Source organism: Pseudomonas bohemica (assembly GCF_002934685.1).
Lineage (GTDB): Bacteria > Pseudomonadota > Gammaproteobacteria > Pseudomonadales > Pseudomonadaceae > Aquipseudomonas > Aquipseudomonas bohemica.
In genome coordinates, this window is sequence record NZ_NKHL01000118.1 from 195,496 (window position 1) to 252,244 (window position 56,749).

Annotated in this window: 49 protein-coding genes, 4 tRNA genes and 2 pseudogenes (1 of these 55 cut by a window edge); 21 read left to right on the forward strand and 34 right to left on the reverse strand. The window is 60.6% G+C overall.

The features are described from left to right. Positions 1–690: SDR family NAD(P)-dependent oxidoreductase (locus CE491_RS23820; protein ID WP_110950885.1), on the reverse strand; the 690-nt coding region annotated here is incomplete at its 3' end. Between the two features lie 128 nt (positions 691–818). Between CE491_RS23820 and CE491_RS23825 the strand changes: the two are divergent. Together CE491_RS23825 and CE491_RS23830 are read left to right on the forward strand one after the other, a co-directional pair. Then, positions 819–1,351: pseudogene (locus CE491_RS23825) on the forward strand (N-acetyltransferase family protein). Between the two features lie 112 nt (positions 1,352–1,463). Further along, positions 1,464–2,243 (forward strand): DeoR/GlpR family DNA-binding transcription regulator, encoded by a 780-nt coding sequence (locus CE491_RS23830; protein WP_110950782.1) that lies wholly within the window; start codon positions 1,464–1,466, stop codon positions 2,241–2,243. Between the two features lie 34 nt (positions 2,244–2,277). Here CE491_RS23830 and CE491_RS23835 read toward each other — a convergent pair whose 3' ends face one another. The 4 genes from CE491_RS23835 to CE491_RS23850 all read right to left on the reverse strand — a co-directional run bounded on the left by CE491_RS23835 (position 2,278) and on the right by CE491_RS23850 (position 8,373). Then, complete coding sequence (locus CE491_RS23835; protein WP_234407669.1) at positions 2,278–3,807, reverse strand: sensor domain-containing diguanylate cyclase; 1,530 nt, start codon at positions 3,805–3,807, stop codon at positions 2,278–2,280. A gap of 352 nt (positions 3,808–4,159) precedes the next feature. Further along, on the reverse strand, positions 4,160–5,500 hold the full coding sequence (locus tag CE491_RS23840; RefSeq protein WP_110950784.1) for an MFS transporter: 1,341 nt from the start codon (positions 5,498–5,500) through the stop codon (positions 4,160–4,162). 149 nt (positions 5,501–5,649) lie between these two features. Beyond that, positions 5,650–7,203 carry a UxaA family hydrolase gene (locus CE491_RS23845; protein WP_110950785.1) on the reverse strand — a complete coding sequence of 518 codons (1,554 nt, stop codon included), beginning with the start codon at positions 7,201–7,203 and terminating at the stop codon, positions 5,650–5,652. A gap of 213 nt (positions 7,204–7,416) precedes the next feature. Further along, positions 7,417–8,373 (reverse strand): LysR family transcriptional regulator, encoded by a 957-nt coding sequence (locus CE491_RS23850; protein WP_110950786.1) that lies wholly within the window; start codon positions 8,371–8,373, stop codon positions 7,417–7,419. A gap of 205 nt (positions 8,374–8,578) precedes the next feature. Here CE491_RS23850 and CE491_RS23855 point away from each other — a divergent pair, with 205 nt between their 5' ends. From CE491_RS23855 to CE491_RS23865, 3 genes are all read left to right on the forward strand, one after another. Continuing rightward, complete coding sequence (locus CE491_RS23855; RefSeq protein ID WP_110950787.1) at positions 8,579–9,892, forward strand: L-fuconate dehydratase; 1,314 nt, start codon at positions 8,579–8,581, stop codon at positions 9,890–9,892. A 244-nt stretch (positions 9,893–10,136) separates the two neighbouring features. Beyond that, positions 10,137–10,556, forward strand: a complete 420-nt coding sequence (locus tag CE491_RS23860) for a YidH family protein (RefSeq protein ID WP_110950788.1) — start codon at positions 10,137–10,139, stop codon at positions 10,554–10,556. Then, positions 10,553–10,891, forward strand: coding sequence for a DUF202 domain-containing protein (locus CE491_RS23865; protein ID WP_110950789.1), 339 nt, complete (start codon positions 10,553–10,555; stop codon positions 10,889–10,891). Before CE491_RS23860 ends, CE491_RS23865 begins: the two co-directional genes overlap by 4 nt. A gap of 135 nt (positions 10,892–11,026) precedes the next feature. Here the strand turns inward: CE491_RS23865 and CE491_RS23870 are convergent, their stop codons facing one another. The 13 genes from CE491_RS23870 to CE491_RS23935 all read right to left on the reverse strand — a co-directional run bounded on the left by CE491_RS23870 (position 11,027) and on the right by CE491_RS23935 (position 23,178). Next, positions 11,027–12,622 (reverse strand): gamma-glutamyltransferase family protein, encoded by a 1,596-nt coding sequence (locus CE491_RS23870; RefSeq protein ID WP_110950790.1) that lies wholly within the window; start codon positions 12,620–12,622, stop codon positions 11,027–11,029. Positions 12,623–12,694: 72 nt separating this feature from the next. Then, entirely contained in the window at positions 12,695–13,579 is an 885-nt protein-coding gene (locus tag CE491_RS23875; RefSeq protein WP_110950791.1) for an ABC transporter permease, read from the reverse strand. Then, positions 13,579–14,523, reverse strand: coding sequence for an ABC transporter permease (locus CE491_RS23880; RefSeq protein WP_110950792.1), 945 nt, complete (start codon positions 14,521–14,523; stop codon positions 13,579–13,581). The genes CE491_RS23875 and CE491_RS23880 overlap by 1 nt, the downstream gene beginning before the upstream one ends. Before the next feature lie 43 nt (positions 14,524–14,566). Then, positions 14,567–16,066, reverse strand: coding sequence for an ABC transporter substrate-binding protein (locus CE491_RS23885; protein ID WP_110950793.1), 1,500 nt, complete (start codon positions 16,064–16,066; stop codon positions 14,567–14,569). Further along, positions 16,063–17,196, reverse strand: a complete 1,134-nt coding sequence (locus tag CE491_RS23890; protein ID WP_110950794.1) for an ABC transporter ATP-binding protein — start codon at positions 17,194–17,196, stop codon at positions 16,063–16,065. Before CE491_RS23890 ends, CE491_RS23885 begins: the two co-directional genes overlap by 4 nt. After that, entirely contained in the window at positions 17,193–18,200 is a 1,008-nt protein-coding gene (locus tag CE491_RS23895; RefSeq protein WP_110950795.1) for an ABC transporter ATP-binding protein, read from the reverse strand. Before CE491_RS23895 ends, CE491_RS23890 begins: the two co-directional genes overlap by 4 nt. Then, positions 18,197–18,934, reverse strand: a complete 738-nt coding sequence (locus CE491_RS23900; RefSeq protein WP_110950796.1) for a FadR/GntR family transcriptional regulator — start codon at positions 18,932–18,934, stop codon at positions 18,197–18,199. The genes CE491_RS23895 and CE491_RS23900 overlap by 4 nt, the downstream gene beginning before the upstream one ends. A 488-nt stretch (positions 18,935–19,422) precedes the next feature. Then, complete coding sequence (dkgB, locus tag CE491_RS23905) at positions 19,423–20,226, reverse strand: 2,5-didehydrogluconate reductase DkgB (RefSeq protein ID WP_110950797.1); 804 nt, start codon at positions 20,224–20,226, stop codon at positions 19,423–19,425. A gap of 294 nt (positions 20,227–20,520) precedes the next feature. Next, complete coding sequence (locus tag CE491_RS23915) at positions 20,521–21,060, reverse strand: PaaI family thioesterase (protein ID WP_110950799.1); 540 nt, start codon at positions 21,058–21,060, stop codon at positions 20,521–20,523. Between the two features lie 219 nt (positions 21,061–21,279). Then, positions 21,280–21,840, reverse strand: a complete 561-nt coding sequence (locus CE491_RS23920; protein ID WP_110950800.1) for a DUF1003 domain-containing protein — start codon at positions 21,838–21,840, stop codon at positions 21,280–21,282. 104 nt (positions 21,841–21,944) lie between these two features. Next, complete coding sequence (locus tag CE491_RS23925) at positions 21,945–22,151, reverse strand: hypothetical protein (protein ID WP_110950801.1); 207 nt, start codon at positions 22,149–22,151, stop codon at positions 21,945–21,947. Positions 22,152–22,273: 122 nt separating this feature from the next. Further along, positions 22,274–22,756 (reverse strand): GreA/GreB family elongation factor, encoded by a 483-nt coding sequence (locus CE491_RS23930; protein WP_110950802.1) that lies wholly within the window; start codon positions 22,754–22,756, stop codon positions 22,274–22,276. A gap of 26 nt (positions 22,757–22,782) precedes the next feature. Further along, positions 22,783–23,178 carry a hypothetical protein gene (locus CE491_RS23935; RefSeq protein WP_110950803.1) on the reverse strand — a complete coding sequence of 132 codons (396 nt, stop codon included), beginning with the start codon at positions 23,176–23,178 and terminating at the stop codon, positions 22,783–22,785. A 115-nt stretch (positions 23,179–23,293) separates the two neighbouring features. Here CE491_RS23935 and earP point away from each other — a divergent pair, with 115 nt between their 5' ends. Further along, positions 23,294–24,451, forward strand: coding sequence for an elongation factor P maturation arginine rhamnosyltransferase EarP (gene earP / locus CE491_RS23940; RefSeq protein WP_110950804.1), 1,158 nt, complete (start codon positions 23,294–23,296; stop codon positions 24,449–24,451). Between the two features lie 87 nt (positions 24,452–24,538). Continuing rightward, positions 24,539–25,108: an elongation factor P gene (locus CE491_RS23945; protein WP_017125860.1), complete on the forward strand. Its 570-nt coding sequence runs from the start codon at positions 24,539–24,541 to the stop codon at positions 25,106–25,108. 332 nt (positions 25,109–25,440) lie between these two features. Here the strand turns inward: CE491_RS23945 and CE491_RS23950 are convergent, their stop codons facing one another. The 3 genes from CE491_RS23950 to CE491_RS23960 form a co-directional block, all read right to left on the reverse strand. Then, positions 25,441–26,460 (reverse strand): alpha/beta hydrolase, encoded by a 1,020-nt coding sequence (locus tag CE491_RS23950; protein WP_110950805.1) that lies wholly within the window; start codon positions 26,458–26,460, stop codon positions 25,441–25,443. Positions 26,461–26,519: 59 nt separating this feature from the next. Next, positions 26,520–26,939: an organic hydroperoxide resistance protein gene (locus tag CE491_RS23955; protein ID WP_110950806.1), complete on the reverse strand. Its 420-nt coding sequence runs from the start codon at positions 26,937–26,939 to the stop codon at positions 26,520–26,522. Positions 26,940–27,315: 376 nt separating this feature from the next. After that, positions 27,316–27,789, reverse strand: a complete 474-nt coding sequence (locus CE491_RS23960) for a MarR family winged helix-turn-helix transcriptional regulator (protein ID WP_110950807.1) — start codon at positions 27,787–27,789, stop codon at positions 27,316–27,318. Positions 27,790–28,048: 259 nt separating this feature from the next. Here CE491_RS23960 and CE491_RS23965 point away from each other — a divergent pair, with 259 nt between their 5' ends. Continuing rightward, entirely contained in the window at positions 28,049–28,780 is a 732-nt protein-coding gene (locus CE491_RS23965; RefSeq protein ID WP_110950886.1) for a sulfite exporter TauE/SafE family protein, read from the forward strand. Between the two features lie 6 nt (positions 28,781–28,786). On the opposite strand, the gene CE491_RS23970 is transcribed toward CE491_RS23965, so the two are convergent. After that, on the reverse strand, positions 28,787–29,641 hold the full coding sequence (locus CE491_RS23970; protein ID WP_199885237.1) for a LysR substrate-binding domain-containing protein: 855 nt from the start codon (positions 29,639–29,641) through the stop codon (positions 28,787–28,789). Positions 29,642–29,738: 97 nt separating this feature from the next. Here CE491_RS23970 and CE491_RS23975 point away from each other — a divergent pair, with 97 nt between their 5' ends. Beyond that, positions 29,739–29,972 carry a DUF1127 domain-containing protein gene (locus tag CE491_RS23975; protein WP_110950887.1) on the forward strand — a complete coding sequence of 78 codons (234 nt, stop codon included), beginning with the start codon at positions 29,739–29,741 and terminating at the stop codon, positions 29,970–29,972. Positions 29,973–30,100: 128 nt separating this feature from the next. Further along, complete coding sequence (locus CE491_RS23980) at positions 30,101–31,348, forward strand: winged helix-turn-helix domain-containing protein (RefSeq protein ID WP_110950809.1); 1,248 nt, start codon at positions 30,101–30,103, stop codon at positions 31,346–31,348. A gap of 125 nt (positions 31,349–31,473) precedes the next feature. Here CE491_RS23980 and CE491_RS23985 read toward each other — a convergent pair whose 3' ends face one another. Beyond that, positions 31,474–32,820 (reverse strand): class II 3-deoxy-7-phosphoheptulonate synthase, encoded by a 1,347-nt coding sequence (locus CE491_RS23985; RefSeq protein ID WP_110950810.1) that lies wholly within the window; start codon positions 32,818–32,820, stop codon positions 31,474–31,476. Positions 32,821–32,943: 123 nt separating this feature from the next. Here CE491_RS23985 and CE491_RS23990 point away from each other — a divergent pair, with 123 nt between their 5' ends. Further along, positions 32,944–33,699 (forward strand): spermidine synthase, encoded by a 756-nt coding sequence (locus tag CE491_RS23990; protein ID WP_110950811.1) that lies wholly within the window; start codon positions 32,944–32,946, stop codon positions 33,697–33,699. 10 nt (positions 33,700–33,709) lie between these two features. Here CE491_RS23990 and CE491_RS23995 read toward each other — a convergent pair. Next, positions 33,710–34,500, reverse strand: a pseudogene (locus CE491_RS23995) (crotonase/enoyl-CoA hydratase family protein). Positions 34,501–34,918: 418 nt separating this feature from the next. Between CE491_RS23995 and CE491_RS24000 the strand changes: the two are divergent. Beyond that, positions 34,919–36,595, forward strand: a complete 1,677-nt coding sequence (locus tag CE491_RS24000) for a DEAD/DEAH box helicase (protein ID WP_110950812.1) — start codon at positions 34,919–34,921, stop codon at positions 36,593–36,595. A 202-nt stretch (positions 36,596–36,797) separates the two neighbouring features. Here CE491_RS24000 and CE491_RS24005 read toward each other — a convergent pair whose 3' ends face one another. Next, entirely contained in the window at positions 36,798–37,565 is a 768-nt protein-coding gene (locus CE491_RS24005) for a DODA-type extradiol aromatic ring-opening family dioxygenase (protein WP_110950813.1), read from the reverse strand. A gap of 105 nt (positions 37,566–37,670) precedes the next feature. On the opposite strand from CE491_RS24005, the gene CE491_RS24010 reads away from it, so the two are divergent. Beyond that, entirely contained in the window at positions 37,671–38,327 is a 657-nt protein-coding gene (locus tag CE491_RS24010; protein WP_110950814.1) for a thiopurine S-methyltransferase, read from the forward strand. 120 nt (positions 38,328–38,447) lie between these two features. On the opposite strand, the gene htpX is transcribed toward CE491_RS24010, so the two are convergent. Both htpX and CE491_RS24020 read right to left on the reverse strand, forming a co-directional pair. Beyond that, positions 38,448–39,335, reverse strand: coding sequence for a protease HtpX (htpX, locus tag CE491_RS24015; protein ID WP_110950815.1), 888 nt, complete (start codon positions 39,333–39,335; stop codon positions 38,448–38,450). 264 nt (positions 39,336–39,599) lie between these two features. After that, positions 39,600–40,811: a pyridoxal phosphate-dependent aminotransferase gene (locus CE491_RS24020; RefSeq protein ID WP_110950816.1), complete on the reverse strand. Its 1,212-nt coding sequence runs from the start codon at positions 40,809–40,811 to the stop codon at positions 39,600–39,602. Positions 40,812–41,004: 193 nt separating this feature from the next. Between CE491_RS24020 and msrB the strand changes: the two genes are divergently transcribed. After that, entirely contained in the window at positions 41,005–41,403 is a 399-nt protein-coding gene (msrB, locus tag CE491_RS24025; RefSeq protein WP_110950817.1) for a peptide-methionine (R)-S-oxide reductase MsrB, read from the forward strand. Positions 41,404–41,489: 86 nt separating this feature from the next. Then, positions 41,490–41,975 (forward strand): glutathione peroxidase, encoded by a 486-nt coding sequence (locus tag CE491_RS24030; RefSeq protein ID WP_110950818.1) that lies wholly within the window; start codon positions 41,490–41,492, stop codon positions 41,973–41,975. Positions 41,976–42,024: 49 nt separating this feature from the next. On the opposite strand, the gene CE491_RS24035 is transcribed toward CE491_RS24030, so the two are convergent. Continuing rightward, a complete protein-coding gene (locus tag CE491_RS24035; RefSeq protein ID WP_110950819.1) occupies positions 42,025–44,361 on the reverse strand; it encodes a hybrid sensor histidine kinase/response regulator in 2,337 nt (778 codons plus the stop codon). A 101-nt stretch (positions 44,362–44,462) separates the two neighbouring features. Between CE491_RS24035 and CE491_RS24040 the strand changes: the two genes are divergently transcribed. Further along, positions 44,463–45,356, forward strand: coding sequence for an ATP-binding protein (locus CE491_RS24040; protein ID WP_110950820.1), 894 nt, complete (start codon positions 44,463–44,465; stop codon positions 45,354–45,356). Next, complete coding sequence (locus CE491_RS24045; RefSeq protein WP_110950821.1) at positions 45,353–45,835, forward strand: GAF domain-containing protein; 483 nt, start codon at positions 45,353–45,355, stop codon at positions 45,833–45,835. Before CE491_RS24040 ends, CE491_RS24045 begins: the two co-directional genes overlap by 4 nt. A gap of 46 nt (positions 45,836–45,881) precedes the next feature. Here the strand turns inward: CE491_RS24045 and CE491_RS24050 are convergent, their stop codons facing one another. Next, entirely contained in the window at positions 45,882–46,655 is a 774-nt protein-coding gene (locus tag CE491_RS24050) for a hypothetical protein (RefSeq protein ID WP_110950822.1), read from the reverse strand. Positions 46,656–46,919: 264 nt separating this feature from the next. Here CE491_RS24050 and CE491_RS24055 point away from each other — a divergent pair. From CE491_RS24055 to CE491_RS24070, 4 genes are all read left to right on the forward strand, one after another. After that, positions 46,920–46,995 (forward strand) — tRNA-Glu (locus CE491_RS24055). 2 nt (positions 46,996–46,997) lie between these two features. After that, positions 46,998–47,073: transfer RNA gene (locus CE491_RS24060), tRNA-Gly, on the forward strand. Positions 47,074–47,188: 115 nt separating this feature from the next. Then, positions 47,189–47,264 (forward strand) — tRNA-Glu (locus tag CE491_RS24065). A gap of 4 nt (positions 47,265–47,268) precedes the next feature. Next, a tRNA-Gly gene (locus CE491_RS24070) sits at positions 47,269–47,344 on the forward strand. A 130-nt stretch (positions 47,345–47,474) separates the two neighbouring features. Here the strand turns inward: CE491_RS24070 and CE491_RS24075 are convergent. The 5 genes from CE491_RS24075 to CE491_RS24095 form a co-directional block, all read right to left on the reverse strand. Beyond that, a complete protein-coding gene (locus CE491_RS24075) occupies positions 47,475–51,563 on the reverse strand; it encodes a DEAD/DEAH box helicase (RefSeq protein WP_110950823.1) in 4,089 nt (1,362 codons plus the stop codon). 118 nt (positions 51,564–51,681) lie between these two features. Next, positions 51,682–52,854 carry an acyl-CoA dehydrogenase family protein gene (locus tag CE491_RS24080; RefSeq protein WP_110950824.1) on the reverse strand — a complete coding sequence of 391 codons (1,173 nt, stop codon included), beginning with the start codon at positions 52,852–52,854 and terminating at the stop codon, positions 51,682–51,684. Next, positions 52,851–54,218: an LLM class flavin-dependent oxidoreductase gene (locus tag CE491_RS24085; RefSeq protein WP_110950825.1), complete on the reverse strand. Its 1,368-nt coding sequence runs from the start codon at positions 54,216–54,218 to the stop codon at positions 52,851–52,853. The genes CE491_RS24080 and CE491_RS24085 overlap by 4 nt, the downstream gene beginning before the upstream one ends. A gap of 24 nt (positions 54,219–54,242) precedes the next feature. Next, positions 54,243–55,253, reverse strand: a complete 1,011-nt coding sequence (locus tag CE491_RS24090; RefSeq protein ID WP_110950826.1) for an ABC transporter substrate-binding protein — start codon at positions 55,251–55,253, stop codon at positions 54,243–54,245. Positions 55,254–55,557: 304 nt separating this feature from the next. Beyond that, positions 55,558–56,749, reverse strand: the 3' portion of a protein-coding gene (locus CE491_RS24095) for a rhodanese-related sulfurtransferase (protein WP_110950827.1). Its footprint extends 389 nt past the window's final position; only the last 1,192 of its 1,581 coding nucleotides appear in the window; the start codon falls outside the window, past its right edge; its stop codon occupies positions 55,558–55,560.

Below are 56,749 nucleotides of genomic sequence, written 5' to 3' on the forward strand. Positions count from 1 at the left end.
GGTGGTCGCCGCACGCTGAATAACCGAACTCGGGCGGTTCTGCATGACGAATTCCGCGGCGCATTCTTCCAGCGACTTGCCGGTTTTCTCTACTTCATCTTTGAACATGTCTGCCATGCCGTCGGACAAGGTCGGTCCAGGCAGTACCGCATTGACAGTGACGCCCGTGCCTGCCAGACGTTTGGCCAGGCCTCGGGAAATCGACAGATTGGAGGTCTTGGTGAACCCGTAATGGATCATGTCGGCGGGAATGTTCAGTGCCGACTCGGACGAAAGGAACACGATGCGGCCCCAGCCGCGCTTGGCCATGGCATCGGCATAAGCACGGGATAAACGCACGCCGGACATCACGTTGACGTCGAAGAAACGCTGCCAGACATCGTCCGGGGTATCGAAGAAGTCCTGCGGACCATAGATGCCGACGTTATTGATCAGGATATCGACCTGCGGCACAGCCTTGACCAGCGCTTCGCAACCTTCGGCACTGCCTACGTCAGTGGCAACGCCACGCAGCCGCGCGCCAGGCACTTCCTTTTGCAGACCTGTGACAGCTTTATCCACCGCTTCCTGCTTACGGCCATTAACAATCACCTCGGCCCCCGCTTCGGCCAGCCCCTTGGCGATGGCATAGCCGATACCTAACGTCGAACCCGTTACCAGAGCGGTTTTGCCGGTCAAATCGATTTTCATGTCGGGTATCTCCGTAAAGGTCGAAAGAAAGATGGAGTGCTCAAATCAGCATGGGTTCACGGCCGATGCCGATCGAGTATGCTGGCCACCGAAAAACACGCTCGTTCTAAGTTCCAAGGATGCATGTAATGAGTGACAGGAACGCACTCCAACTCTCTCTTCGTCTGGCAACTTCCGAGGATGCCTTGCGCATTGCGGTGCTGGGCATGCAGGTCTTTCTCGATACCTACGCCACCGAGGGCGTTCGTGATGCGCTGGCGCGTGAAGCGCTGAATTCGTTCTCGCCCAAAACCATTTCAGCTCTGATCGCGCGCCTCGATACGTCGTTGATCGTGGCCGAGTCAAGGGGCATCTTGTGGGTTTTGCGCAGTTCGAAACACAAACCGATCACCCCATGATCCTTGATCCTGATGCGGCCGAATTGCAGCGGCTCTATGTGCAGGAGCGCTTCACGGGACACGGAATCGGCGGGCGATTGCTGGCGTTAGCCGAACAGCATGCCTGCGCGAAAAAAGCGGCGATGCTGTGGGCGACCGTGTGGGTTGGCAATCTCCGAGCCCTGGCGTTTTATCCGAAGCAAGGCTACGCGCACATCGGATCACCAATTTATGAGTTGCAGGATGAGGTGCATGCAAATGCGCTGTTTCGAAAGCTGCTTTGAGTCGGCTGGCGTTTACCTCTGACGTCAGCCAGACCTGCGTTTGACATCACCCCAAGCCACCCTCCATCATCCTGCTCGTTCATGATCGATTCAGCTTGATTTCGAGGCCTTTATGTCTGCCAACCCCGAAGCTTTTCCTGGCGAACGCCAGCGTCTGATTACCGAGCGGCTGGCTGTGCATGGCCGGGTGATCGCGGCGGAGCTGGCGGAGGAGTTCAACGTTTCCGAGCATTCGATTCGTCGTGATCTCGGTGCGCTGGCGTCTGCGGGGCTGTGCAAGCGCGTGTATGGCGGGGCGATTTCGCTGGCGTCCGACGGGCCGATCACCGCGCGTATCGAGCACGAGCCGAACCGCAAGCGCTCGCTGGGCGTTGCGGCAGCAGGGCTGATCAGTACCGGGCAGCATGTGTTCATTGACGGCGGTTCGACCAATCTGGCCATCGTGCGAGCCATCGATCCACAGATGGCGCTGACAGTCACCACCAACGCGCCGCTGCTCGCCGTGGAGCTCATGAAGCTGCCGCAGGTGGAAGTGATTCTACTGGGCGGGCGACTCAGCCCGGTGGCGGGCAGCACATTTGGTTTCACCACGATTCAGCAGTTGGCCCATTTCAATTTCGACCTGTGCTTTCTCGGCGCCTGCGCGCTGGATGCGGTGAAGGGCGTGACGGCGTTCGACATGGACGTTGCCGAGTTCAAGCGGGCGGTGGTGGCGCGTAGCGGACAAGTAGCGGTGGCGGTGATCAACCAGAAGCTGGCGAGCATCGCGCATTATCAGGTCGCATCGTGTGAGGAGGTCGGCGCGCTGGTAGTCGAGCATGATGCGCCGGCGGACCGGCTGGAGTTGTTTCGCGGCAAGGTGGCGCAGATCGTGGTGGCGCAGGCGGATTGATTGTCTCGCCACAGGTTGCGTCAGCCTAGTCTCTTCAGCCCATCACCGTCCGATTACGCCCCTGATGCTTGGCGGTATATAGCGCGCTGTCGGCGCGTTCGACGAACGCTTCCATGGTCGGGCATTCCTGGGCCCCGCAGCCGTATACCCCGAGGCTGATGCTGACGATCTTGTCCGGGTTGCCTTTGTGTTCGATGGCCCTGGCAAGGACGGCCAGGCGGATTTTCTCTGCCAGCACATAGGCGCCCTGGGCCTCGCTGTAGGGCAGGAACACGGCCATCTCTTCGCCGCCGTAGCGCACCGCCAGGTCGCCTGTGCGATTGAGGTTGCTGCGGATGCATTCGGCCACGGCGACGATGCATTTGTCGCCCGCCACGTGCCCATAGTTGTCGTTGTAGCTCTTGAAGAAGTCGATATCGATCATGATCAGGCTCAGCGGATGCAGATTGGCCTGGCCGCTGACGAACTCGAGCCCGAGGATTTCCTGAAAGTGACGGCGATTGGCGAGGCCGGTCAGGCTGTCCTGCAATGCGAGTTTTTCCAGTGAGTGACTGGCGATGCGCAGCTGCGATTCGGCGTTCAAGCCGAAGCGGATCTGCTGGAACAACAGCACGCCGAACAAAAGATTAGCCACTACCACGCAGACGATGGTCGCCAGCGAGCGCCAGGCATACTGGCGCCATTCATCGAGCACCTCCTGCTCCGACAAACCTGCCAATACCACCAGTGGATAACGATCCAGGCGCTTGTAGCCGTAAAGACGCATTTCGTGGTCGAGGAACGAACGGACCGTCGCCGTGCCTTCGTATTGTTCCTTGAGGTATGTGCGGAACAGTTCGCCTTCGGCGATCGACACGCCGCGAACATTTTCCAGCGTTGGGCGGCGGGCCAGAACCGTGCCATTGGCCATGGCCAGGGTCAGCACCCCGTGTTTGCCGATGTCGAATCGGTCGAAAAATCGGTCAAAGTACGAGAGTTCGATGGTTGCCAACACTACGCCGGCGAAATTTCCTGCCGAATCATTGACGCGGCGAGACAGCGGAATGATCCAGTCTCCAGTGGTACGGCTGCGAACGGCCTGGCCAATGTACGGCAGGGTGCTGTCGATAGCCTTGTGAAACTGGAAATACTCGCGGTCTGCATTATTGGCATTGGCGGGCACGTGACTCATCGACGTCGCCGCCCAGTTGCCTTCCTTGTCATAGATGAACAGCCCCTGAATCTGCTCGACGCTGGCGGCCGTGGCGCGCAGGAATTCATGCATGCGTGAACTGCTGGCCGAGCCGAAACCGTCGAAAGACAGGCGCTCGACGATACCCGCCACCGGAATGTCAGCCTGATCGAACGTGTCGTCGGCCTGCTGCGCCATCGAGCGCGACAGGTTGGCAACCGTGGTGTCGGCAATGTCCAGTTCGTGATTGCGACTCTGGCGCAACTGCCACAAGGTGATGCTGGTGATGGAGAAACACACCAGCACGGTGAAGAATCCCGCCAGCCACAACACAGGCATGCGCTTCAGGCGCCGGTTCCTGGCGTCGAAGACTGTCCCTTCTACTTGTCTCAAGCCCCGCCCTCACTGACGTCTACGATCTCTGACCAACCGATGTGACGAATGCTCCATGCATCGTGACACACGGTATCGCTACAGAGACCGTCTGCCACACAGCGTAGGACAAGTAGGGGATTTTGAAGGGAAAATTGTTGGTTGAGTATCAGGAAAGGGCACATTTGCCTGCGGTTCGGTAGTCGGTTTTGATTCTGGCCGCAGGCCGTGGGAACTCGGCTCGTCAGCGATCTCCTGCGAAGCTGTAAACGCGGTACCTGGGTTATATCTGAAGCACCGCTTGTCCCGGCGTTACTGCCGGTGCCGGGTCAATCGTCATACGCCCGCTGGCAGAAGCCGACCTTGATCCAGTTCAAACGCGTCGCCCCTGCGTCTCATCCACCTGCGGCTGCCAGTGCTTGTCCGCCGCCTCGGTATGCATCGGAATCGGCGCCTTGAGCAGTACGAAGTACGCCACCGCCGAGAGCAGCGCGACGATGGCGCTAACGGCGAAGGCGGTGGCGAAGGTTCCGGAGTACTCCACGCTGAAGCCCGTGACGATCGGCGCGACGGAGCCTGCGATGTATCCCCCGAAGTTCTGGATCGACCCCAGCGACGCGACGCGTTTGGTGTCGACGACCGTGTTGACCACCATCCAGGTCGTGGCGCTGGACAGGTTGATGCCCAACAGCGCCAGGCAGAGCAGGGCGATGCAGCCGCCGAGGCTGATGACGAAGGTCAGCGGCAGGGTGAAGACGGCGGCGAATACCAACCCACCGATCACCGTGTATTTGCGGCTGTTCAGCACGCCGACGCCACGCTTGACCAGACGGTCGCAGATACGTCCTGCTGCGACGGTGCCGATGGCGCCGAACACATAGGCGAACGACACCACCCACGCGGTGGAGTAGGGGTCAAGGCCATGCTCGCGCTGGAAGTAACCCGGCAGCCACGTCAGGTGCAGCCAGAGCATATAGATCACGCCCATGAACCCCAGAAAAGTCCCCCAGGTGCTGCGATGCTTGAACAGGTCGACCCAACCGGCAAAGAAAGAACCCTCACGTTGCGGCACTGCTGCGTCCACCTCGACGATTGCAGGCTGTCTGACCGGCTGTTCGCCCATGGCGGCGAGTTCCTTGAGGTACTGCGCGCGGCTCTTGTAGAACGTCAGCCAGCACAGGGCCAGGACGATGCCGAGCGCGCCGGTGATGATGAACATGCCGCGCCAGCTGAAGTTAACCATGAACAGCGTCAGGATCGGCGGCGCCAGGCACGGCCCGATGCAGGTCGCCGACCAGACGATTCCGGTGGGCGTGCCGCGTTCATGCTCTTCGAACCACTCGTTCAGGGTTTTCGCCGCCGAAGGAAACATCGGCGCCTCGCCAATCCCCAACAGCACCCGCAGGGCGAAAAAACTATTGAAGTTGTTGATGAAACCCGAAGCCGTCTGCGCCACCGACCACACCAGCAACGCCCCGCCCAGCGCGATCTTGCTGCCTAGCTTATCGATGACCATACCCATCGGCAGCTGCGCGAACGCGTACGCCAGTGAGAAAGCCGACAACAGAATGCCCATCTCCGAAGGGCTGATCAGCATGTCTTTCTGGATGGTCGTGTTGGCGATGGACAGCGCGCTGCGGTCCAGATAGTTGACGACACCGAACAGCATCAGAAAGACGACGGTGATCGTCTGGTAGGTCTTGAGGGTTTTCATAGGCACCTTTTTTATTGTTGTTAAGGTTGCTGACTGCCGAACCGAATGACGGCCGGGCAGGATTTTTCTGACCCTGCACTGTTCCTGAAAACACAGCTCCCGAAATACGAAGCCTGAAACGCAGGCCCGAAACTCGCTTGCTCGATCGATCAGGTAATGGCGCCGATCTGCCAGGGCACGAACTCGTTCTGCCCATAGCCGTGCTGCTCGCTTTTGCTGCGCATGCCGGAGGCGATGTCCAGCATCATCTGGAAGATAAAGGCGCCGCGCTCTTCGATGGTGGTGGTGCCGTCAGCGATGCCGCCGCAGTTCACATCCATGTCTTCCTGCTGGAATTCGAACACACGGTTATTGGTCGCCAGCTTGATCGACGGCGTCGGCGCGCAGCCATATGCCGAGCCACGGCCGGTGGTGAAGGCGATCAGGTTGGCACCCCCTGCGACCTGGCCGGTGGCGGAGACAGGGTCGTAGCCGGGGGTGTCCATGAAAACCAGACCCTGTGCACGCACCGCTTCGGCGTATTCGTACACGCCCATCAGATTGGTCGACCCAGCTTTGGCGACCGCGCCGAGGGACTTCTCCAGAATTGTCGTCAGACCGCCGGCCTTGTTGCCTGCCGAGGGGTTGTTGTTCAGCTCGGCGTTCATCCGCCGGCAGTAGTCTTCCCACCAGTGAATGCGCTGCACCAGTTTCTCGCCCACTGCGCGATTCACCGCACGCCGGGTTAACAGGTGCTCGGCGCCATAGATCTCGGGGGTTTCCGACAGAATCGCGGTGCCGCCGGCAGCCACCAGCCGATCCACCGCGTTGCCCAGGGCAGGGTTGGCGGTGATGCCCGAATAACCGTCGGAGCCGCCACATTGCAGGCCAACGATCAAATGCCGTGCGCTGACGGATTGGCGTTTGATCCGATCGGCTTGAGGCAGAAGCGATTTGACCTGTTCGATGCCGCTGGCAATGGTCTTCGACGTCCCGCCGGTGCCTTGAATGGTGAGCGCGCGCAACTGGTCGGAGGTCTTCAGGCCCTGGCTGTCGAGCAGGTCCTGAATCTGGTTGGTCTCGCAGCCCAGGCCCACCACCAGCACGGCCGCGAAGTTCGGGTGCACCGCGTAACCGGCCAACGTGCGGCGCAACAGGTCGATGGCTTCACCCTTGGAGTCAATCGCGCAGCCTGAGCTGTGGGTCAAGGCGACGACGCCGTCGACATTGGGATAATCGGCCAGCGCTTCAGGGTGGATATCGCGACGAAAGTGGTCGGAAATCGCCCGCGCCACCGTAGCCGAGCAGTTCACCGAGGTGAGAATGCCGATGTAATTGCGCGTGGCAACCCGCCCGTCGGCACGCACGATGCCTTGAAAGAACGCTTCGGTTTTTGGCGTTTCATGCGCATCGACACCAAAGGCGTAATCCCGCGAGAAGTCCGACATCTCGACGTTCTGCACATGCACATGCTGACCGGCCTCGATGGGCTGCGAAGCGAAGCCGATGATCTGCCCGTAACGGCGCAGCGGCTGCCCCTGCTCGACGCGCACGGTGGCGACCTTGTGCCCGGATGGGATGTCCTGCAGCACGGTAATGCCTTCCTCGTCCAGCCGCGTACCTTCGCTCAATGCCTGGCGGGCAACGAGCACGTTGTCGAGGGGGTTCAGGCGGATGACCAGCGCGCTGCTGTCGAACGCTGGAGTTTTGGCGATGAGTTCCATGCGGCCTCTCAGGACGGTTGCCACCTGGTCGACATGTGTGACACAGACATGTTTGACGCAACGGGCTCCCGGAGAGGAACTACACGTTACAGGCAGCCGGATTCTTATTGTGCAGGGGCGATTCGTAGCGCCCGGTTGTGAATCACTCTATGAAGCGTTCCGATAATTTCCCAATGAAAGGTTTCGATTGATCGATAACCCTGGGTTATCGAATCAGTGGCCGAGCGGCTGTTTGAGAAACGCCAGTAATTCCCTGACCGCCGCCGACATCGGCCTGGCTCTTGAGGTCAGCAACCCCAGATTGGCCATCGCCAGCGGCAACTCCACTGGCAGCACGGCGATCATGTCATAGCGAGCGTAATGCTCAGCGACGTCGTTAGGCACCACTGCGATCATGTCGGAAGACTCCAGCATCGCCGTGGTCGCCAATATCGAACTGGTTTCGATGATGTCCAGCGGCTGGATCAACTGTGCGGCCTTCAACGCATTTTCTACCTGACGGCGCATCGGGCTGCCCAGCGGATGCAGGATCCAGGTCAGCGGCGCAAGATCCGCCAGGGCTGGCTTTGTCTTCTGCATCAGCGGGTGAGCGGGGCGAGCGATGATGCGCATGCGTTCGCCCTGTTCGAACAATTCAATGTCCAGGCCCTGGCTGTCCAGTTGGTCCGGAAGCCGCCCCAGCACCATGTCGAAATCCCCGCGAATCAATGCCGGCAGCAAGGTGTCGCTGGTGCCGACTTCGACGGCGACGCGCACCTTGGGATGCTGCGCCTTGAACGCCAGCACGGCGCGGGTCAGCAAGGTCGGCACCGGGCCCATCACGGTACCGATGCGCACCATTCCCATGGCCCCGCGCGCCAGTTCGGCGATCTGCGCTTCGGCATATTCGAACTCATGCAGCGCGCTCTTGGCGTAACGAATCATCACCTCGCCAAACAGCGTTGGCTGCATGCCCCGAGGCAGACGCTCGAACAGGGGTACGCCGAGGCGATCTTCCAGTTGCTGTAACAACAGGCTCGCCGCCGGCTGACTGGTGTGAATCGCCGCCGCCGCCTTGCGCAGATTGCCCAGATCACCCAACGCGTTGAGCAGTGCGATCTGACGGCTGGAGATCTTCAGCGAGGCGAATTTTTCGGGAAGCTCTGACATATCGGATTTGATATCAATCATTAGGATTTCGCAATTATGCCTGTATCGGTTGTTGGCCTACAGTGAGATTCATTGGCGCATGCGAACCCTGTAGGAGCGCGCTTGCCCGCGATGGCGATGGATCAGGTACGAAGTCGTTGACTGACGAAACGAAATCGCGGGCAAGCGGGCTCCTACAAAGATTTGCGCCATCCCGAGAATTCTCGAAAAACAAAAAGAGCGTCCCATGCAGATCACTTCCGTCTCCATCCGCGACATCCGTTTCCCCACCTCGTTGTCCCTCGACGGCTCCGACGCGATGAACAGCGCGCCGGATTATTCGGCGGCCTACGTCGTGCTGCACACCGATTCTCCCGATGGCCTCGAAGGCCACGGGCTGACGTTCACTATCGGACGTGGCAACGAGATCTGCGTGGCGGCCATCCAGTCGCTGGCGCCTCGTGTAGTGGGGTTGAGCCTGGAAGCGATCACCGCCGATATGGGCGCCTTCTGGCACGACGTGACCGCTGGCGACAGCCAATTGCGCTGGCTGGGGCCGGAAAAGGGTGTGATTCATCTGGCGACCGCTGCACTGATCAACGCCGTCTGGGACCTGTGGGCCAAGGTCGAGGGCAAGCCGATCTGGAAGCTTCTGGCCGACATGACTCCTGAGCAGCTCGTCAAATGCCTGGATTTCAGCTACGTCACCGACGCCATCACTCCGGAAGAGGCCATCGCCCTGTTGCGCCGGCAAGTACCGGGCAAGGCCAGGCGTGAAGCTCACATGCTGGCCGAGGGGTATCCCGGTTACACCACGGCGCCGGGCTGGCTGGGCTATTCGGAGGAAAAAATGCGTCGTCTGGCCCGTGAAGCCATTGCCGACGGCTGGACCCATATCAAGCAGAAGATCGGTTCGGACATCGAAGAAGATCTGCGCCGCGCCGCGATCCTGCGCGATGAACTGGGTTGGGAACGCACGCTGATGATGGACGCCAATCAGGTGTGGAGCGTCGAGGAGTCGATCAGCAACATGCGCAGGCTCGCGGCCTTCGAGCCCTGGTGGATCGAGGAGCCGACCAACCCGGACGATATTCTCGGCCACGCCACCATCCGTCAGCGCATCGCGCCGATCGGGGTCGCGACGGGCGAGCATTGCCACAATCGGGTGATGTTCAAGCAGATGTTCCAGGCCGGGTCCCTGGATTTTTGCCAGGTCGACGCGGCACGGCTGGGGGGCTTGAACGAGGTGCTGATCGTGCTGCTGATGGCAGCCAAGTTCAACGTGCCGGTCTGCCCGCACGGCGGGGGCGTGGGGCTGTGCGAATACGTGCAGAACATCTCGCTGTTCGACTACATCGCAGTGTCAGGCTCGCTGGAAAACCGCGTGCTGGAATACGTCGATCATCTGCACGAACACTTCCTCGACCCGGTGGTGATTCGTCGCGGACGTTACATGCCGCCCAAGCGTGCGGGCTACAGCATCGAAATGACCGCCGACACGCTGGAGCGGTATCAGTATCCGAATGGGGCGATCTGGGTGGATCTAGCTGATAGCCGCTGAACCGTCGTCGCGGTCGCTTGTGGGATGGGTTTGCTCACGAAGGCTGACGTTCAGGCGCTACAGATGCTGTGAATGTACCGGCCTCTTCGTGAGCAAGCTCACACAGACCGACGTTTAGCTATGGGGTGCGCGCGCCAGATCGACAAGGGCTTACGTCCACAGGCACACCAATGTCGCTACCGATACGGGCCTTTCAGGGGCATGACCGGTATGATCACGGTCATCTACCCGACCACGGTGCGACATGAATTCTCCGGACCCCGGTAAAGCCACCCCCCCAGTCACTGCCCCCTCCGATCGCGACCGTCTGTCCACATCTCTGCTGGGCGGTGGTTGTGAGCCTGACCCAAGATTCACCCTGGCCAACGAACGCACTTTCCTGGCATGGATTCGCACAGCACTGGCGTTTCTGGCTGGTGGTATCGCGGTCGAAGCGTTCACCGGCGATGTCTTCACCCCTGGCCTGCGGCGTGCCGTGGCGTTATCGCTGCTGATATTGGCGATGCTGGTCAGCGTCAGCGCCTGCGTCCGCTGGCTGAAGGTCGAGCGCGCGATGCGTCTGCGCAAGCCGCTACCCTTGCCGGTGCTGATGCCGATCCTGTCGCTGGGCGGGGCGCTGGTGGCGGCGGGGCTGATCGTCTTCCTTATATACGGCGCAGCATGAATTCTCGCGAGCCGCGCGCCTTGGGGCATGACGATCCGGGGCTGCAGCCGGAACGCACGCTACTGGCCTGGCGTCGCACATTGATGACGCTGCTGGTGGTGTGCACCCTCTTCCTGCGCTGGATTCCGCCTTTCGGACTCATCGCACTGCTGCCGGTCATTTTCTCGCTGACGGCAGGGATCCTGGTCCAGATCGGCCTCAATGCGCGTTATCGCAAAAGTACGAAAGGCTTGAAGCAGGAACGTATTCCCCCGCCGTTTCGTGAGGTGGTGGTGTTGGGGGGCACGGTAATTGTGCTGAGTCTGATGGGAATTTATGCGGTGGGGTTTGGGTGAGCGTGATTAGCATCTGATGCAAAACCTGTAAGAGTGAACTTGCTCGCGATCGCGTTGGGCCGGTGATGCCGTTGGTGGCTGACAGAACGTAATCGCGAGCAAGCGCGCTCCTACAATGGGTTGTTCGCCGGTAACTCAATAAGCCGCCACCAACCCATCCTTGCGTGGATCGGTCCCACCCACATAACCATGGGCCGTGCGCTGGATAATCTGCGCCCCTCCAAACGCGAATACGCCGCTCGGATCTTCGATCTCGACATCGTGCCCCTTGGCTCGCAGTTCTTCGATCACCAACCGGTCGAACGAGCGTTCCACGGCGACTTTCAAACCCGCTTCCAGGCGCCAGCGCGGGGCGTCGGCGGCAGCTTGCGGGTTCTGCTTGTAGCGCAGGATACGCATCATCATTTGCAGATGCCCCTGAGCCTGCATCGGGCCGCCCATCAGGCCGAAAGACATCAGCGGAGTGCCGTCGGCGTTCATCACAAAGCCCGGGATGATGGTGTGGAAAGGGCGTTTACCCGGCGCGACGGTGTTGACGTGTTCGGGATCGAGGCTGAAGCCCGCGCCACGGTTTTGCAGGCTGATGCCGGTGCCGGGCACTACCACGCCGGACCCGAAGCCCATGTAGTTGGACTGGATGAACGAGACCATCATGCCGCTCTCGTCGGCGGTTGAAAGGTACACCGTGCCACCTGCCTTCGGCGAGCCGTGCAGCGGGTCTGCGGCCTGTTCGCTGACCAGCGCGGCGCGCTCCTTCAGGTACGTCGGGTCCAGCAGATGCTCGGAGCCCACACGCATGTGCTCGTTGTCGGCGACGTGCTGATTGAGGTCGGCCAGCGCCAGTTTCATGGCTTCCAGCACGGGGTGCACGGTTTCGACGCTGTCCACCGGATGCTCTCCCACGCCCAGCGCTTCGAGCATGGTCAGCCCGGCGAGCGTGGCGATGCCCTGACCATTGGGTGGCAGTTCGTGAACCACTGCACCGGCGTAAGGAACGGACAAGGTATCGATCCAGTCAACGCTATGGCTTGCCAGATCCTCCAGGCTCATGACGCTGCCATTGGCGTTGGCATGGGCGATGATCTGCTTCGCCAGTTCGCCGCGATAGAAGGATTCGCCCTTGGTTTCGGCGATCAGTTCCAGGGTTTTGGCGTGGTCGGTGAGCTTGATTTTCTCGCCGGCTTTTGGCGCTTTGCCGCCCTGCAGGAAGCATTCGGCAAAACCCGGCTGATCCTTGAGCAGTGCCGCGCCGCGCCGCCAAAGTTCGGCGATGATCGGTGTGACCTGATGACCGTCACGGGCATAGCCGATGGCGGGGCCGGCGAGGGTGGCGAAAGGCAGTTTGCCGTAGCGTTCGGACAATGCGACCCAGGCCGACACGGCGCCGGGAACGGTCACTGCACCCCAGCCGCGCTGAGGCATTTCTTCATGCCCGGCGAAGTGCTCCGGGGTCCAGCCTTGCGGCGAGCGCCCGGAGGCATTCAGACCCTGCAGTCGCTTGCCGTCCCAGACGATGGCGAAGGCATCGCTGCCGATGCCACAGCCCGTCGGCTCGACCACGGTCAGCACCATGGCGGCGGCAATCGCAGCGTCCACCGCGTTGCCGCCGCGGCGCAGCATGTCGAGGCCGGCCTGCGCGGCCAGCGGTTGCGAGCAGGCCACCATGTTGTTGCCCATCACCGGCGAGCGGGCGGACGCGTAAGGTTGGCTGTAATCCAGATCATCGAACATGACGTTCTCTCTTCGGCAGTTGATCAGCTTTTAAAAACAGAAGCGGGTGGGCTTCTGCAGTCAGTGTCGGCCTCAGCTTTTTGGATCGAGGGCATCGCGCAAGCCATCGCCCAGCAGGTTGAAGCACAGCACCGTGATGTAGATCGCCACTCCCGGCGCGATGGACATCCAGGGCGCCTGCTCCATGAAGTTTTTCGCGGTGTTGAGCATTGAACCCCAGGACGGCGAGGGCGGCTGTTGACCCAGGCCGAGGAACGACAGGCTGGCTTCGGCCAGAATCGCCGAGGCAATGGTCAGGGTCGCTTGCACCACCAGCGGCGATAAAACGTTGGGCAGCACGTAACGCAGGATGATCCAGCGGTCCGGCAGGCCGATGGCGCGGGCGCCTTCCAGATAGTCCTCATGTCGAATCGCCAACACCTGGCCGCGAGTCAGGCGCGAGAATATCGGCATCGCCGACAAGCCGATGGCGATCATCGCGTTGGTCAGGCTCGGGCCGAGAAACGCCCCGAGGGCGATGGCCAATACCAGAAACGGGCACGACAGCAGTGCCTCCATGACCCGCGAGATCACCGCGTCCAGTTTGCCGCCAAAGTAACCGGCCAACAGGCCCAGCGGCACGCCGATGATCATGGCGATGGCGACGGAGACGCCTCCGGCCAGCAGCGAACTGCGTGCGCCCCACAGCAGGCGGGAAAACAGGTCGCGGCCCAGTTCGTCGGTGCCTAGCCAATACATCATCGAAGGCGCCTTGCGCACTGCGAGGAAGTTGGCCTTGAGTGGGTCGTAAGGCGCGATCCACGGCGCCAGCAGCGCCGCGAGGATGAACACAATCAGCACTACCGCGCCGACCACCGCGCCTTTATTGGCGAGGAATTTCTTCACGAACGGCGAGCGCGTGTGCGGCTTCAACGGCTCTTTGAGTGGCAATGCAGGATTCACGGCAATCGCGGTCATCAGGCAGTCCTCAGGCGCGGGTTGATCAGGCGGTAAAGCACATCGGCCAGCAGGTTCAACAACAGGAAACCAATGGCCACGCACAGCACCACCCCTTGCACCACGGCGTAGTCGCGGTTGAACACGGCGTCGACGATCATCTTGCCGAAGCCGGGGATGCTGAATACTTGCTCGGTCAGCACGGCGCCGCCCAGCAACTCGCCGAACAGCAGGGTGGTGAGGGTGACGATCGGCATCAGCGCGTTACGCAGGGCGTGCTTGAGGATCACCGTACGTGGAAACAGACCCTTGGCCCGCGCGGTCCGTACGTAGTCGGCACGCAGTACCTCAAGCATGGCGCTGCGGGTGTGGCGCATCAGCACGCCGGACAGCCCGGCGCCAAGCACGAAAGCCGGGAGGATCAGGGTCTTGAGGTTCTGCCCGACATCTTCGCCCAGCGGCACGAAGCCGGAGGCGGGTAGCCATTGCAGTTTCACGGCGAAGATCATGATCAGCACAATCCCCAGCCAGAAGTGCGGGATGGAGATCCCCGACAGCGCGAACACGTTGGCCGCGTAATCGGTCGCCGTGCCCTTGCGCACCGCCGAAATGACGCCGGTGGGAATGCCGATCACCAGGGCGATAATCAGCGCCAGCACTGCCAGTTCAATAGTCACCGGAAGCTTGGAGGCCAGCAGCGTGGTCACCGGTTGCTCGGTGCGCAGTGAAGTGCCGAAGTCGCCTTGAAGTACATTGCCGACCCAATGGACGTACTGCAGCGGCACCGGATCGTTGAGCCGGTACTTCTCGCGCAGGTACTCCATCACGGCCGGGTCGCGCTCCTCACCGGCCATGGCCTGCACCGGGTCACCCGGCAGCAGTTTCTGCAGGGTGAAGACGAACAGCGAGACCAGAATCAGCGTCGGTATTGCACTGAGCAGGCGTCGCAGGATGAAAGTCAGCATGACGATTCCTCTCGGCCGAAACGGTTGTCCGCGGGACCGGTGATCATTTGAAGGCGACGTCGTTCAGGCGAATCAGGCCATCGGGGTTGGGCACGAAACCGGTAAGGTTGCTGCGCATGGCGATGATCCGGGGATCGAAATACAGGTAGCTGGTCGGCACGTCTTCGGCGAGCAGGCGCAGGGCTTCGAAGTACAGGGACTGACGTTGTGCCTGGTCGTTCACGGTGCGCGCCTTGTTCAGCAGTTCGTCGAGTTTAGGGTCGCAGAAGTGGCCATCGTTCTGGCCGCCCTTGCAGGTCACGAACTGATGAATGTCGCCATCCGGATCCGGCCGCCCGGACCAGGCGCTCATGCCGATCTGAAAGTTGCCGGCCTGTTGTTCGTTGAGCAGCGTGGCGTATTCGGTGGCGATCAGATTGACCTTGAAGCCCGCTTCCTCGGTCATGGCCTGAATGATCTGGCCCACCTGCTGCGCGATCGGATTGTTGGCGACCTTGAGCTCGACATTCACCGGGGTTTTCACGCCAGCTTCAGCCAGCAGTTTCTTGCTGGCCTCGACATCACGGGGCGGGATCGGCAGGTTCTTATCGTAGTACGGGCTGTTTTTCGGGAACGGTTGCGCACTCGGTGCATACAGCCCTTCGAACACCACTTGGTTGATCGCGTCGCGGTCGATGGCCAGCTCGAAAGCCTTGCGTACGCGTTTGTCCTTGCCCAGCGGGTTGTTGGCCTTGTCACCGTTGCTGGTGTTGTACATCAGCTGCATGTAGCCCAGGCCCGGCGTGCTGAACACTTGCACGTGGCTGTCAGCCTTGGCGGTCTTCACGTCGGTAGGCGCCACGCGCTCGATGATGTCCAGGTCGCCCGAACGCAGGTTGGCCAGACGCACCGAGGTGTCGGGAATCGGCAGGAAAATCACCTTATCGAAGTGGTATGCCTGCTTGTTCCAGTAGTTGTCGAAGCGCTCCAGCACGATGCGATCCTGCTGCACGCGCTGGACGAATTTGTACGGCCCGGAGCACACCGGTTTGGAGCCCACTTCGGTAGCCGACGCCTTGGGTGCGAGCATCATTCCGGCGCGATCCGACAGCTGCGAAATCAGCGTGGCGTCCGGCTGCTTGACCTTGATCGCCACGGTTTTCGCGTCGATCACCTCGATGCTTTCCACCGAGGCCAGTTCACTCTTGCGCAACGAATCCGGCAGGGTGCGGGCACGGTCGAGGTTGAACTTCACGGCGGCGGCGTCGAAGGTTTCGCCGTCGTGGAAGGTCACCCCTTCGCGCAACGTCATGGTCAGAGTCTTGCCGTCTTCGCTCCAGTTCCAGGCCGTTGCCAGTTGCGGCACATAGGTCAGGTCAGGCCTGACGTCCACCAGCTTGTCGCACAGTGCTGTGTACACCAGACGGCCCGAGTAGGTGCGCGAGCGATGCGGATCGAGCACGTCAGGGTCGTCCTGGATGCCGATGCGCAGCGTGGTTTCGGCGAACGCCGAGTTCGCAGCGAGCAGCAACAACGCGGTGGTCATCAGAGGGGCGAACTTCATGGCTGACTCTCCAGAGAAAGGGCTTGATGGCTTTTGAACAGATTCAGACGCTGGCTGTAGGCCGCGGTGGGCGTTGGCACGATCAGCGAGCCGGCGCCGGCATTGGCGATTTCGCGCCAGTAATGGCATGCGACCTGCCGCCCTGGCTCGACCGTTTCGAAAGCAGGTTTGAGCTCGCGACACAGTGCCTTGGCGTGGGGGCAACGGGTGTGAAAACGACAGCCCGATGGCGGCTTGCTCGGGCTCGGCATGTCGCCGCCGAGCAGCGGGCGCGGGCGGCGCAGGTCGGGATGGCTGACCGGCACCGCAGCCATCAGCGCTTGGGTGTAGGGGTGGAACGGGGTCTCGAACAGTGCGTTGACCGGCGCCAATTCAACGATTTCGCCGAGGTACATCACCGCCACTCGATCACTCATGTGACGGATCACCGCCAGACCGTGGGCAACGATCAGCAGCGTCAAACCGAACTGATGCTTGAGGTCTTCCAGCAGATTGACCACCTGCGCCTGTACCGACACGTCCAGCGCCGACACCGGCTCGTCGCCGAGAATCAGCCGTGGCTCGGAGGCCAGAGCGCGGGCAATGCCGATGCGCTGGCGCTGGCCACCGGAAAATTCGTGGGGGAAGCGACTGCCGTGCTCAGGGGCCAGACCGACCGTGCGCAGCAGCTCGGCAACCTTGTCCTGGCGCGCGCTGCGGGAGTCGTCGCGGTGCAGCCAGATGGGCTCGCCGATGATCGATTCCACGCTCATGCGCGGGTTGAGCGAGGCGAAGGGGTCCTGAAAGATGATCTGCAGATCACGCCGCACCTGACGCAGCTTGTCCGCGGGCAGGTTACCCAGATTGCGACCTTCGTAAATCACGTCGCCAGCGGTGGGTTTGAGCAGGTTCAGCAATACGCGGCCCAGGGTCGATTTGCCGGAGCCCGATTCACCGACCAGCGCCAGCGTTTCGCCGCGACGCACGGCGAGCGAGACCTCGTTGACGGCCTGCACCGGTGGTTTCTTGCGCTGAAAAAGCCCGGTCTCGCTGTGGAAGTGTTTGCTGACCGCAATGCTTTCCAAAATAGGTTGCCCCACGTCGCGCTCAGCGAGGATGCGCTTGACGACTCTTTGCTCTGGCGTGCTCATGCGCTGACTCCCAGATGCTGTTCCAGTGGCGCGCGAATGCAAGCCGCGTAGTGACCCTCGGAGATTTCCAGCAGGGGCGGACGGGCTTCGCGACAGGCATCGATCACGAACGGACAGCGACTGGCAAAACGGCAACCCGTGGGCATTTCCGCCGGCGTCGGAACGCGGCCATTGATCGTCGCCAAGCGTCCTTCTCGAGGCCCCACCGATGGCATCGAACCCATCAGGCCGATGGTGTAGGGGTGCTGTGGATCGTCGAACAAGGTCTTCACCGAACCGCTTTCGACGACACGCCCGGCGTACATCACCATTACATCGTCGGCGACTTCCGCGACCACGCCCAGGTCATGGGTGATGAGGATCATCGACGTGCCGGTCTCGGCCTGAAGGCTGGCGACCAGCGAAAGAATCTGCGCCTGAATGGTCACGTCCAGCGCAGTAGTGGGTTCATCGGCAATGATCAGCGCCGGATCGTTGGCCAGGGCCATGGCGATCATCGCGCGCTGGCGCATGCCGCCAGAGAGTTCGTGGGGGTAGGCGTCCAGTCGCTGCAGGGCGTCGGGCACGCGGACTTTTTCCAGCATCTCCAACGCGCGCTGTCTTGCTGCGCTGGCGGACAGGCCCTGGTGACGAATCACACTTTCGGCGATTTGCTCGCCGATAGTGAACACCGGGTTGAGCGAGGTCATCGGCTCTTGAAAAATCATCGCCATGCGGTTGCCGCGAACATCGAGCAAGCGTTCATCGGACATTCCCAGCAGTGGCTCTTCCAGCAGACTCGAAGCGCTGGCATCGACGTTGGCGGTTTCCGGCAGCAGACCCATGAGCGCCATGGACGTCACGCTCTTGCCGCAGCCGGATTCACCGACGATGGCCAGGGTCTTGCCGGGCTGGATCGAAAAGGAAACGCCGTCGACCACGTTGGCCGGGGCGTCCTTGAAGCGCACGGTCAGGTCACTGACGCTCAATACGGCGCGGGGCTGATTGCGAGGGGTGTCGCTCATACGCTGGCCTCGAGGTCTTGTTGAATGACGTGGTCCAGAGCCTGCTGCAAGGCGCGCAAATGACCGCGCATGGCGGTGGCGGCCTTGACCGGGTCGCGGGTTTCGATGGCGCCGACGATGTCATCGTGATCGTGGCTGTAGGTGTCCAGGCGATCGGCGTTGCGCGCGCGCTGACGCAAATCGCGCCAGGCGGGATCGAGGCGTATGGCATCGAGCATTTCGAAGATGTCCAGCATCAGCCGGTTGCCCGCCGCTTCTGCTATGCCGCGGTGCAGCGCGCTGTCCCACAGCTCGATGCCCTCGGCGTCGATTTCGGTTGCGTGCTGCTGGCGCGTGGTGCGTTCGCTCAGTCGGCGCAGGATCGCCATCTGCTCGCCGTTGGCCCGTAAAGCAGCCAGGGATGCGAGGGCGGGTTCCAGATACAGACGCGCTTCCATGACCTCGCTGAAATTGGTCCGGCTCGACAGCTTGGCAAAACTCATCGAGGCGCTGGGCGGGGTAGGGCCGACGAAGGTGCCTTTGCCTTGTCGGCGCCAGATCTGACCTTCGGCCTCAAGTACCGAGAGTGCGCGGCGAATGGCCCGACGACTCACACCGAAATCCACTGCCAGCTCACGTTCGGTAGGCAAAGCCCGCTGGGGAAATGCGGCATGTTGCGCGACCATCTGGCGCAAGGCATCCAGGGCCATTTTCGACGAGTTGTCGTGGGGCGCGTCGGTCTCGAACCTTTCCATCGTGGTCTCCCGTGACAGGATGAAACAGAAGTCCGCTCGCGGTGTTGGCCTGCGAGGGCGATGCAGAGATGGGTGCAATAGCGATGCCAATTGAAATTGGTTCACGGATCAAAGATAGGGTTTGAGAGGGGTGCGGCAGGCGATTGGGATGGCGTGGGCCAATCGTCAATGGTTCGGAAGGTTGGTTCGCGGGGAACAAGTCGATTGGTTCGGGAAAGAGGTGAACCAATTTTTCGGGGATGTTACCCGGGTGCCTGTTTATGGTTCGGGTGCATTGTTACGGGGCGCTGGTTCACGTCTGCAGAGGGCCTGTTGAAATTCAGAATTGAAGCTGGGGATAAACCTGTGGGAGTGAGTTTGCTCACAAAGCAGCCGGTACCTCCACCGGACTTATCCGGGGATGATAGTCAGTCTTCGTGAGCAGGCTCACTCCCACAGGCCGGGCCGATCCTGGGCTGAGAGGCTCAGCCCACGACGTAATCAGCAGCTCAGTCCCACTTCGGCGCAAGGCTGGCCGGGCTGGTCAGGCGATGGGCGCGATCGAGATCGGCGATCTGCTGCATGTCCTCGTCGCTCAGCTTCAGGTCTACGGCTTTGAGGTTGCTTTCCAGGTTGGCGCGTTTGGTCGAGGACGGGATGACCGAATAGCCCAACTGCATCGCCCAAGCCAGGGTGACCTGCGCCGGGGTCGCGTCGTGACGCTTGGCGATTGCCTGGATAACAGGATCCTTCAGCACTTCGCCCACGGCCAGGGTCATGTAGGAGGTGATCTTGATCCCTTGCTGTCTGGCGAATTCGGCGACGACGCGATTCTGCAGGTAGGGGTGCAGCTCGACCTGGTTGGTGGCAATGTTTTCCGCGCCCACTGCCGCAATGGCTTCCTTCATCAAGGCAATGGTGAAGTTCGACACGCCGATCTCACGGGTCAGGCCCTGCTTCTTCGCTTCCAGCAGCGCGCCCATGAATTGCGCGACCGGCACCTTGCCGCCTGGCGATGGCCAGTGGATCAGGGTCAGGTCAACATGGTCGGTTCTCAGCTTCGCCAGGCTCTCTTTGAGGCTCGGGATCAGCTTGTCGGCGGCGAAGTTGTCGGTCCAGATTTTGGTGGTGATGAACAGCTCATCCCGCGGTACGCCGCTTTGCGCGATGGCCTGGCCGACCTCGGCTTCGTTGCCGTAGATCTGCGCGGTGTCGATCACGCGGTAGCCCAGCTCCAGGCCGTTGCTGACCGAGTCGATGACGACCTGATCTTTCAAACGGAAAGTGCCCAGACCAAATGCAGGAACAGTCATTGAAGTACTCCAGTGCCAAGGTGAAAAATTCGAAGCCCAGTATCCCGGTTCGTTCCAGGCGGAAAAACCGCGGGATGAGCAAGGGAGTTTTGACCGGGATTCATGAATACATGGAGGATGGGGCAAGCGTTTGGGGGATGAAGTTCAAACTCAATGAACATTGGCGCTGGGTGATAGGCTGTTTGTAGCAGCGCGGCTCGCCGGCGTTGGCGTCTTTGAAATCGCCACCGCCAGCAAGCCGTGCTGCTTCAGCCTCTGTCGTAACCCGCGACCAGACCGACCAGCGTCGCTGATTTACCGGTTCATATCCAGAATCATGCAGGTCGTGGTGCCAGTGGCGAACAAACGTCCGTCGGCATCGTAGATCTTGCCCTCGGCCAGCGCCGTCGACCGTCCCAGATGCACCACCGTGCCCTCGGCGCGAATCGGGCCGGTCTTGTTGGTCAGCGCGCGGATGTAACTGATGCGCAGGTCGAGGGTGGTATAGCCCTGGCCCTTTTTCAGCTGCGTGTGGATCGAACAACCCATGCACGAATCCAGAAGCGTCGCGGCATAACCCCCGTGCACAGTGCCCAGCGGGTTGTAGTGCTGCGGACCGGGCGTGCCTTGAAAGATGAAACTGCCGGGCGTCCACTGGATCGGCACGAAATCCATCAGCACACCGATCGGCGGATGCGGATACACGCCGTTGCCGATGCCGTCGAAGAATTCCTGAGGGGTGAGCTGGGCGACTTCCGCCAGGCTCATGCTGCCAGCCTTGCCCAGACGGGCGCGCATTTGCTCTTCCTGGGTTTGCCAGAGGGCCAGAATTTCTTCGCGAGAGTTGCTTTGCATGGGCGTGCTCCGGGGACATCCGGCGGATTGTCGGATGAGGAAAAATTACGTCCATAATCCAGTGACTTCATGACGATCGCAATATCATAAATGTCCACTTAATGGCCAAAGCGGTCACTTGGTGGGTGAAGGGTGCGTTCACATCCCGCGCAGACATGGTCATCTGCAGGAACGCGCTCCCGCAGTAGCAATCGCGCGCCGAATCGACGGGCGCCAAACTCAGGCATGCCCGTCCTTCTTCACGAAATGCTTGTGCATGTCTGCCGTCAGCGCTTCGACACGTTCGGTCAGCACCTTGGTCATCTCGGTCAGGCGGGTGTTCTGTTCCAGCAATTCGAGCATCTGCGCGGTGTTTTGCGCGGCACGTGCCATGCGCTCTTCATTGGCCACCGCCAGGGCTTCGCGATGCTGCGCGTCGGCGTCGGCACTGGCCTTGTCCCGGGCAGCTTGCCGGGTCTGTGCCAGCAGGATCAGCGGCGCGGCATAGGCCGATTGCAGGCTGAACGCCAGGTTGAGCAGGATAAAAGGGTAGACGTCGAACTTCACCAGTCCGCTCAGGTTGGCAGCCACCCAGATCAGTACGATCAGGGTTTGCGCACCGAGGAACGTCGGTGTGCCGAAGAAACGCGCGAAGGCTTCAGCCTTCAGGGCAAAGGCATCGTTACCAAAGGTCGGCCCCAGATGCGCGTGACCTTTATGGAAGCGCAGGTGATCGACCTTGGCAGGCGCGGCTGGGGCGGCGGTGTCTGGGGCGGTAGGTTCAGGCGTGACAGCAGACATGGGCGTTCTCACAGGCAAAAAATAGTGCCCCACTATAGGCCCGTGCCTGCGAGCTTTGTACTGAACCTGCGCTGAATCGCTCGCTAGCTGCCAATCCTCCCGCGTCAATCCTCCTGATCGGGATACAGCGGCTTGGACCGGTGCATGATGTTGGCGTAGTCGTACACATACTGACGGCCAGCGTGGCTGGTCATGCGCAGGCAGTCGATCAGTTGTCGCTCTTTCTTGTTCAGGTATCTCAACCCTTTGTGGTCACTGGACTTGAGGCGATCACGTTCATGGGCGTCAGGGAAGGTAATGACGTTCGTCATGAAATATCTCCTTGGTTAAATCCGTGTGCCCGGCTCCATATTCCGGGCTTACCGTTTGTCGTGCGACCGTGCACCTTACCCACAAAAAGTCGGCCCCTTCAACCCTGCAAATGATCAACGGGTCACAGTACGCGCGTGACCTCGAAAGATTGGCGGCTGCCGTTGACGCTTATCTCAAGTTCATCGCCGTTGAACTTGCCGAGCAGGTTCTGCCCCAGCGGCGCGCGAGGGGTGATGACGGTGACCAGCGTTTCATCGACATGAATCTTCAGGCCCGCCGCATCCGGCCCGAGGAACAGATGCTGCTCCACGCCGCTGGCCGATTCGAGCACGATCAGGTCCCCCGACTGAATACCGCGTGCCTCATCGAACGGCTTTGGGACCAGTTGCCGATACAGCGCCAGCGACTGACGAATCTCCTCAACCCGACGCGCCTGACCGGCTGCCAGATAGGAGGCCTCAAGGCCCAGCGTGTCGTACTTGTTCTCGGCGATATTTTCTTCATGAGTCGCGGTTTCATACGCGGTTTGCGCGGCACGAATGGCGACGTCCAGATCGACGTCGAGTGTTTCGAGGATCCGTTGCAGAACCTGTTGCTTGTTCATGTGTGCAGTGTGTCTCGTCAAGGGATTCAGCCGCAGAACTGGTAGATCGCGGCGCGGCTTTTCTCGCTCGGCGCGGTCTGGTTCTGCTGCATCCAGAACTGGCATTTGGGGCCGTTGAAGCTGCGCTGCCGGTCGGCCTGTTCGGCTTCCTGGGCCTGACGTGCCTCGCTGTCGCGCAAGATCTGCCGATACTGATCGAACATCGAGTTGTCACTTTCCGGCCTGGCCTTGGCTGCGGGCGGCGCCGTCAGTTGCGCGGCGGCGTTGTTCAACGCTTGCGGCTGCTCGGCAGGCAGCGCTTTGTAGACCAACCACACGGTGAGCAGCACCGCCAGAAAACCCAGCCAGATGCCAGCGGCGATGGATACCGCCAGCTTCACGGGTTGGACTCTCAAAGACAGTTCGCGACGAGTGACGTACATAGCAGACTCCTGACTTGCACAGTGTCGATGGCGCGGATTGTCGCACGACCGGGGCTGGTGATTGTGCGTCGTTATGGAGGACAATCCGCTTTTTTGAACGTCCTCAGGAGTCCGGATGAAAGCCTCTTGGGATATTTTCTGTACCGCTGTGGATAACTTCGGCGACGTGGGTGTGACCTTTCGCCTGGCCCGACAGCTGGTCGCCGAGCACGATATGAAGGTGCGCCTGTGGGTCGACGATCTGTCGGCGTTCGTGCGCCTGTGCCCCGGCGCAGATGCAAAGGCCGAGCTGCAGTGGCATGACGGGGTCCAGGTGTGTTTCTGGCCCGGGGACTGGCAGCCTGCCGAACCCGCCGATGTGGTTATCGAGGCCTTCGCCTGCCGCCTGCCACCTGCCTATATAGAAGCGATGAAAGCGCGAAACCCACGTCCCTTGTGGCTGAACCTGGAATACCTGAGCGCCGAGGAATGGGTCACCGGTTGTCACGGCCTGCCGTCGCTGCAATCGAGTGGTATTCAAAAGTTCTTCTTCTTTCCGGGATTCAGACCCTCCACCGGCGGGCTGCTGCGGGAGGCAGGGCTGATCGACCGTCGCCATGCCTTCGAGCAGAATCCGACGGCCAGACAGGCGTTTCTCGCTGATCTTGGGATTTATCCACAAGCTGACGCGCGTCTGATTTCATTGTTCGCCTACGAACACGCCGGCCTGGGTTCGTGGCTGGATTGCCTGGCCCACTCTCAGGCTCACTCTTCAGTCCAGGACGCGCAGCCCACGCATCTGCTGGTGCCGGAAGGGCGCATCATCAGCGATGTCGAGCGCTGGCTCGGGGTTGACGGCTTGCGGGCGGGTGCAGTGCATGTGCGCGGCGATTTGACGATTCAGGTGCTGCCATTCGTTCGTCAGAAAGACTACGACCTGTTGCTCTGGTGCTGCGCCTTCAACGTGGTGCGCGGTGAGGACTCGTTCGTGCGCGGGCAATGGGCCGGACGACCGCTGATCTGGCACATCTACGAGCAGGACGACGACGCCCACTGGGCCAAACTCGATGCGTTTCTGGAGTTGTATCTGGCAGGTTTGTCCGAGGATGCGGGGCAGTCCTTGACTCAGGTCTGGCGCAACTGGAATGCCGGACAGGACATGACCCAAAGCTGGAGCGCGCTGGAAAAACACCGCGACGAGCTGACCCGCCATGCCGAACGCTGGTGTCTGGAACGGGCCTTGCAGGACGATCTGACGACTGCGCTGGTACAGTTTTACCGAAATTGGATATGATACGCGGCCTTGTATTAAGCCCTGTACGAAAAGTGGCTTTTCGTACAGGGCTTAGAAAGAACTTCAATCCAAATTCGGATACTCGTAATGAAAACTGGTAAAGAGCTTAAACCCGGCACCGTGATCCGTATCGACAACGATCCTTGGCTGGTTCAGAAAGCCGAGTTCACCAAGTCGGGCCGTAACAGCGCGATCATGAAGACCAAGCTGAAAAACCTGCTGACCGGCTACAAGACTGAAACCGTCTACAGCGCCGACGACAAGCTGGACGATGTGATCCTGGACCGTAAGGAAGCCACCCTGTCTTTCATCAGCGGTGACTCCTACACGTTCATGGACACCACTGACTACACCATGTACGAACTGAACGCCGAAGACATCGAAGCCGTTCTGCCTTTCGTCGAAGAAGGCATGACTGACGTCTGCGAAGCCGTTTTCTTCGAAGATCGTCTGGTTTCCGTAGAGCTGCCGACCACCATCGTGCGTCAGGTCGACTACACCGAAGGTTCCGCGCGCGGCGACACTTCGGGCAAAGTCATGAAGCCAGCCAAGCTGAAAAACGGCACCGAGCTGAGCGTTGCTGACTTCATCGAAATCGGCGACATGATCGAGATCGATACCCGTGAAGGCGGTTCCTACAAAGGTCGTGCTAAGTAAGCACTGCTTTTGTAACCCCGGATACGAAAAAGCCCGACCATTGAGTCGGGCTTTTTCGTGCTTGAACAGACTAAAACACGTTCATTGTAGGCCGGCTTGCCGGCGAAAGCGGTGGGTCATCCCCCTCAATGCCGTCTGATCCACCGCGTACGCTGTCGTCGTAACCTGTGACGTCTCCTGCAGGTTCTGCGATGGATTGAAGGCGGCAGCGATCTTGAGTGCGTCACCGCCGGCAAGCCAGACTGCCGCAGAGCAGGCAGTTCCCGTAGGAGCGCGCTTGCCTGCGATGAAGTCGGAGGGATCGACAAAGAGCCATCCGACGTATCCGGTGCTTACTTCAAGTGAGCCTTCAGTTCCTGCGACGCCTGCAGCATTGCCGAGCGCACTTCCGGCACTTGGCTGACCACGTTCAGCAGCCCATAGTCGTGAATCATGCCGTTGTAACGAACCGCGGTCACCGGCACTCCCGCCTGATCCAGCTTGCGGGCGTAGGCTTCGCCTTCGTCGCGCAGCACGTCGGCACCGGCAGTCTGCACCAGCGCCGGGGGCAGGCCCTTCAACTGATCGGTGGTAGCACGCAGCGGCGAGGCGTAGATTTCGGCGCGTTGCTTCGGATCGGTGGTGTAGTTGTCCCAGAACCACTTCATCATGTTGCGGGTGAGGAAGTGACCCTCGGCGAACTGGTCATAAGAGCCGGTATCGAAGTTGGCGTCGGTCACAGGCCACAGCAGCACCTGGTAGCGAATCGCCGGAGTGCCTTTGTCTTTGGCCATCAGGCTGACAACCGCCGCCATGTTGCCGCCGACGCTGTTACCCGCCACCGCCAGGCGCTTGCCATCGACGTTGATTTGCTTGCCGTGTTCAGCCACCCATTTGGTCGCCGCATAGGCCTGGTTGATCGCCGTCGGGTAGTGCGCTTCAGGTGAAGGGGTGTAGTTGACGAACACCGCCACCGCACCGGACCCCTCTACCAGATCGCGCACCAGACGCTCGTGGGTCGGGTAATCGCCCAACACCCAGCCGCCGCCGTGGAAGTACATGAACACCGGCAAGGTGCCTTTGACGCCAGCCGGACGCACGATGGTCAAGCTGATGCTCTGGCCGTCGACCGAAATGGTCTTCTGGCTGACATCGGCTTTTGGCAGCGTCAACTTGACCCCCGCCTGAGCGCCGGTCAGCACGGCCCGTGCATCTTTGGGCGACAGCTGCTCGATGGGTTTGCCGGTGCCGGCGTTCAGGGCATCCAGAAACGCTTGAGTGTTGTGCTCTACGCCCGTGTCGGTCGCTGCGAATGCGTTGCCGATGGACAGAGCGAGGAGCGAGCCAGCCAGAATCTTGCCGAATGTGTTCATGTTCTTCTCCTGAGCCTGGGGGCATCAGGTTAGCCCCCTTTGGGTTAGTGGCCTTTGGGCTAGACAGTGACGTGCAGACGTACGTCAACGTTGCCGCGGGTGGCGTTGGAGTAAGGGCAGACCAGGTGAGCCGCGTCGGCCAGCGCTTGCGCATCGGCTTGGTCAAGGCCCGGCAGGCTGATGTTCAGATCGATGTCCAGACCAAAACCGCCAGGGATCTGGCCGATGCCGACATGGGCCGTGATCGAAGCGTCGGCAGGGATGCTGCGCTTGCTTTGGCCGGCGACGAATTTCAGCGCGCCGATGAAGCAGGCCGAGTAGCCGGCTGCGAACAGTTGCTCGGGGTTGGTCGCTTCACCGCCAGCGCCGCCCAGGCCTTTCGGGGTAGCCAGTTTCACGTCGAGAATCTTGTCGCTGGAAACAGCACGGCCATCACGGCCACCGGTTGCGGTTACGACTGCGGTATAGAGAGCTTGCATGATATTTCCTCACTTGATGATGTTGGATGAAGTCGATTTGGCTTTGCGCAAAATGTTTGTGCGCTAAGCAAGTCGGGAAGAATGTACTGCGCTAATATTTAGTGTGCAAGTTAAATTTATGAAAATTCTGGATGCGGGAACCAGCACTACTTCAACTTTTTGATTTGGTTGGATAAAAAATTTTGTAGCTTGAGCCGTTTTCCCTCGAACGCGCGATCCCCTGTAGCGACGCGGATGCCGGCGGAAGCGATTCCAGGGCGCCACCGCGGGTAAGCCGGGTTGCTACAGAACAATGTCGCGTCAGGTGGCGCAAGACGAGTTTCTGAAAAAAGAACGCCAGCAACGAAGGCTGGCATGGGTCGAAGGGAGGAGGGCGTCAGAGGCTGTCGTGCAGATTCCCGCGCAGCCCCAGCAGATCTTTTTGCAACGCTTTTAGCTGCTCGACCGTGATCCCGCTTGCCGCAAGGATGCACTGCGGGATGTCCTGCGCCTTCTTGTGCAGCGCTTTACCTTGCTCGGTGAGGTGCAGCAGCACCACGCGCTCGTCTTCCTTGCTGCGGGTCCGGCTGATCAGGCCCTCGGCTTCCAGGCGCTTGAGCAGCGGGGTCAAGGAACCAGGATCGGTCAGCAAGCGCACGCTGACTTCTCCTACCGTCAGACCATCGCCTTCCCACAACACCAGCATGGCCAGATACTGTGGATAGGTCAGGTTCAACGCCTGAAGCAGGGGCTTGTACACCTTGGTCATCATCAATGACGTGGAATACAGGGCGAAACACAACTGGTTATCCAGCAGCAGGTTTTCGCAACTGCCAGCGCCAGCGGTGGTGGAGCTATCGTCGGCGTTCATGGGAAGGTCCTCGGTGAATCGGATGGATGGCTAATTTAGTGCTCTGATCTTTAATGCACCAGATAATTTCGGTGATCACTGCACAGTTGCTGTCTATCGTCAGTCCACGCGAGCCGCTGAGGTATGAAACACGATTCGTGAATCGACTCATCACGATTCGTTAATGGTATCGACGTTCTGCGGATTTCCTCGACCCGTCTGACTGCGTAGCATGCGCGCAGGATCGAATAGAGGACCGGGTGTGATCGTTGATGTCGTGATGTATCTGCTGCTTGGCGCGGCCATGGGCACCCTGGGCGGGCTGTTCGGAATTGGTGGCGGCCTGGTAGCGATTCCTGCTCTGGGGGTGCTGTTCGGCCTGGATCAACAGCTGGCTCAGGGCACGGCGCTGCTGATGGTGTTGCCCAACGTGCTGCTGGCGTTATGGCGCTACAACCAGCGCAACCGGATTTCCGTACGCAACGCGATGATGCTGATCGTGCCGAGCTTCACGGTCTCGTGGCTGACATCGTTGTGGGCAGTGCGAATCGAGGCCCAAAGCATGCGCATCGGTTTCGTCGGCTTCCTCATCGTGCTAACGCTGTTCAACCTGATCCAGATGTACTGGCGCAAAGGCAACGCCGGCGCCGAGTTGCGCCACGGCAAATGGCTATGGGTGCTGGGCCTGGGTTCCGGTGTTACGGCGGGTATGTTCGGCGTGGGCGGTGGGGTGATCGCGACGCCGATTCTGACCGGCATCTTCGGCGCGACCCAGGTGGCTGCCCAAGGCTTGGCATTGGCGTTGGCCGCGCCTGCCACGGTCATCACCATGACAACCTACGCGCTGCACGGCCACGTTGACTGGCTGATGGGCATCCCGCTGGCGATCGGTGGCCTGGCCAGTATCAGTTGGGGCGTGGCGCTGGCCCATAGCATGCCCGAGCGCCTGCTGCGTTCGCTGTTCTGTGTGTTCCTGGTGCTGTGCGCGATCATGCTGTGCTTCAGGATCTGACGAATCCTAGAGCTTGAAACCCTCGGCGATGTGATCGGCCAGACACTCGGTGATCGGCGACGGATTGTTCGGGTTACGCAGCAGGACGATGCTGGCCGAGGGCAGCGATGGCAGCCCTTCAGCTTCACCGAGAACGCGCAAATCCGGGGTAATCAAGCTCTCAAGTTGAGCGGTCACCGCCAGGCCCGCGCTCACCACCGCCATGATCGCCGCCAGACTGGCGCTGGTGTACGCCATTCGATATTCACGACCTGACGCATCCAGTGCATTGCTCGCCCACAACCGGCAGAAACAGTCACTGTTGAACATCGCCAGCGGAATCGGCGTTTGTTCATGCGGGCAGAACCCCAAAGCCTCTGCCCATACGAAGCGCTCTTGACGCAGGATCTGTCCGATTTCCTTGCCCGGCTCGCGTGTGACGATGCTCAGATCCAGGTCCTGACGTTGCAGCAGTTGCGCCGATGACTCGCAATGCACCTCTATCTGAATCAACGGATAGGCTTGGGCGAAACGCGAGAGGATGCCCGGCAGAAAGCGCATGACGTAATCGTCCGGTGTGCCGATCTTCACTGTGCCGATCATGTGCGGCTGGCGCAGAGTGTTGAACACCTCGCTGTGCAGTTTGAGGATGCGCCGGGCGTAACCCAGCAGCACCTGGCCCTCGGCAGTCAGGTTCAGCACTCGGCCGTCTTTCTGGAAAAGCGGGCGCTGGACCACGTCATCTTCCAGGCGCTTCATCTGCATGCTGACCGCTGATTGGGTGCGGTTCACGACTTCGCCTGCCCTGGTGAAACCGCCCTGATCGGCGATGGCGACGAAAGTGCGCAGCAGTTCGCTGTCAATACTTGGATAGGTGACCATTGCATCAATCTCCCAGATGCAGTGCATCAGAAACATTCGCTGGATTGATCTTAAGGCCGGGCAGAGAATCTAGCCATCCCACTTGGAGGGCAAGATGATGAAAGGTCAAAAAGGCTATGTGCTTGTATTGAAAACCCTGTCCCGCCACTCGGTCGTCGAACGCGGCTGGCGCGCTGTCATCGCGCGTATCGCTCGCTGGCGCAAGGTGTACCGCCAGCGTATAGAACTGGGCAGCCTCAGCGATGATGCGCTCAGGGACATTGGCCTGAGCCGCGCCGATGTCTACCAGGAAACCGAGCGGCCGTTCTGGGACGATCCGATGAAGCACTGAGTGTGAGGTGTCGTAGCTGCAGGGCTTGCGGGCGGTAGCGTCGTTGCACGCACGACAGCCCGCAAGCCGTGCAGCTACACCTGCAGAGTGGGATCAGGTAGTTTTGCGGTTCGACCAGGAGGTCCCGAATGCCCGCAGAACTGCCCATCCAACAAAAAATATCCATCAAACAGGCCCGTCGTCTGACGCTGTCGGCCCAGGGTTTCAATGGTCGTCAGCCGCCTGCGATGATCACTTCCCGACATGTCACGCAACTGATCGAGCGCCTCGGCGTGCTGCAGATCGATTCGGTCAACGCGCTGGTGCGTTCGCACTACCTGCCTTTGTATTCACGCCTGGGCAACTACTCGCAAAAGCTGCTGGATCAGGCCGCGTGGAGTCAGGGGCGGCAACGCAAACTCTTCGAATACTGGGGACATGAGGCGTCGTTGCTGCCGGTCGAATTGTATCCGCTGATGCGCTGGCGCATGCAGCGGGCGTCTCAGGGACAAGGCATCTATCAGGGGATGGCCAAATTCGGTCGTGAACAGCAAACGACGATTGCCCGCGTGTTGCAGGCCGTTCGTGAGCAGGGGGCGCTGGGGGCGGGCACGCTCAATACGCGTCAGGAGCGCGCGGGGCCATGGTGGGACTGGAGCGCGGAAAAGATTGCTCTGGAATGGCTGTTTGCCGCCGGGGAAGTGACAGTCGCCGGGCGCCGGGGCTTCGAGCGGCTGTATGACTTGCCGGAGCGAGTACTGCCGTCCGCCATCATCAATCACCCGGCGTTGAGCGAAGCCGACGCCCAACGCGATCTGCTGTTGCATGCGGTCAAGGCACTGGGCGTCGGCACCGAGAAGGACATTCGCGATTACTTCCGCCAGGACCCGGCGCCGGCCAAGGCAGGGCTGGCAGAACTGTTGGAGCAGGGCGCGATCGAGCGGGTTCAGGTGCAAGGCTGGAAACAGCCCGCGTATGCCCTGCCGCAATTCAAAGTGCCGCGAAAAATCACTGCCAGTGCCTTGTTGTCGCCCTTCGATTCGCTGATCTGGGAGCGGGCGCGCACCGAGCGGTTGTTCGACTTCCACTACCGTCTCGAAATCTATACCCCGGCTCACAAGCGCATTTACGGCTACTACGTGTTGCCGTTTCTGCACCATGAATGCATTGCCGCGCGAATCGACCTGCGGGCCGAACGGGCCGCAGGGCGGCTGGCGGTACATGCCGTGCATGAAGAGGAGCCGAGGTTGGACGAGGAGGGGATGCACGCGCTGGCTGTCAATTTACGGCAGCTGGCGGATTGGCTCGGATTGCCGCAAGTGCTGATCAATTGCCAGCGCGCCAGTGCGGCAAGATTACGACTGGCGTTTGTAAGCCATGGCCTGCATCACCTGTGAACCCGGCGCCACGGCACGGCTCGGCAGTGAACCCGTGGGAGCGCGCTTGCCCGCGATAGGTTGCTACCGCCGGCATTGATAGGTGGCCCGCTGAATTTTTCGCGGGCAAGCGCGCTCCTGCAATTTCAACGCCGCACCTGCTTCAACGTCTCAGCAATCAAAAACGCCAGCTCAAGGGACTGATCGGCGTTCATCCGCGGGTCACAGTGAGTGTGGTAGCGGTCCGACAAGCCGTCTTCGGTAATCGGACGTGCGCCGCCGATGCATTCGGTGACGTTCTGTCCGGTCATCTCGATGTGGATGCCACCCGCGTACGTACCTTCGGCCTGATGCACCTGGAAGAACTGCTTCACCTCGCCAAGAATCTGCGCAAAGTCGCGGGTCTTGTAGCCGCTGCTGGCCTTGATCGTATTGCCATGCATCGGGTCCGAACTCCACAGCACCTTCTTGCCTTCGCGCTCTACCGCACGAATCAGCCCCGGCAAATGATCGCCGACCTTGTTCGCGCCCATCCGCGCGATCAGGTTCAGGCGTCCCGGGTCGTTATCCGGGTTGAGAATGTCGATCAGGCGAATCAGATCGTCGGTGTTCATGCTCGGTCCGACTTTCACGCCGATCGGGTTTTTCACCCCGCGCAAGAATTCGACGTGAGCGCCGTCCAGCTGACGGGTGCGGTCGCCGATCCACAGCATGTGCGCCGAGCAATCGTAGAAATCGTTGGTCAGGCTGTCGCGACGCACGAAGGCTTCTTCGTAGTTGAGCAGCAGGGCTTCGTGGGCGGTGAAGAAACTGGTCTCGCGCAGTTGCGGCGAGGTGTCCATGCCACAGGCGCGCATGAAGGCCAGGGTTTCATCGATGCGGTCGGCAAGCTGGCTGTACTTTTCCGAGAGGGCAGAGCCGGCGATGAAGTCCAGGTTCCACTGGTGCACCTGATGCAGATCGGCAAACCCGCCTTGGGCGAACGCACGCAGCAGGTTCAGGGTCGCGGTGGACTGGTGGTAGGCCTGCAGCAGGCGATCGGGGTCAGGCACGCGGCTTTTCTCATCGAAACCGATACCGTTGACGATGTCGCCACGGTAGGCGGGCAAGGTCACGCCGTCCACGGTTTCGTCATTGGAAGAGCGCGGCTTGGCGAACTGACCGGCCATGCGCCCGACCTTGACCACCGGGCAGCCTGCGGCGAAGGTCATGACGATTGCCATCTGCAGCAACACTTTGAAGGTGTCGCGGATCTTCGCGGCGGAGAATTCGACGAAGCTCTCGGCGCAATCGCCACCTTGCAACAGGAACGCCCGACCCTCGGTCACCTCGGCGAACTGGCGACGCAGTTCGCGCGCTTCACCGGCAAACACCAGCGGCGGATAACCGGCCAGCGTCTGTTCTACCCGCTGTACGTGCGAGGCGTCGGGGTATTGGGGTTGTTGCTGGATAGGCAGACTCCGCCAGCTGTCGGGGCTCCAGGGTTGGCTCATGGTGAACTCTAATTCAGGGCAATCGGACGGCCATGTTAGCAGTTCATTTCGATAATTTGCGTGACCTGCAGGGGCGCCTGGCCGACAATCCGCGCGCCATCAGGATTTATCGAGAGAGCAGTAATGACCGAGGAGCGTGTAGAGCGCGTGCTGGCTGAAGTCCATGATGACTTCGGGATGATCCGCGTACTGGAAGTGGAGGACTACCGCTTCCTGGAGTTCGGCGACGCCATCGAGCAGAGCTGCACGTTCACGGCCGATCCGGCGTGGCTGGAATATGACTACACCCGCGCCATGCTCATCGGCGCACTGTGCCACGCGGCGCCCGAAAGCGCGCTGTTCATGGGGCTCGGCGCCGGTACGCTGACCCAGGCATGCCTGAAATTTCTGCCGCTCGACGACGTCGAAGCCATCGAACTGCGCCCGGACGTGCCGCGTCTGGCCATGGAGTACATGGGCCTGTCAGACGATCCGCGACTCTACATCCGCATCGGCGATGCGTTGGAATTGCTGCCCACAGCGGAAAGCGCCGACCTGATCTTCGTCGACCTTTACACCGACACCGGTCCGGCGGTAGGGCATCTGGCGTGGGGCTTTCTGGAAAAATGCCAGCAGCGCCTGAACCCCGGCGGCTGGCTGATCATCAACCAATGGGCCTCCGACGATGGCAAGCCGCTGGGTGCAGCGTTGCTGCGTGGCCTGTATCACCGGCACTACTGGGAGCTGCCGGTGAAGGAGGGCAACGTGATCCTCATCGTGCCCGCCGATCTGGATCAGACACTGGACATGCAGGCGCTGATCGAGCGCGCTGAAGCCCTCTCGCCGAAACTGGGGTATTCACTGTTGCCGCTGATCAAGGCGGTGCGCCCGGCGACCTGAACGGCGTTGGTCATTGACCCGTGAACTGCGCCGGCCTGCCTTCGATCCAGGCGCGCAGGCCTTCCTTGGCATCCTCGCTGGACATCACTTGCTTCATCTGCGCCGGTAATTGCAACGCCGCCGCATCTTCGCCCTCGCGCACGGCCTGACGTGCCGAGGCAAGCGTGGCCTTGACGCCCAGGGGCGCCCGCTCGGCAATGCGACCCGCCAGATGCAGCGCGCACGGCAGCAGGTCTTCGTAGGCCATGACTTCCTGCACCAGCCCCATGCGCAATGCCTCGTGAGCGTCGAACTCGTCGCCGGTCAGCAGCCAGCGCATCGCGTTGCCCCAGCCGGCGATCTGCTGCATGCGCAACGTCGCCCCGCCAAACGCGAACAAGCCGCGCTGGACTTCGATCTGCGAAAAGCGTGCGTTGCTCGCGCACAGGTTGATGTCGGCCGCCAGCATCAGTTCGATGCCCAGCGTCAGGCAGTAGCCCTGCACTGCGACGATCACTGGTTTGGTGACCCGAGGCCCTGCGAAAACGCCCCACGGGTCGTAGCCGCCTTGGGGCAGTTGCCAGCCGTTGACCAGGGTCGAGCCGGTCTCGGCCATGTCCAGGCCGCCGGTGAAATGTCTCCGTGAGCGAACACCACCGCTACCCGGGCCTGTTCGTTGCGCTCGAACTCACCGTACGCAAGGCTCAGTTGATTGAGCATTTCCATGTCGAAAGCGTTGCGCTTGGCCACGCGGTCCAGTCCGATGAGCATGATGGGGCCGCGTTGTTCCCGGCTGACGTGGCCTTTGATCGAAGAGGTCATGTCGATAATCCTGCGTGCTGAGGAGGAGTGGAGGGTGTGGGCTGCCTGACTGATGAAGTGAATCGTTTAAGCTCCCGCCGCCAGTAATACCGGGCTCTTGAAAAATAGACACAGACACAGGTTTGCGCAAAACCTGTGTCAGATGGACGTAAGGTGTTCTTTAACTGAAAAAAATCCTCACTTTTTCCGGCAATTCCGGTATAGTGCGCGCCGGCCTTTCATAGGGCCCTCGTCACGGTATGGGTTTGCGAAGCCTTCTTCGCAAGCTGGTTCCCACACGAACTATCCTTGACGATCCATTCATCAATACGTTTTCGCAAATCCCCGCCGACAAAGCAGCCAGGGTGACTCTAGGGTCTTACACGGCACGCGCAGCTTTGAAGCATGGGTCTTTGCGGATGCACTCAGAGGCAGACCCATGACCCAGGAAACCGGCGGCTTCGCCGCTCTCGACCTTCATCCGAATATTGTTGCAGCCGTTATCGCTACCGGCTACGAAGAGCCTTCGGCCATTCAGCAGCAATCGATCCCGATTATTCTTGCCGGTCACGACATGATCGGTCAGGCGCAGACAGGTACCGGTAAAACCGCGGCCTTCGCACTGCCGATCCTGAGCCGCATCGACCCGGCCAAGCGCGAACCGCAAGCGCTGATCCTCGCGCCGACCCGCGAACTGGCCCTGCAAGTGGCCACTGCCTTCGAAACCTACGCCAAGCAAATGCCGGGCGTGACTGTCGTGGCTGTCTACGGCGGCGCGCCGATGGGCCCGCAGCTCAAAGCCATCCGCAACGGTGCTCAAATCGTCGTCGCTACCCCGGGCCGTCTGTGCGACCACCTGCGTCGTGACGAAAAAGTCCTGGCGACCGTGAACCACCTGGTTCTCGACGAAGCGGACGAAATGCTCAAGCTCGGTTTCATGGACGACCTGGAAGTCATCTTCAAGGCCATGCCGGAAACCCGCCAGACCGTACTCTTCTCGGCCACGCTGCCGCAGTCGATCCGCGCGATTGCCGAGCGTCACCTGAAAGACCCGAAACACGTCAAGATCCAGAGCAAGACCCAGACCGTTACCGCGATCGAGCAGGCTCACCTGCTGGTTCACGCTGACCAGAAGACCTCTGCCGTTCTGAGCCTGCTGGAAGTCGAAGATTTCGACGCCCTGATCATGTTCGTACGTACCAAGCAGGCCACTCTGGACCTGGCAAGCGCCCTGGAAGCCAAGGGCTACAAGGCCGCTGCGCTGAACGGCGACATCGCCCAGAACCAGCGTGAGCGCGTCATCGACTCGCTGAAAGATGGCCGTCTGGACATCGTCGTCGCGACCGACGTCGCTGCCCGTGGTCTGGACGTTCCGCGCATCACTCACGTGTTCAACGTGGACATGCCGTACGACCCTGAGTCCTACGTTCACCGTATCGGCCGTACCGGTCGTGCAGGTCGCGAGGGTCGTGCACTGTTGCTGGTGACTCCACGTGAGCGCCGCATGCTACAAGTGATCGAGCGTGTGACTGGTCAGAAGGTCGCCGAAGTTCGCCTGCCGGACTCCCAAGCCGTTCTCGATGCCCGCATCAAGAAGTTGACCAACAGCCTGGCGCCGCTGGTTGCCGATGCCGAGGCGAGCCATGGCGATCTGCTGGACCGTCTGACTGCCGACATCGGTTGTACTCCGCGTGCGCTGGCTGCTGCGTTGCTGCGTAAAGCGACCAACGGTCAGGCCCTGACCCTGGCTGCCATCGAGAAAGAGCGTCCACTGGTGCCGAACAGCGCGCCGCGTGGTGATCGTACCGATCGTCCATCGGGTGACCGTCCTGATCGTGGTGACCGTGAACGTCGTGCTCCGATGCCGCTGGCGGAAGGCCGCGCTCGTTGCCGTACCGCGCTGGGCGCGCGTGACGGTATCGCTGCCAAGAACCTGCTCGGCGCCATCCTCAACGAAGGTGGTCTGGCTCGCGAAGCGATCGGTCGCATCCAGGTGCGTGACAGCTTCAGCCTCGTCGAGCTGCCGGAAGATGGCCTCGAGCGTCTGCTGGCCAAGCTGAAAGACACCCGCGTTGCCGGCAAGCAGCTGAAACTGCGTCGCTATCGCGAAGACTGATCGGCTGAGCTGATCGTCTGAACAAAAAAATCCCCGACTGGTTCGGGGATTTTTTTTGGGCCGGGGTTTGGTGGCAAGCGCCTATCCTGGTAGCAGTCCGGCTTACCGGCGGTAGTGTCTTCGAACTCCCCATCGCCGCAAGCCGGACTGCTATCAGGATCTAGTCATCCTTAGCGTCGGCACAAATTCAGAAGAAAAGCCCTCAACCAAAGCGGTAAATATCCATCCCCAACGCACCCATGGTGAAGCCCTGGTGCGCCACGCTGAATTTACCCCCGGCGCCGCGCGCGAAATACAGCGGCAACAAGTGCTCGTCAGACGGGTGATTGCGAACCGCATCGGGGGCTTGGCGGCGATAGTCGTGCAGTGCCTCCTCATCGTTGGCTGCGAGTTTCTCCACCATCCAGTCCCGGAATGCCAACGCCCAAGGCTCGATGCTCTCGGGCCCGGCGTGCCAATCCAGCTCGCGCAGATTGTGGGTGATGCTTCCGGAGCCAATGATCAGCACGTCTTCCTCGCGCAAAACGCTCAACGCATGACCCACACGGGTTTGCAGGGCGGGTCCCATGCGTGTCGGTAGGGAAACCTGCACGATCGGAATATCCGCCTGCGGATACATCAACGACAGCGGCACCCAGACCCCGTGGTCGAACGGGCGGCGGGTGTCAATGCGCGCGGACAGGTCGGCGGCGGCCAGCAATTCCATCACGTGTCGGGTCAACTCTGGCTGACCCGGCGCTGGGTATTGCATAGCGAAGAGCTCGGCGGGAAAACCACCAAAGTCATGCCAGGTTTCCGGCTGTGGGTTGCCATTGACCAGCAGCTCGTTACTTTCCCAGTGCGCCGAAACGATCACGATCGCCTTCGGCCGTGGCAGTTCGGCAGCCAGCCGTGCGAAGGCAGGGCCGCTGGCGCCGGGCTCCAGCGCAAGCATGGGTGAGCCATGAGAAATGAACAGGCTAGGGAACATGTCAGGCGTCCTGAGCGTATAAGATAGGGCTCATGATCAGCCAGATCATTGATCTAAATCTAATATAAGTTTTCGTGCCGTTTGATCGAAATATCAGGAGCATTTATGGAGCCGCGATTTTGGCATGAGCGCTGGGCGATCAATCAGATTGGCTTCAATCAGTCAGAAGTGAATCCGTATCTTGTCAAGTTGTGGCCCGAGCTGGCAGTCAAGCCCCGCGAGCGGGTGTTCGTGCCCCTGTGTGGAAAAACCATCGACATGCGCTGGCTCTTGCTCCAGGGCCTTCATGTGGTGGGGGCTGAGCTTTCGGAAATCGCCGTTGCCGCCTGGTTCAGCGAAGGTGGGCTGACGCCCGAGATAGAAGAGCGCGGCCCGTTCAAAGTCTACCGCCATGGAGAGTGCGAGATCTGGTGTGGTGACTTCTTCGCTCTCAAAGCCAGGGACATCGGCGAATGCACCGCGTTTTACGACCGCGCCGCGATGATTGCGATGCCTGCGGAGATGCGTTGGCGGTATGTCGAACAGCTCAATCGCCTGATGGCCGAGGATTCGCGCGGTCTACTTATTACCCTGGATTACGATCAGTCCCAAGTCGCCGGCCCGCCGTTTTCAGTGGATGAAGACGAGGTCCTGCAGCTGCTGTCTCCCCAGTGGCGGCTCAATAGCGTAGGTGAGTGGGATGTGCTGGAAAAGAGCGCCAAGTTCAAGCAGGCCGGCGCTACGCGGTTGATGGAGTATGCGTATCGGATGTTTCGGCGGTAACGCCGATCTCGGAAAGCCGCGCCTGCCCTGTGCGAGCGTTCAGCCTGAGAGATCACTGTTTTTACAGGCAAAAGAAAAGGGCGACTCCTGTCGCCCTTTCTTGTAACTGCCGTTCGGGGATCAACCGCGGCGGCGCAGCGCCTCGATACGGTCTTCCAGCGCCGGGTGGCTCATGAACAGGCCTGCCAGACCGTGCTTCAAGCCGCCGTTGATGCCAAATGCCGTCAGGCTTTCCGGCATCTGCACCGGCACGCCCTGTTCCGAACGCAGGCGCTGCAAGGCGCTGATCATCGCACCAGTACCGGCCAGACGGGCACCCGCGTCGTCGGCGCGGTATTCACGTTTGCGCGAGAACCACATGACGATGGCGCTGGCCAGGAAGCCAAGCACGATTTCGGCAAAGATGGTCGCAATGTAGAACGCGATACCCCGGCCTTCTTCATTCTTGAAAATCACTTTGTCGACGAAGTTGCCGATGATCCGGGCGAAGAACATGACGAAGGTGTTCACCACGCCCTGAACCAGCGCCAGGGTGACCATGTCGCCGTTGGATACGTGGCCGATTTCGTGAGCCAGAACCGCTTTCACCTCATCGGGCGAGAAACGCTCCAGCAGACCCTGACTGACAGCCACCAGGGCGTCGTTCTTGTTCCAGCCGGTGGCGAAGGCGTTGGCTTCGTACGCCGGGAAAATCCCGACTTCCGGCATCTTGATGCCAGCCTCGCGGGACAGTTGTTCCACGGTCTGGAGCAGCCATTGCTCATGACGGGTGCGGGGTTGGGTGATGATCTGGGTCCCGGTGCTCATCTTCGCCATCCACTTGGAGATGAACAGCGAGAACAGCGAGCCGGCGAAACCGAATATGGCGCAGAAAATCAGCAGCTGATTGAGGTTGAGGTCAACCCCGTTGGCCGCCATGAACCCGTTGAAGCCAAACAGGCTCAAGGTGATGCTGGCAATCAGCACGACCGCAAGGTTAGTGGCCAAAAACAGCAAGATGCGCATCATGGTGTGGAATTTCTCCTCGTGAAGAATGTGTAACGTGTTGCGGGGTATATAAGGTGATGTCGGTGGGTATTCAACCGGGCGACTATTTCAAACTGTGTCGCTTTGCGTGGCCTGGGGAATTGTGGACGATTGGGGGGGCGATCAGAGCGGTTGGTGTATGCGGAGTCATCACAACCTGCAGGAGCGCGCTTGCCCGCGATTGCGGTGTGTCAAGACGTCGCTGACAGATCGCAATCGCGGGCAAGCGCTCCTACAGAAGCAACATTACTGCTTGTACGACTTCAGGAAACTGCCGATCCGACCGATCGCCTGTTCCAGATCATCGACTCGCGGCAGGGTCACCACGCGGAAATGGTCCGGCCACGGCCAGTTGAACGCGGTACCCTGCACGATCAGCAGCTTTTCCGAAAGCAGCAGGTCCAGCGCGAATTTCTCGTCATTGTGGATCGGGCAGACTTTCGGGTCGATCCGCGGGAACGCATACAGCGCGCCCATCGGCTTCACGCAACTGACGCCGGGAATGTCATTGAGCAGTTCCCAGGTACGGTTGCGCTGTTCCAGCAGACGGCCGGGCGGGAGGATCAGGTCATTGATGCTCTGGTAGCCACCCAATGCGGTCTGGATTGCATGCTGGCTCGGTACGTTGGCGCACAGGCGCATGTTCGCCAGGATGTCGATGCCTTCGATGTAGCTCTGGGCATTGTGTTTCGGGCCGGAAATGGCGATCCAGCCGGAGCGGAAACCCGCCACGCGATAGGATTTGGACAGACCGTTGAAGGTCAGGCACAGCAGGTCCGGGGCCAGCGAAGCGGTGCAGATGTGCACGGCGTCGTCGTACAGGATCTTGTCGTAGATCTCGTCGGAGAACACCACCAGATTATGCTGGCGAGCGATTTCCAGCATGCCCAGTAGCACTTCTTTGGAGTACACGGCACCGGTCGGGTTGTTCGGGTTGATGATCACCATCGCCTTGGTGTTCGGCGTGATCTTGGCTTTTATGTCGTCCAGATCCGGCCACCAATTGGCCTGCTCATCGCACAGATAATGCACCGGGCTGCCACCGGACAGCGCCACGGCGGCGGTCCACAGCGGGTAATCCGGCGCAGGTACCAGCACTTCATCACCGTTGTTGAGCAACGCCTGCATCGACATCACGATCAGTTCGGAAACACCGTTGCCCAGGTAGATGTCTTCGATGCCGACACCTTCGACCTGCTTCTGCTGGTAGTACTGCATCACCGCCTTGCGCGCGCTGAACAGGCCCTTGGAGTCGCTGTAGCCCTGGGCGGTCGGGAGGTTGCGAATCACGTCTTGCAGGATCTCGTCCGGCGCCTCGAAACCGAACGGCGCCGGGTTGCCGATGTTCAGCTTGAGGATGCGGTGGCCTTCCTCTTCCAGGCGCTTGGCGTGCTTGAGCACGGGCCCGCGAATGTCGTAGCAGACGTTGGCGAGCTTGTTCGATTTGCTGAACTGCATGGTGATTGATCCCGAAAATGGACGATCCGCTATAAATGACGAACGCGAACCGCTGGGCATGACGCCATCAAAATGGATTTGTATGCATTTAAAGCGGGTGACAGACTGACGTTTAACGAAGGCGCAATCATACGTGCCACCCGATCCGTGGAAAAGACACAGTTCGGGCTTTTTCAGTTGTGGAGGTGTACCCGTGGAAAAGCTGGAAAAAACCCTCGAAGAATGGAAGCAGATGCTCGATCCGGAGCAATACAATGTCTGTCGCCTCAAAGCCACCGAAAGGCCCTTCAGCGGCAAATACAACAGCACCAGGACCGATGGCGTCTATCACTGCATCTGCTGCAACGAGGCGCTGTTCGATTCCACCACCAAATTCGATTCAGGCTGCGGCTGGCCGAGTTTCTATGCGCCCATCGAAGGCAGCGCAGTGGTGGAGGTCCGCGACGTCAGCCACGGCATGATTCGCACCGAGGTCGTCTGCGCCAAATGCGATGCACACCTGGGGCACGTCTTCCCCGATGGCCCGCCGCCCACCGGCCTGCGTTACTGCATCAACTCGGTGTGCCTGGACCTGGTTTCCCGCGAAGCCTGATGTCTTGCTATCACTGTGCATGATCGGATGGCGCGCCAATCGACGGCGCGCTAATTTGGCGGTTTGATCCTTCTCGAGGCATCGCCATGAGCGAAAATTTGCTGAACATCCCGGTGCAGACCATCAACGGCGAGCAAAAGACGCTCGCGGACTATGCGGGCAAGGCGGTCCTGGTGGTGAATACTGCCAGCAAGTGTGGCTTCACCCCGCAATACAAGGGGCTCGAAGAGCTGTGGCAGGGCTATAGGGATCGGGGGCTGATGGTGTTGGGCTTTCCGTGTAACCAGTTCGGCAAACAGGAGCCGGGCAATGAAAGTGCGATCTCCGAGTTCTGCGAATTGAACTACGGGGTGAGCTTTCCGTTGTTCAAGAAGATTGATGTCAACGGCAGCGGCGCCCATCCGCTGTTCGTGCAATTGAAGAAACAGGCGCCGGGCTTGCTGGGTTCGGAGCGCATCAAGTGGAACTTCACCAAATTCCTCATCGGCAAGGATGGCAAGCTGGTCAAGCGCTATGCGCCGCTGACCAAGCCAGAGGAATTGAAGTCGGATATCGAAGCGTTGCTCAAGTAAGAGCAGCGGCAGGTTTCGAGCCGCAAGCGGTAAGTCTGTGCGGCGCCGATCAACTTGTCGCCTGCGGCTTATGGCGTGGGGCTGTTGTCCACTGATCCAATAGGCTGATCAGTTCCTCGCGATGAAACGGCTTGGCCAGGTAGTCGTTCATGCCCGCATTCTTGCAGCGCTCACGTTCTTCTGGCATGGCGTTAGCAGTGAGAGCGATGATGGGCAGGTCCGCCCATTTGCCGTTCTGGCGGATCAGGCGGGTGGCCTCATAGCCGTCCATCACCGGCATGTTGCAGTCCATCAACACCAGATCGAAATGGCTGCGTTCCAGTTGCTGCAACGCTTCGCCACCGTGGCTGGTGACCACCACTTCACAACCCAGCTTGCTGAGCATGCCCTTGGCCACCAGCTGGTTCACGGGGTTATCTTCCACCAACAGAATTCGCGCGCGGTGGGCCACAGGTTCCACACTCGCCCGACGTGTACCGTCGCGCGCGGCGTCAATCCGCAAAATACGTTGCAGCGCCTGATGCAGAACGCTGCGTGACAGCGGCCGTGCCTGTTGTTCCAGCGGGGCCAGCATGAGCACCTGTTCGCTGGGCATGAAATTACCGTAGGCGGTCACCAGCAGGATGGGAATGCCCGTGCCAGGGCGGATACCGACCAGGCATTCGGGACAATCGGTGATCAACAGGTCGGGCTGCACCTGCGGCTGCGGATCATTGACTAAAAAATGCCGATAGTCGATGCCCCATTCAGGCAGGAGTCGGCTCAACAGTTCCGTCAGTCCGCTGTCCTTGGCGCTGACCACCACCACGCGGCCCTTGAGCGCAGACCAAACCGGCGCGGGCGTATGGGCGGGCAGCGGCAGGTCGGCGTAGAAACGGCTGCCCACGCTCGCTGTGGACTCGATGTTCAACTGCCCGTTCATGGCCTCGCACAGGTTGTGCGTCAATGTCAGCCCCAGCCCGGTGCCGCCGTACTGGCGGGTGATAGCCGCTTCCGCCTGGGTGAACGGCTGGAAGATTTTCGCCTGGGCCTCCTGGGCGATGCCGATGCCGGTGTCGCAGACCTCTATTCGGACCATTTCGCTCTGCTGGCTCAAGCGAATGTCGACACGTCCTGCCCGGGTGAACTTGAGCGCGTTGGACAGCAGATTGCTGACGATCTGCCGCACCCGTGTCGGGTCGCCCAGTACCAGCGCAGGAAAATGCGGGTCGATCAGGCAGGTCAGTTCGACACTGGGTGCGGCGTTCTGCGACAACAGGTTGGCGGTGTCTTCGATCAAAGTCCCGAGATCGAACGGGATGCGTTCGAGCTCCAGTTGCCCGGCGTCGAATTTCGACAGGTCGAGGATGTCGTTGAGCAGTTCCACCAGCACCTTGCCCGAGTCATGAGCGATGGACAGCTGCTGGCGCTGTTCGGCACTCAGCGGGCCATCCAGCGACAATGCCAGCATGCCCAGCAGCCCGTTGAGCGGCGTGCGGATCTCGTGACTCATGTGCGCCAGGAACGCCGAACGGGCGTGAGCCATGTCCAGCGCGGTGCTGCGGGCGATCTGCAGTTCTTCGTTGGACTGGCTGAGGCGCGTGTTGCTGGCCTTGAGCTCCTGAGTGCGCGCTGAAACCACGTTTTCCAGTTCGTTGAGGTGCTCGGTCAGACGGTTTTCAGCGGCCCGCCGACGGCCGAATTCACTGGCGACGTTATCGAATTGTTGATTGGTGACCTGCACCAGCACACCGATCTCATCGTTCTCGTGGCCAGGCGGGCAGGGCAACGGCGTTTGCGTGGGACTTCGCGAATCACGGCTGGACAACGCCCGAATCACGCCGGTCAGCGGCTTGGTCAGGGTCAGATAAAACAACCCCATGAGAATTCCGGCAAACACCAGACTGCGAGCAAAACCGCTGAGCAGTGTGATCTCCGCGCGCTGCAGGAAGTGGCTGCCAAAGGCGAAGGTATCGACGTCCAGCTGCAGGGTGCCGATGGCTTCGTTGGGCATGTGGTCCAGATGCAGGACGTCCACGAACTGACGGCTTTTGCCGAACAGCGAGTCGCTGAACATGCGATACGGACTTTCGGTCAGCTGCCGTGACACTGCAGCCAGCAATACGTTGTTGTTGTCGATCAGGCGCGCGCTGACCACAGCAGGGGAGTGCAGCAGGCCTGACGTCAGCTCCTGCGCCAGTTCAGCGTCGATGTTGTAGGCGATGCGCGAAGCGGGGTTGTGACTGATTTGCAGCAAAGAGCGAATTTCACGATCGATAGAGGCATCTTCGCTGGCATAATCGATCGCAATTTGCACCAGGCTGAACAGGGTTCCCAAGAGGAAGCCGAGCAGAACGGTCAAACGGGCCTGTTTGTACGACAGGCGGTGGGTGATTCGTATATCCATAGGGCACTTTGTCCATTGGCCACTTGCACGTCTTGTGTCCATCGCGGGCCAAGCATAGCTGAATGCACACAGGCTTTAATCAGTTAAATCAAGGAGAAATCGTGGATTCTCGGTTGAACGCATTTCTGGAACGCGCCGAGTCGGTTCTGGCGCGACTTGAGCCTCTTTTGCCCGCTCTGCGTGAGCCGGTGGATTGGGATAAATCGCTGGCTGCGCGCTGGGTGCGCGAGGGGCGCGTGGGTTATCTGATGCCGCTTGAGGTGACGCTGGACATGCGCTTGTCTGACCTGATCGGTGTCGATCAGCAGCGCTCGCAGCTGGGTCGCAATACTCAGCAGTTCATCGACGGTCTGCCTGCCAACCACGCGTTGCTCTGGGGTTCGCGCGGTACCGGCAAATCATCGCTGGTTCGCGCACTGCTCGCCGAGCATGCCAAGGCCGGTCTGCGACTGATCGAGATCGAGCGCGATCATCTGGGCGATCTGCCACGGGTGGTCGAGCAATTGCAAAAGCTGCCGCAACGCTTCGTGCTGTTCTGCGATGACCTGTCGTTCGAGTCCGGCGAAGGCGATTACCGCGTGTTGAAAAGCGTGCTCGACGGCTCGCTGGAACAGGCCCCGGATAACGTGCTGTTGTACGCCACCTCCAACCGCCGTCACCTGGTGCCGGAAAAGGAAAGCGACAATGCCCACTGGCAACGCGGCGACGACGGCGAGATTCATCCAAGCGAAGCGGTCGAGGACAAGATCGCCTTGTCCGACCGTTTCGGCCTGTGGCTGTCTTTTTATCCATTTACCCAGGAGCACTTCCTGAATGTGGTGGAACACTGGGTCGGCGAGCTGGCGGCCAAAGCCGGGTTGCAGTGGCAGCGTGATCATGAGTTCGACATCCTGGCGATTCGCTGGGCGACCGGGCGCGGCAACCGCAATGGCCGCTGTGCCTATCAGTTCGCTCGTTACTGGGTTGGTTTGAAAATGCTGGAGCAACACCCATGATCGATTTGAAAGCAGCAGGTGAGGGCCTCGATGGCTACCATCTGCTGACCGCGCAGCTTGAATCCTTGTTGGCTGACGAACGCGATTTCATCGCCAATGCGGCGCAGTTTTCGGCGTTTCTTTATACCCAGCTCGACGACCTGAACTGGGCCGGCTTCTACCTCAATCGCAACGAGGAGCTGGTGCTGGGGCCGTTTCAAGGGCAGATCGCCTGCGTACGGATTCCATTCGGCAAGGGCGTCTGCGGGACTGCCGCGCAAAACCGCGAGACCCAGCGCGTGCTGGATGTGCACGAGTTCCCGGGGCACATCGCTTGCGACAGCGCCTCCAACAGCGAACTGGTCGTGCCGTTGGTCAAGGAAGGCCGTTTGATTGGCGTGCTGGATCTGGACAGTCCGAGTCTTGCGCGTTTCAGCGAAGCGGATCAGGCGGGGATCGAGGCGTTGGTGGCGATTTTTCTCAAGGCCACCGATTGCTGAGGTGATGCCCTGATGCCTCATCAGGGCCTGTCTTGAGAAAAAACCATCAATCGTAGATGGCTTTTTTCTTCCATTCGGCGTCGGCTTCGACCACTTTCAGGCCTTCGGTCAACTCGTTGTTGTCCTCTTCGGTCGGGGCGATGGTGTCCAGCACCATGGCATTGGCGCGGGCCAGCTGACGCTCCATCGCCTGCAGATGGGTTTTCCATGGCGCAGGTTCGGCCTGGTTCTTCAGATATTGCACACCGCGTTCAAAAGCCAGGCGCGCCTGACCAGGCTGTTCCTGGTTAAGCGCCTGCTGTCCCAGATTGTTGAAGAATTCGATGTGCAGCAGCACCAGTATGTTGCGGATTTCGCGAATCCAGTGCTTGGCTTCGGCGGTCTGCAGGAATCCGTCGTGGGCTGCGCGGGTCACCTGGCCATGCATCGCCTCCAGCAGAAAGCGCACATCCTTGGCCTTGGCTTCGGTCTGGATAGGGCTGACCGGGTTGTTGACCTTGATGTTGTCTCCTTGGGCAACCAGCGCTTCGAGTTCGGTTTCGCGTTCCTGGACGCTGGGGTTGTTTCTTCTCTCCAGCGCAACCAGACGCTTGATCACGTTCAGCTCAAGGCGCACCAGCAACAGTTTGAGCGCCGGGCTCATCAACTGGCCGGGGAAGGTTTCCGAAAGCTCGCTGCAGCGGCGCAGGCGATCGTTGAGTTCGACCAGCGTGCGAGCGCGCTCCACCTTCCTGGCTTCGGCAACGTGATTCAGATAGCCGATCGCGATCAGGAGTACGATGCCTGCTACAACCAACAGGGTGATAATGAGTGGGGTCACCGTACAAACCTCGATCAGTTAATTTTGCGCCGAGTGTAGTGGCTAAGCACTGGCACGGGAAGGGCGCTGGTCGCGCCACTCTATATAGAAGCGCTTTGGCCTACATCGGTATCGGCCGTCGATCGCTGAAATAGAGGGCGAAGTCATTGATTTGAATAAATTTTCATTGGGGGGTTGACGACCTCTTCAACCATCCATAGAATGCGCGCCACTTGCAGCGTAAAGCACACAGCGAAGCGTGGCAAAGAGTGAATGTTGTAGCGTGTCCCCTTCGTCTAGTGGCCTAGGACACCGCCCTTTCACGGCGGTAACAGGGGTTCGAGTCCCCTAGGGGACGCCAATGCGGGAATAGCTCAGTTGGTAGAGCACGACCTTGCCAAGGTCGGGGTCGCGAGTTCGAGTCTCGTTTCCCGCTCCAATTTTAAGCAGCTTTGCTCAAGGGCTTTGACCTGAAGTGAGGTTGAGTGAAACCAGAAAGCATCTTCGGATGTGCTTCTGGAACTGAAACACAACACCATGGTGTTTCAGGCAGTGTCCCCTTCGTCTAGTGGCCTAGGACACCGCCCTTTCACGGCGGTAACAGGGGTTCGAGTCCCCTAGGGGACGCCATATTGCGGGAATAGCTCAGTTGGTAGAGCACGACCTTGCCAAGGTCGGGGTCGCGAGTTCGAGTCTCGTTTCCCGCTCCAAATTCTCAAAAACGCCGCTCATCAGAGCGGCGTTTTTGTATGCGCGCGTTTTTCATTTTCCCATGCTCCGATCATGTCGTAATCCAGTAAGGGCCCCGCTCAAGCGTCAGGCCCTCCTATTTACGTACCTCTAGCCTTTCAGCAACTCCAACAACGCATCGGCGTCCAGTTTTGCGCTGATTTCTCCACCGTCCAGCAGGCTGTCGGCCAAGTCTCGTTTGCGGCCATGCAAGCCCACGATCTGCTCTTCGATGCTGTTTTCGGTCACTAGTCGGTAGATGGTCACAGGCCGTTGCTGGCCCATGCGATGGGCGCGGTCGCTGGCTTGATCTTCAACGGCTGGGTTCCACCAGGGGTCAAGGTGGATTACGTAGTCCGCAGCCGTAAGGTTGAGCCCGCTGCCACCGGCCTTGAGGCTGATCAGAAAGATGTCACCCACCCCGGCCTGAAACGCATTGACCCGATTCTGCCGCTCCTTGGCGGGAGTGGCACCATCGAGGTACTGATAGGCGATGCCCTGCTGATCGAGCCAGGCGCGGACGATGCTCAAGTGATCGACGAATTGACTGAAGACCAGCGCCTTGTGCCGGTTTTCCAGCAGTTCGCTGACGATCTCGGTGAAGGCCTGCAATTTGCTGCTCTGGAGCGTTGAGCCGGGCAACACGAGCGACGGGTGGCAGCAGAAGCGACGCAGTCGGGTAATTTCCGCCAACACCTGCATGGATTTGCCCTGCTGTGGATCGAGGCGCGAGAGGTTGTCCACCGCTTGCCGACGCAGGGCTTCGTACTGGTGGGCCTCCTCGTCCGACAAAGGCACTTTGTAGGTGATCTCGGTGCGTGCCGGCAGTTCTGCGAGCACCTGGCTTTTCAGGCGACGCAGGATGAACGGCTGAATCAATGCCTTGAGCGCTCGGCGCGCCGCCACGTCGCCTTGCTCGATGGACGTCGCGAAGCGGGCGGCGAAGCTTTCCTGGCTGCCGAGCAGGCCCGGGTTGATGAACCGGAACAGGTTCCACAATTCACCCAGATGGTTTTCCAGCGGAGTACCGGTGGCGACCATGCGAAAGTCAGCCTGCAATGCCATGACCGTCTGAGAGCGTTTGGTCTGGGCATTCTTGATGGCTTGCGCTTCGTCCAGCACGATGCTGGCCCAGTGCTGCTCGCTGAAGGCCGCGGTATCGAGTTGCAGTAGGCCATAGCTGACGATGACCAGGTCGCCGGGGCCGAGGTCACTCAAGCTGCGCTGCTGTTGATAGACCCGCAAGTTCAGACCAGGCGCAAAGCGTACGCTTTCGGCCTGCCAATTGAGCGTGACCGAGGTGGGTGCTACCACCAATTGCGGCCCGAGGCTTGCGCGTTGCAGCAGCAAAGCCAGGGTCTGCACGGTCTTGCCCAGCCCCATGTCGTCGGCCAGGCAGGCGCCGACGCCCCACTGGGCGAGGCGCGCCAGCCAGACGAAGCCATCGCGTTGATAGTCGCGCAGTTCGGCTTGCAGCGTGGGGGGCACCTGCGGTTGGTAGTGACGCAGGGATTGCAGTTTGTCGAGATGCGTCTGCCAACTCGCGTCGGCATCGAATTGCCCGACTTCCTGAGCCAGGCTCGCCAGCAGCGGTGAGGTGAGGGGGCTCAGGCGCAGTCCCTGGTCGTTGATCCGGTCCGTCAGGTGAGCCAGTTCATCGAGGCGCTTGCGCAGGCTGTCGTCCAGGGCCAGCCAATCGCGCTCGTTGAGCCTCAGAAAGCGTCCGGGACTGGCCTTGAGCAGCTCCATCAATTCTTTGAGCTGCAACACCTTGCCGTCGTCGAGGGTGATATTGCCTTGCAGCACGAACCAGTCGCCCTGCTGACGAAGCCCCAGTTTGAGCTGGGTCAGGCCGGGGCGGGCCTTGATCCGCATGCGTTCGCCTTCCGGCCAGATGCAGTGCAGTTGCTCGCCATCCAGTGCATGCAGTTCACTGAGTAATTGCAGGGCATGCTGGGGCTGATCCAGCTGCCATTCCTGCCCGTCGCTGTCGGCGTAGGCGAGACCCGGGCAACTGTGCAGCACCTGTTGCAGGGCGTGGCGTTCGGCGGCCAGATCCCGGCAGACCTGCAGGGCCTTGCCATCACGCTCGCCCAGCAGATTTTCAGCGCCCTGACCTGGGCGGAACCAGCTGCCGTCAGCCAATGGACGCACCAGCAATTGCAGACGCACCCCTTCAGCCAGGGGCAGCAAGTGCGCATACAGGCGGGTGTCGGCGGGTTCTCGGTCCAGATGCCCGGTAAGTTCGGGGATGTCCGAATGGATCGGCAGAAGTGGGGCGATGGCGCTTACGGCCTCGATCAATTGCGCCTTCGCCGAGGTCGGCACGCTCAAGCCATCGCCGACGATTTCAGCGATTCTGCGCAGCTCTCGACTGATCGGGTAGACCAGCAAACGGGTGGGGGTCTCTTTGTGCACATAGCTTTCATCGGCATTGATGATGCCCGCGGGCTCCAGATGCACGCGAATCTGTTCGGCACGGGCTTGAAGGTGCAGGGCGGCCTGACCCGCCTGCAGATCGATACGCACGTCCGGCGCATCCTCCCAGTAGAGCGCGGGATGCCCCACCAGCCGAGGCAAGGCGTGGACAGCAGGCAGCTCGTACTCGGGGCGGCTGTAGTGATAGCTGACCTGAATGGCGCTGATCGCTTGCCGGTCCTGCTCGCAGAGAAAATCCATCACATCGCCGTCTTCGACCAGACGCTTGAGCGCCACCGCTCGGCCCTTGCTCCACTGTCCCTTGGCATTGCGCTTTTGTTCCCGCGCCTCGACTTTGCTCCAATATTCAGTGAGGTCAATGGTCCAGGCCAGCCGCGTATTTTTCTCGTCAGCAGCAGAGGTGGTTGGCACCTTGCCCGGCCTGAGCTGGCTCAGCGCATTGAGGGCGTGCTCCCAGGCTTCCTGACGTTGAAGGAGTGCGACCAGCGGCTGCAGCCCAGCGCTCTGATGCACCTGGGCATACTGCCGTGGCTGACCGAATTGCATGGCGAGCAAGGCGTCGAACTCTGCCGCCAGCCAGAGGTATTCATCCCGAGCCAGTTCATCACGGTAATCCTCCAGAGTGGTGCGCCATTTATCCTGACGCACTTGAGGCGCATCCAGCCAGTACAGGGCCAGGGCAAGCAACAACCCGTCCAGGCCATTCAAGGTGTCGGGTAGAAAGGCCGACGAGAGGGATGACGTCTCGCCCTGCAACTGCTCCAGCAAATGGTTCAACACCTTGTACGCGTAGCCGTAGCGCTCCTTGTCTCCCAGCGTGATGGCCTGCTTGAGGGCCGCGCGATGCTGAGGGTGGTTCTCGGCGATCAGCGCCAGGCAGTAGAGCGCGTTAAGCACTGGCGGCAGATCGATCCTGCGCTTCTTGGTGAGTCTGCGCATCTCGGCGAGCGAGGCACGCAGCACCAGCAGCGTCTCGTTCACCTGGCCGCGCAGCAACAGATGGATGGTGTGTTGCAGTAAGCTCAGTTCCTCCACCTCGATGTGCTCAAGGGTCACCCAGTCGCCGCGCCACAGAGCTTGAAGCGCAATCTCCACGCCCAGGATCCGGTCTGGCCGAGCCTCCATCTCGCGCAGCGCCAGCGGGTAACTCTGACCTGCAGGGCCGAGCACGGTGTTTAGCAAGTTGAGGTTATCCTCCACCAGCAACCTGCGCATCGCGTCATCGAGTCTGGCGAAAAGCTCGAGACCTTCGGGGTCGGTCTGCAGCGAACGCATGGGGTGCACAGTCGGGGATTGCGCGTGGGAGAAAATCCAGTCCGACAGACGCAGAGAGTGCGCTACTCGCCCCAGGTCGCCGCTGAGGATGTTCAGCCACAAGTCCTGCGCGACTCGTGAGCGAGAGGGGGTCTGCCACTCACTGAGCGGCGGCAGGCCGGTCTTGATCTCGTGCAGCCAATGTTCGCGATCCGCTGAGGTCAGCAGACTGAGCAATACGCGATTGCGACGCTGGGGCGCGACACTGAGATAGCGTCCTTCCGGACGCTCCTCCAGCGCGATCCAGCCCTCTTGATGCAGCGACTCCAGAAGCGCGGACAACGTATCGGCGTCCAGCAGCCTGCCAGTGCCGTCGGCAACCCCGACCGTGCGCAGCAGTTTGAGCAGCGACGTCTTGCCCTTGCCTGGGAATGATGTCACCAACCCGTACAGGACCGCCATGCAGTGGTCGGGCAAGTGGTCGGGAGCAGTTGACAGGGTGGGCATTCTGTACCTCGTGGCGCGTTCAGCCGACTGGGGCGCGGAAGTCTCATCCCGCAGCGAAACGCGCATTTTTCACCAGAGCAGCCCGCCTGTCGACCTCCGATGTGTCACACCTGCAGCTTCATCCCCGCAACACAGCCTTGCCCACTCCCTGCAGTACCACATCGTTTTGTGGCGTATGCACCCGCCCGCAAACCACGTTGCGGTAGTGCCGTTGCAGCGGGTTGCTGCGCGAAAGGCCGGGATTGCCCGCGGCTTCGATGGCCAGCTCTACGGCGCGAATGGCGTTGGAGGTCACCAGGTACTTGATCTGCGGCGCATGACTGGCGGGTGTCAGGCCGTGGGTGGCGGATTCGATCAGCGTGCGATTGGCGAACAACAGCGTGTCGATGTGGCCAACCACTTCCTGAAAGCGCGGCAGGGTCGATAGCGCTGCACCGAGATTCGACGGTTGCCGCGTTTGAAGAAATGCCACTAGCCAGTCCCGCGCCGATTGAGCGATGCCGTCGTACACCGATGACAGCAGCACCGACATCCACAGCAGGCCCGAGGCGTCCAGTTCCGGTTGCGAGCTACTCGCCGGGCTGACGTTAACCGCGTGGTCCAGCGGCACCAGCACGTCCTCGAATACCACTTCGTGGCTGCAGGTTGCACGCATTCCGAGGTGGTCCCAATCCTCGACGATGCGAACGCCGGGGCTGTCCTTGCGCACCAGCCACACGCCGACCTGGGGATCGGGGTCGTCGCTGCGGGCCCAGACATTGAACCAGGTCAGGCCATGGCTGCCAGTCGAGTAGATCTTCCGGCCACTGATCCGCCACCCCTCGGCCGTGCGCCGGGCGAGGGTGGCCGGCAAGCCGCCGCGGGACGGCGAACCAAGGTCTGGTTCGACACGCAAGGCGTTGAGCAAAGCGCCATGCTTGACCGCATCCTGCGCCACCTGCCGACGCAAGTGCTCCGGCCAGTTCGGAGTCAGGTGCAGGCGGGCGTGCTGCAGGTATTGCATGACCAGAATCAACGCGGTGGACGGCTCGCCTCGTGCCACGGCGCTGATGACCTGCTGCGCCTGCTTGAGGCTCGCACCGCCCCCGCCCAGCGTATCCGGGACCGTCAGGGCGAGCAGGTTGTGCTCATGCAGCAAGCGAAAATTGTCGTGGGGGAATTCGCCGCTATCGTCGTAGCGCTGCGCGGTGGCGCTCAACCGCTCGGTGATGCCTTGAAGGCGCGCGAGAAAAGCCGTTTCGCTTTCGACATCGAGCACCTCAGCGGTCTGGCGATTCAATCCCCCGTTCATGCCCAAACCTGCACGTTGAGTGGCTGCGCGGCCTCTGCCTGGGCTTCTCGCGCTGCCGTATGGCGATTGACCGGAAACTCGAGCCCAAAGTGCTCGCGCAGGGTCGAGCCGCTGTACTCGCTGCGCTGCAGGCCACGCCGTTGCAGCACCGGAATCACCAGTTCGGTGAAATATTTCAGGCCATCGGGAAGCAGCGAGTTGATGATGAAACCGTCGCTGGCGCCGTTTTCGAACCAGTGCTGAATCTGATCGGCGACCTGCTCCGGCGTGCCGACGAACTCCCGACGTGGACGCGAGAAATCCAGCGCCACCTGACGCAGCGTCAGCTTGTTTTCCCTGGCCTGTTGCTTGATGCGATCCGAGCCGCCTTTCTGGCTGTTGGAGCCCAGATCGCCCAGGTCGGGGAACGGTTCGTCCAGCGGGTATTGGCTGAAGTCATGGTCATTGAACGGGCGACCCAGCGCAACAATGGCATCCTCGATGCTCACCAGCGCCACAGCCTGCTGATAACGGTGCTCCACTTCCTCGGCATTGCGGCCGACGATCGGCCGAATGCCCGGCAGGATCGACAGCTTGTCCGGGTCGCGGCCGAAACCCTTGGCCCGACGTTTCAAATCGGCGTAATAGGCTTTGGACGCTTCGAACGATTCGGCGTGGACGAAGATCGCGTCGGAATACTCAGCGGCGAAGTTGCGCCCGTCCTCCGAGGTGCCAGCCTGGAACAACACGGGCTGGCCTTGTTTGGAACGGGCGATGTTCAGCGGGCCTTTGACCTGGAAGAACTCGCCCTTGTGATTCAGCGAATGCAGCTTGTCGCGGTCGAAGAATTCGCCGGTCTGCTTGTTGCGGATGAAAGCGTCGTCTTCCCAGGAATCCCACAGCCCTTTGACCGTCGACACGTGCTCCTTGGCGATGCGATAGCGCACGGCGTGGGGTGGGTGTTCGCTTTTGCTGAAGTTTTCCGCTGTGCCGCTGAGCCAGGACGTAACGATGTTCCAGCCCGCGCGACCGCCGCTGATGTGATCCAGTGAAGAGAACTGGCGGGCGACTTGAAAGGGTTCGGTGTAGCTGACGGTGACGGTCGCCACCAGGCCGATCTTCGAGGTTGTGGCCGCCAGGGCCGAGAGAATCGTCAGCGGTTCGAAACGGTTGAGGTAGTGCGGGCTGGATTTCTCGTGGATGTGCAAACTGTCGGCGATGAACACGAAATCGAATTTCGCGCCTTCGGCCAATTGAGCCTGGCCCTTGTACCAGTCGAAATGGGTGCTGGCGTCGGCCAGCGCATCCGGGTGCCGCCATTCGCCCCAGCCGTGGCCGACACCGTGAACCATTGCACCGAATTTGAGTTGACGAGGTGTGCTCATGAGTAGGTCTCCTAAGTCGATCGCTTAACGCGCGGCTTGCGAATTGTTCTGCTCTGCCGCTTGTTCGGCAGCCAGCCGAATGGCGTTGAATTGCGGATCGAAGCCGTTGGATACGTCGACATGCTTGTTGAGGATGCCTTCGCGTTCGTAGATGTCGGCGGTGTTCTGCAGGCCCTTCACCACGCTGTCATCGATGCTGACCCGCTCCATCTTGGTGTCGCGATTGACGGCCAGGTGTACGTCCAGTGGCAGGCCGGTGACTTTGGTCTGCGCAGCGGCGTACTCCCTGGGATGGGCATTGACCCAGCGATACGCGCGATCCAGGCGTACGACGAAGTCATCGAGTTGCACGCGTTTCTCGGCAATCGCCTTGCTGGTGGCGGCGAGGTAGGAGTGGTTGGTCAACAGGTCCGGGCCATTGGGCAGGATGCGCGCGCCGCTCTGAGTAGCGACGGTGGTATAGGGTGCCCAGGTCGCCCAGGCGTCGGCATCGCCGTTGTCGAGGATCAGTCGCGATTCGCTGGGCAGCAGGTAGACGAACTTCACGTCACTGGTTTTTAAGCCGGCCTCGTTGAGCGCGCGGATTGCCAGGTAATGGCCGATCGAGCCGCGCCCGGTAACGATGCGCTTACCCTTGAGATCGGCCACGGATTTGATCGGCGAGTCGTTACGCACGATCAAGGCGGTGGTGTAGCGGCCGTTGACGTGGGTGATGCTGATCACTTTCAGCGACGCGCCTGCGCCTAATGCAAATACGTACGGCGCATCGCCCAGCGCGCCGACATCCACTGCGCCTGCGTTCAGCGCTTCACCCAGCGGAGAAGCGGAAGGGAATTCGGAAAATTTGATCTCGTAGGGCACGTTTTTCAGTTCGCCGGAGACCTCCAGCAATACTTTCAGCGCCGATTTCTGGTTGGCGACCAGAAGCGGTTGCAATGCTTCGGCGGCCTGGCTGTATTGGCCGAACGACAACGCCAGCAGTGCGCCCAGCAGAAGGTTTTTAGCGCGAAACATTTTGGAAGTTGGGGCGGACATGAAGCGTGTCTCCAGGCTTGGACAATGGGTTCTAAGCCTCCACCTGGAGAAGGGGGTCGGCCAAGGGTTATGACCTTATGCCTATAAGAAAAGTATGAGAAGTATCTTTTGGTTATATGCTAATTATGTAATTGGGTAATTTTGCGCTGATTTAATATCAAATATTTGCATTAACAACTCGGCGAAGTATTCGCCGAACGTTGTAGGCGCGCGCTTGCCCGCGATCAGGGTATGTCAGGCACATCGAGGGTGGCTGACATGACGCAATCGCGGGCAAACGCGCTCTTACGATTTCGGGCTGCGCTTAAATCACGTGAAAGCCATGGGTCCCATCCCGCCCAAGCTGTTCCACCAACCCGAACTCCCAATCCAGATACGCCTGCATCGCTTCCCGCGGCGCATCAGTGCCCTCATAAGGACGGCGGTAGCGGTCGATGCGTGGCGAGGCCAGGTGGGTTTCGCCGCTTTCCAGCTCGAACCCGGCAGCGATCCAGCTGGCGGTGCCGTCCTTGAGCAGAAACACCGGTTTGCCGGTGAGCGCTTCGACTTCCGGCACCGCCAGCCGCGCCAGCTTGCTGCTGCCACAGGTCAGTAGGTACTGCTCGGCGGCGGGGATTTTGCGCAAGGCGTTTGACAAGTCCGCGCGTAGAGTCCACCAGGCACCCGGAATGTGCTGCTTTACATAGTTGGCGCTGGCGGTGAAATCCAGCACCGCGACGCTGCCATGTTGCTGCCAGTGACGCAGGGTGTCGGCGCTGATTTCCTCGACTTGCCACGGTGTAGGAATCGGCGCGTTCCACGGGCCTTTTTCGCTGAAGTCATGAGGTCGCAGGTCGTCGAGCACGAACACCTCCCAGCCCAGTTGCGCCAGCCACGAGGCTGACATATTGGCCCGCACGCCATCATCGTCCACCAGCGCAATCCGGGCGCCACGCACGCTGGCGTAGTGATCGGTCTCCTGCACCAACTGGCCGCCCGGCGTCGAACGTGACCCCGGCAAATGACCGGCTTCGAATTCTTCCGGCGTGCGCACGTCGAACAGGTACGTGGTGCGCGTCGTCTCGGCCTGCCATGCCTGCAGATCGGCGCGCTTGCCGCGTTTCACGCCAGCCTTGTCAGCCACGTTGCGGGCATCGGCGCGGGCGACGGCCAGTGTTTTGTCGCTGACAGCGGGGAAGCGCCGCGCCTGGCCGCGATCCAGCGTCTGCCCGGCCAGCAGCCAGCCGATGGTGCCGTTGCGCAAGGCGGAGATCGGGTTGGGCAGCCCGGCATTGACCAGTGACTGCGTGCCGATGATGCTGCGCGTGCGTCCGGCGCAGTTGACGATGATGCGGGTTTTTGGATCCGGCGCCAGCTCACGGGCACGTAACACCAGTTCGGCCCCCGGCACGCTGACCCCGGTCGGAATGCTCATGGTCTGGTATTCGTCGAAACGGCGGGCATCGAGTACCACCACGTCGGCGTTGCTGTCGAGCAGTTGCTTCACCTCCTCGGCT

Bases quoted from the DNA above. Each gene is read 5' to 3' on its own strand.
- CE491_RS23950 (WP_110950805.1), bottom strand. From the start codon at position 26,460: ATGAACACATTCGGCAAGATTCTGGCTGGCTCGCTCCTCGCTCTGTCC.
- CE491_RS23945 (WP_017125860.1), top strand. From the start codon at position 24,539: ATGAAAACTGGTAAAGAGCTTAAACCCGGCACCGTGATCCGTATCGAC.
- CE491_RS24080 (WP_110950824.1), bottom strand. From the start codon at position 52,854: ATGAACGGGGGATTGAATCGCCAGACCGCTGAGGTGCTCGATGTCGAA.
- CE491_RS23980 (WP_110950809.1), top strand. From the start codon at position 30,101: ATGCCCGCAGAACTGCCCATCCAACAAAAAATATCCATCAAACAGGCC.
- CE491_RS23930 (WP_110950802.1), bottom strand. From the start codon at position 22,756: ATGAACAAGCAACAGGTTCTGCAACGGATCCTCGAAACACTCGACGTC.
- CE491_RS24075 (WP_110950823.1), bottom strand. From the start codon at position 51,563: ATGCCCACCCTGTCAACTGCTCCCGACCACTTGCCCGACCACTGCATG.
- CE491_RS24090 (WP_110950826.1), bottom strand. From the start codon at position 55,253: ATGTCCGCCCCAACTTCCAAAATGTTTCGCGCTAAAAACCTTCTGCTG.
- CE491_RS23925 (WP_110950801.1), bottom strand. From the start codon at position 22,151: ATGACGAACGTCATTACCTTCCCTGACGCCCATGAACGTGATCGCCTC.
- CE491_RS24005 (WP_110950813.1), bottom strand. From the start codon at position 37,565: ATGTTCCCTAGCCTGTTCATTTCTCATGGCTCACCCATGCTTGCGCTG.
- CE491_RS24000 (WP_110950812.1), top strand. From the start codon at position 34,919: ATGACCCAGGAAACCGGCGGCTTCGCCGCTCTCGACCTTCATCCGAAT.
- CE491_RS23875 (WP_110950791.1), bottom strand. From the start codon at position 13,579: ATGACCGCGATTGCCGTGAATCCTGCATTGCCACTCAAAGAGCCGTTG.
- CE491_RS23870 (WP_110950790.1), bottom strand. From the start codon at position 12,622: ATGTTCGATGATCTGGATTACAGCCAACCTTACGCGTCCGCCCGCTCG.
- CE491_RS23960 (WP_110950807.1), bottom strand. From the start codon at position 27,789: ATGAACGCCGACGATAGCTCCACCACCGCTGGCGCTGGCAGTTGCGAA.
- CE491_RS24020 (WP_110950816.1), bottom strand. From the start codon at position 40,811: ATGCAGTTCAGCAAATCGAACAAGCTCGCCAACGTCTGCTACGACATT.
- CE491_RS23860 (WP_110950788.1), top strand. From the start codon at position 10,137: ATGAATTCTCCGGACCCCGGTAAAGCCACCCCCCCAGTCACTGCCCCC.
- CE491_RS23855 (WP_110950787.1), top strand. From the start codon at position 8,579: ATGCAGATCACTTCCGTCTCCATCCGCGACATCCGTTTCCCCACCTCG.
- CE491_RS23845 (WP_110950785.1), bottom strand. From the start codon at position 7,203: ATGGAACTCATCGCCAAAACTCCAGCGTTCGACAGCAGCGCGCTGGTC.
- CE491_RS23865 (WP_110950789.1), top strand. From the start codon at position 10,553: ATGAATTCTCGCGAGCCGCGCGCCTTGGGGCATGACGATCCGGGGCTG.
- CE491_RS23965 (WP_110950886.1), top strand. From the start codon at position 28,049: ATGTATCTGCTGCTTGGCGCGGCCATGGGCACCCTGGGCGGGCTGTTC.
- CE491_RS23895 (WP_110950795.1), bottom strand. From the start codon at position 18,200: ATGAGCGACACCCCTCGCAATCAGCCCCGCGCCGTATTGAGCGTCAGT.
- CE491_RS24030 (WP_110950818.1), top strand. From the start codon at position 41,490: ATGAGCGAAAATTTGCTGAACATCCCGGTGCAGACCATCAACGGCGAG.
- CE491_RS23990 (WP_110950811.1), top strand. From the start codon at position 32,944: ATGACCGAGGAGCGTGTAGAGCGCGTGCTGGCTGAAGTCCATGATGAC.
- CE491_RS24085 (WP_110950825.1), bottom strand. From the start codon at position 54,218: ATGAGCACACCTCGTCAACTCAAATTCGGTGCAATGGTTCACGGTGTC.
- CE491_RS23955 (WP_110950806.1), bottom strand. From the start codon at position 26,939: ATGCAAGCTCTCTATACCGCAGTCGTAACCGCAACCGGTGGCCGTGAT.
- CE491_RS23850 (WP_110950786.1), bottom strand. From the start codon at position 8,373: ATGATTGATATCAAATCCGATATGTCAGAGCTTCCCGAAAAATTCGCC.
- CE491_RS23920 (WP_110950800.1), bottom strand. From the start codon at position 21,840: ATGTCTGCTGTCACGCCTGAACCTACCGCCCCAGACACCGCCGCCCCA.
- earP (WP_110950804.1), top strand. From the start codon at position 23,294: ATGAAAGCCTCTTGGGATATTTTCTGTACCGCTGTGGATAACTTCGGC.
- CE491_RS23985 (WP_110950810.1), bottom strand. From the start codon at position 32,820: ATGAGCCAACCCTGGAGCCCCGACAGCTGGCGGAGTCTGCCTATCCAG.
- htpX (WP_110950815.1), bottom strand. From the start codon at position 39,335: ATGATGCGCATCTTGCTGTTTTTGGCCACTAACCTTGCGGTCGTGCTG.
- CE491_RS23830 (WP_110950782.1), top strand. From the start codon at position 1,464: ATGTCTGCCAACCCCGAAGCTTTTCCTGGCGAACGCCAGCGTCTGATT.
- CE491_RS24045 (WP_110950821.1), top strand. From the start codon at position 45,353: ATGATCGATTTGAAAGCAGCAGGTGAGGGCCTCGATGGCTACCATCTG.
- CE491_RS24035 (WP_110950819.1), bottom strand. From the start codon at position 44,361: ATGGATATACGAATCACCCACCGCCTGTCGTACAAACAGGCCCGTTTG.
- CE491_RS24010 (WP_110950814.1), top strand. From the start codon at position 37,671: ATGGAGCCGCGATTTTGGCATGAGCGCTGGGCGATCAATCAGATTGGC.
- CE491_RS23840 (WP_110950784.1), bottom strand. From the start codon at position 5,500: ATGAAAACCCTCAAGACCTACCAGACGATCACCGTCGTCTTTCTGATG.
- CE491_RS23935 (WP_110950803.1), bottom strand. From the start codon at position 23,178: ATGTACGTCACTCGTCGCGAACTGTCTTTGAGAGTCCAACCCGTGAAG.
- CE491_RS23885 (WP_110950793.1), bottom strand. From the start codon at position 16,066: ATGAAGTTCGCCCCTCTGATGACCACCGCGTTGTTGCTGCTCGCTGCG.
- CE491_RS23915 (WP_110950799.1), bottom strand. From the start codon at position 21,060: ATGCAAAGCAACTCTCGCGAAGAAATTCTGGCCCTCTGGCAAACCCAG.
- CE491_RS23890 (WP_110950794.1), bottom strand. From the start codon at position 17,196: ATGAGCACGCCAGAGCAAAGAGTCGTCAAGCGCATCCTCGCTGAGCGC.
- CE491_RS23970 (WP_199885237.1), bottom strand. From the start codon at position 29,641: ATGGTCACCTATCCAAGTATTGACAGCGAACTGCTGCGCACTTTCGTC.
- CE491_RS23900 (WP_110950796.1), bottom strand. From the start codon at position 18,934: ATGGAAAGGTTCGAGACCGACGCGCCCCACGACAACTCGTCGAAAATG.
- CE491_RS23975 (WP_110950887.1), top strand. From the start codon at position 29,739: ATGAAAGGTCAAAAAGGCTATGTGCTTGTATTGAAAACCCTGTCCCGC.
- dkgB (WP_110950797.1), bottom strand. From the start codon at position 20,226: ATGACTGTTCCTGCATTTGGTCTGGGCACTTTCCGTTTGAAAGATCAG.
- CE491_RS23880 (WP_110950792.1), bottom strand. From the start codon at position 14,523: ATGCTGACTTTCATCCTGCGACGCCTGCTCAGTGCAATACCGACGCTG.